Source organism: Rhodococcus sp. M8, from assembly GCF_015654185.1.
In the GTDB taxonomy this organism is placed as follows: Bacteria; Actinomycetota; Actinomycetes; order Mycobacteriales; family Mycobacteriaceae; genus Rhodococcus; species Rhodococcus aetherivorans.
The window spans coordinates 1-57,671 of record NZ_CP064065.1 but is presented as its reverse complement, the minus strand read 5'-3'; the positions used below and the strand labels follow the sequence as shown (position 1 = coordinate 57,671).

The window sequence follows — 57,671 nt, the reverse complement described above, 5'->3', positions numbered from 1 at the left end:
GGCGCGTGCGTTTCCGGCCTTCCACGTCGACCACGGGATGTTCCAGTCCCCGAGCCCCTCGGTGCCTTCGAGGATGCCGCCGACGGTGTTCTTCACGATCACGATGTCGCCGCGCTTGGTGTTGTCGAAGATCCACCTGGCGTTGGCCGGGCTCAGGTTGAGACAGCCGTGGCTGACGTTGCGGGAACCCTGATCGCCGAGCGACCACGGCGCGGAGTGGAAGAAGATGCCGCTGTACGACATCCGCGTCGCCCAGTCCACCGGGGTCCGGTAGCCCTGCGGGGAGTCGACGGCGACGCCGTAGGTCGACGAGTCCATCACCAGATGCTCGAACCGGTCGCCGATCGTGTACACGCCGTTCGGGGTGGGCGTGCTGTCCTTGCCCATGGACGTGGGCATCGTCATCACGTCGACCCCGTTGCGGTTGACGGTGACCTGCTTGGTGTTGTCGTCGGCGGTGATGATCACCGCGTCGCCGACGGTGAAGGTCGAATGCACATCCGACTGCCCGAACAGACCGTCGCCGAGATCGCGGCCGTAGACCTTCACGTCCACCGTGACCGTCGTGCCCGGCGCCCAGTAGTTCTCGGGCCGCCACCGCACCTCGCGGTTGCTGAGCCAGTAGAACGCGCCCTCCACCGGCGGGTCGGTGACGACGGTGATGGCCTGCTCGACGGCGAGGCGATCAGGGATGTTCTCGTCGAACTGGATCGCGACGGGCTGGCCGATGCCGACGACCGAGCCCTCGCCCGGCATCACGTAGGGCTGGGTGAGGTTGCCGGGGGCGCTGGTGGCGAAGGAGGCGACGGTCGTGGTCGCTCCGCCGAGCCCGTACGCGACGGCCTCGAGCCGGTACTGCCGGCTGTAACCGAGGGGCTCGGTGTTGGCCCAGGTGGCTCCGTCCGGGCCGAGCGCCCCGGCGACGGGTTCCCCGTCCGGGTTGAGCAGCGTGACCGACTCGAGCTTGCCGTTGACCACCGAGACCGTCACGGGCTCGATGGGCGAGAAGCCGACTCCTCCGTCGACGACGCTCGCCGACACCGTGGGCTTGATGAGCGCGGCGAGCGGATTCGAATCGATCGGCACCTCCTCGGCCCCGCCGGCGCTGCTCGCACCGGAGCAGGCCGTGACGAAGGTCATGACGCCGACCAACACGGTCCCGAGCACCACCGCGACGGCGCGCCGATTCCGCCCTCGGCGCGGCGCCGCACTGTTCCCAACCACTCTCCACCCTCCGATTCCGGGCCTCCCCCGGGCCGCAAAAGTGCACGTCGATGCGTGTGCGCTCGATGATGCCAGCCCCGCTCGAGGCGGAGCCGTCGCGACGTCGACGACGCGAATAACGTTCGAATACCAATCGCCGCCGGACCCCCCGGCGTTACGTGTCGCTCCCACCGAAATGCGGCATGACCTGCCGATTTGGTGCGCTACTGGAAGGTGTGTAATCTTTCCTTCGTCGCCGGGACAACGGCCCGGAGACGCACCGCCAAGCGCCATTAGCTCAATTGGCAGAGCAGCTGACTCTTAATCAGCGGGTTCGGGGTTCGAGTCCCTGATGGCGCACAAGAAAGGCCAGACCTCCCCATGAGGTCTGGCCTTTTTCTTTACCCACGCCCTTGCCACCCCACCAGCCACCCCGCCTTCGACGCGGCCTCGAACACCGGCCGCGCCTCCGCGGGACCGCCCGGACTACGCCGAGTACCGGCGACGTTCCGTACCGCGGCCGAGGGAACCGTCGGCCACAGCGCTTCCCTCGCGAGGCGGGCGCATGGCCGGCGTGTGCGACGCGGCGTCGACCGCCGCCAGTTCGGCGAGTCGGCGGAGGTCGCCCTCCAGTGCCGCGCGCCGGTCTCGGTGTGCCTTGACCAGCCGCCAATAGACCCGGTCCAGGCCCGGTGCCACGTGGAGCACACGGTAGGTCTGGACGATCTTGGTGCCTCCGGGGACGGGTTCGAGGTCGATGCGCCATTCCGTGCTGTCCGCCCGGCCCAGGAGACCCGCCGTCCGCCATGCCAGCGTCCGCGGCGGCTCCACAACGGTGAATACGCACGACCGGCTCCACCGGAGGCCGCCGGAGCGGTTCCTGCCCCGGAACCGGATTCCCGGCGCTGCCGCTCGGGCGTTTCCGAGCAGGTGCGCGTCCCGGCATTCGTGACTCCACTCACCGACCCGGGTCACGTCGGTGATGATCTGCCACACCGCCTCCGCCGGGGCGCGGCTCACCGTCTCGGTCCTGCCGTGCCGCGCCAAGGTGCCCATCAGGATCGCCCCTCGAGAAGCGCGAGGTTGAGCGACGGCAGCGCGGCGGCGGGCCCGTGGCCCCACCGCAAGCGGGACTTGCGCCGGTAGGTGCGCGCGAAGCCGTGGAGCAGGATGAAGCGCGGCACGGCGGGGACCACGTGCATGATCAGCTCACGGTCGTCCTCGCCGAGCCCGTCGATGACCCAGTGGGCCTCCGCGCCGAGTTCCAGGAAGCTCTTGGGCCTGACGAAATACTCCTGTTCCACGTCGTGGTACTCGGCGGTGGTGAGGGTCGCGGCCACGACCGGCATCATCTCCAGCTCTTCACGCCGCAGATGGGGAAGGAGCACGTCGGTGAGCCCGGCCAGCGCTTCGAGCAGCGGTTGCCGAGCGTTCGCGTTGTCGCGGTAGGCCAGCGCTGCGTCTTCCAGGGCGGTGATCGCCGGTGCGATCCGCTGGTGGTCGGCGTCCATCTGGTCCAGCAGGGCGCCGGCGTCGGGGTTCTTCACCCGGATCAAGGGCCACAGCCCGACATCCTCGCCGGTGTGATGGATGTGCAGGAAGCGCATCATCCACAACACGTGCTCCGCCAGTCCGCGTCGACGCCGAGGGTCCGGGTACGGCTCGGTGGTGAGCACGATCCGGGTGCGTTCCAGGTCACGGCGAAGTGCGCTGTGCACTATTCCCATGCTGCGTGTGTCTGCGGGTCCATGGTCGGTAGTCATGGCCCATCACCTTCCACTCTCCAGGCCCAGGAGCCGGATGATGGCTCCGGTGAGCCAGTTCTCGTACTGCTCAGGGCTCCAGCCGGTGCTGCCGGTCAACAGCTCGTACACCTCCATGCTGAGCACGGCCCACAGCCCCTCGGCCTCGACCGGGCTCAGTTCACGGCCGGCCATCATCGCACCGCCGACCCGCACGTTCAGGCGCTGGCGCTCCCGTGCCTGTTCCAGCCATGTCGCGAGGTCCGGCTCCACGACGGCTGCCGCGCGCAGGGTGCGCTGCAGGCCGACGGTTCGTCGGTTGATGCCGGTCACCAGGGCGGCTGCCGCGGCGGCCCGATCCCGAGGGGTGCCCTGCGACAGGGCGGCGAACTCCGGCCGGTCCATCAGCGCCACCCGTTCGTCGTCCCCGACAACGGCGACGTCGAGCACCTGCATGAGGAGTCCCGCCTTGGAACCGAAGTGGGCATACACCGTTTCGACCGATGTGCCCGCCGAGCGCGCGACGTCTCGGACCGCGACCGACCACCCACCCTCGGAGAACAGGGTGGTGGCGGCGTCGAGGACGGCCCGCCGGTTCTGCTCGGCCTGGCGCCGGCGAAGGGTCGAGTCGTACCGCCGCGGCTTCTCCTCCACCGGGCCCACATCGCGCGCTTCTGCGCTCATACTCCAACGGTAGAACCGTTCCGTTTTCAATACAAGTAGCTTCAGGCCAAATCTTTCGTGCACGCTGCCCGCACCGATCGGAGACCCCTACCGCGCCGGGGCGCCCGGCGCCCGTTGCCCACCGGGAATGTTCTCCACGACCGGACCGGACGCCGAGTATGCCGATCCACCTTGCGATTTCGGTCCGACCACCAGCGAACCCCTCTAGCCTCGGAGGCGGATCACATCGACCGTCGAAGGAGTGTCGCCATGGGTCAGCTCGAGGGCAAGGTCGCGTTCATCACCGGTGCCGCACGCGGACAGGGCCGCAGTCACGCCGTCCGGCTGGCCCAGGAGGGGGCCGACATCATCGCCGTCGACCTCTGCGCCCAGGTCGACACGGTGGGATACCCACTCGCGACCGCCGACGACCTCGCCGAGACCGTCCGGCAGGTCGAGGCGCTGGACCGGCGGATCATCGCCGGCCAGGCCGACGTCCGCGACAGCGCCGCCCTGAAATCGGCGGTCGACGAGGGCGTCGCCCAGCTCGGCCGGCTCGACATCGTCCTCGCGAACGCCGGCATCGCCAGCTTCGCGCCGGTCGAGGACCTGACGGACGAGATGTGGGACGACATGATCGATATCAATCTCACGGGGGTGTTCAAGACGGTGCGGGCAGCCGTGCCGCACCTGAAGGCCAACGACGACGGCGGCGCGATCGTGCTCACCAGTTCCACCGCCGGCATCAAGGGCCTGGCGAACCTTGCCCACTACGTCGCCGCCAAGCACGGAGTGGTGGGGTTGACGAAGACACTCGCCAACGAGCTCGCTCCCCACATGATCCGTGTGAACTCGGTGCATCCCACGGCAGTGAACACAGACATGATCCACAACGAGCAGACCTACTCGGTCTTCCTGCCGGACAAGAAGCCGTCGGAGATCACCCGCGAGGAAGCGGCCGAGTCGTTCAAGGCCATGAACGCCCTGCCGATCGAATGGGTCGAACCGGTCGACATCAGCAATGCGATCCTGTTCCTCGTCAGCGACGCGGGACGCTACGTCACCGGCGTGCAGCTGCCGATCGACGCGGGCTCGGTGATCAAGTAGCCGCCCCGGGCCCGTCGCTCGCGGGCGGAGCGTCGCCGAGGTGCCTACGGAAGAAGGCGGCGATGCGGGCGCGCGCGTCGCGGGTGGCCGGCTCGTCGTAGCGGGCGGCCACGACCTTGGCGATGGTCCTGTCCACGATCGACAGATCGCCGGGGTCGTGGTCGTTCATGAAGCCGTGCCCCACGTTCGGGTATCGCTCGATGTCGTGGTCGATGTTCGCGGCCGTCAGTATCGGTTCGAGCCGGTCAGGCACCTCGCGCACGCCGGGCCATCGGTCCTTCGTACCGAAACTGCCGACGATCGGACACGCCCGCGGCAGGGCACGCTCGACTTCCTTCGTGAGGCCGCCGTAGTTGACGCTCGCCGCGGCGAAGTCGTGGTCGGACGCGACGGCGAGGGCGAAGCCGCCGCCCATGCAGAACCCGATCACGCCGATGCGGCCCGTGCAGTCCCGCCGGTCCGCGAGCCAGTTCCGCGCGGCGTCCAGGTCGCCGCGCGGCACCCAGCCCCGGAAGAGGGAGAACAGGCAGGTGGACCGCCTGGACCCGTGGAACAGGTCCGGCGCGACGGCAAGGAAGCCCTCGCCGGCGAGCCAGTCGGCCTGAGCGCGGATGTCGCGGCTCATGCCCAGCGCGTCGTGGATCACGACGACCCCGGGCCACGGACCGGGGCCTGCGGGCGTGGCGAGGTGGGCGGGCATCGGCCCGCGCTCCGTGGGGATGGTCACGTCCGTCACGGTGCGTCCCTCCTGCCGGTCAGCCCTCCACGATCACCGGGTCGCCGATCTTCACCCGGTCGAAGTACCACTGCGCGTTCTCGGTGCTCAGGTTGATGCAGCCGTGGCTGACGTTCGCGTAGCCCTGCGAGTCCACCGACCACGGCGCCGCGTGCACGAAGATGCCACCCCAGGTGAGCCGCACGGCGTACTCGGTGTCGATGCGGTAACCCTCCGGCGAGTCGATCGGGACGCCGTAGGTGGACGAGTCCATGACGAGATCGCGGAACTTCTCCAGAACCGAGAAGGTGCCGACCGGGGTCTCGTAGCCGGGCTTGCCCATCGACGCCGGCATCGTCCGCACCACCTCGCCGTTGAGGATGACCGTGAACTGGTGCGTCGACCGGTTCGCGACGGCGACGAACTCGTCGCCGACCTGGAACTCGGTGCGCGCCCCGGCCACGGCGACGGTCACGGTGGTGTGCCCCGGCCAGAGGCGGTCGGGAACCCACTGCACGCGGCTGTCGTCGAGCCACGCGAAACGGCCGCTCACGGGCTTCGACGTGGTGATCTCGACGGCACGTTCGGCGGCGGCGCGGTCACCGACCGGTGCGCCGAACCGGACGGTCACGGGATGTCCCACCCCCACCACCGCGCCGTTCGCCGGCTCGAGCGCCGACGCGGGCAGCCTGGCCGGCGGCGCACCGCCGACGGTTCCCGCCGCGGCCGCGGCCCCCGAACCGAGCAGGGCCATGGCGGTCAGGATCGAGACGAGAAGAAGTCGTGCAACCCGCTGTGCGTTCGGCATGGCCGTCAGCCCCCTCGGAGATGGCGCGGTTGGCTCGTTACCAGTCAACCACGCCAAGATCGAACTCGGAACGGGTCCTTTGTCACTCCCCGGCGGGCACGACCACGACGCCGGGAAACGACGAAGGGCACCGCGGTCCGGCGAACCGGACGACGGTGCCCTTCGGATCAGCTGTCAGCGCAGCAGCTTGCGGAGCGCCAGGGCGCCGATGACGACACCGACCGCCGCGAGCGCGTACTTGACGTTGGGCTGGTTCACTTTCTCCATCACGGTCTGCTTGGCATGGGCCATCACGTTCTTCGGGCTGGCGCGCACACTCAATTCGTCGAGGGTGCTCGCAAGCTGGTTGCGGGCGTTCTCGATGTCCCGTTCGATGGCCTCGGTGTCCCTACCCACGTGATCCTCCAGTTGGTCGCTGCACTGTGCTGCGACCACGGTAGTGGACGCACGGGTCCGTTACCCTCTCGGAGGTGACGGAAAACAGCAGCAGGCTCGCCCCCGGCGATACGGCTCCCGAGTTCACCCTCCCCGACGCGGACGGCAACGAGGTGTCGCTGTCGGACTACCGCGGACGCAAGGTGATCGTGTACTTCTACCCCGCCGCGAGCACCCCCGGGTGCACCAAGCAGGCCTGCGATTTCCGCGACAGCCTCGCCGACCTGAACGGCGCCGGGCTCGCCGTCGTGGGCATCTCCCCCGACAAGCCGGCCAAGCTCGCGAAGTTCCGGGACGCCGAGCAGCTGACATTTCCGTTGCTGTCGGATCCGGACAAGACCACGCTCACGGCGTGGGGGGCGTTCGGCGAGAAGAAGATGTACGGCAAGACCGTCACCGGAGTGATCCGTTCGACGTTCGTCGTCGACGAGGACGGCCGGATCGAGGTTGCGCAGTACAACGTGCGCGCCACCGGGCACGTCGCGAAGCTGCGCCGCGACCTGTCGGTCTGAGCGGCGGCTCACCGCGTGAGGGAGGCGAGCACCAGCGCCTCCGCGACGGCCATGTGCTCGAGCTCGGACGGGTCGACGCTCTCGTCGGGCCCGTGGATCCGGGCGCTCGGCTCCTCCACGCCGAGCAGCGCGATCTCCGCGTCCGGCAGCACCTGTTGCAGCACCGTGCACAGCGGGATCGATCCGCCCTGCCCGACCGTGCCGACCTCGCGTCCGTAGACGGCGCCGAGCGCGCTGCGCAGCGCGGCGTATCCCGGTCCGTCGGTCGCGGCCCGGAACGGTTCGCTCACGCCTTCCCGGTCGACCCGCACCCGCACGTTCCACGGGGCGTGGGCGTGCAGGTGGGCGACGAGGGCGTCCTGAGCGGTGGCCGGATCCATCCCCGGCGGGACGCGGAGGTTCAGCCGGGCCGACGCGCGGGGCACGACCGCCGCCGCCGACCCCACCACCGGTGGGGCGTCGATGCCGAGGATCGTCAGCGCGGGACGCGCCCACACGGCGTCGGCCACGGACCCGGCCGACAGCAGCGAGACCCCGTCGAGCACACCGGCGTCGGCGCGGAACACCTCCTCGGGATACGGTTCGCCGCTCCAGATTCCGGTGGGGTCGAGCCCGTCGATCACGGTGTCGCCGGCCTCGTCGCGCAGGCTCGACAGCAGGCGCACCAGCGCGGCGAGCGCGTCGGGGGCTGCGCCGCCGAACTGGCCCGAGTGGATCTCCCCGGCGAGGGCTTCGACGTGGACGACGACGTTCGCCAGGCCGCGCAGCGACGTCGTGAGGGTCGGCCGTCCCACCTCGGCGTTGCCGCAGTCCGCGACGAGCACCAGGTCGGCGGCGAACAGATCGGGCCGTTCGCGGGCCAGGTTCTCGAGCCCGCCGCCACCGGTTTCCTCCGAGCCGTCGCCGACGATCCGGATCCCGACGGGAAGCGGTCCCCGCTCCCGCAGCGCGCGCAGCGCGAGCAGATGCATCACGAGATTGCCCTTGCAGTCCGCGGCGCCGCGCCCGTACCAGCGGCCGTCGCGTTCGGTGAGCGTGAACGGCGGAGTGTGCCAGAGCGATTCGTCGCCCGGGGGCTGCACGTCGTAGTGGCTGTAGAGGAGCACGGTCGGCGCTCCCGCCGGGGCCGGCGTGTGCCCGAGCACCGCGAGCGAGCCGTCCGACGTCTCGATCAGCGCGGTGTCGTCGACGCCGACCGCGGCGAACGCATCGCGCACCCATCGGGCGGCAGCGACGCATTCCTCGGCCGGGAACAGCCGCGGATCGGCCACCGACCGGAACGCCACCAGTTCCCCGAGGTCCCTGCGCGCCCCGGGCATCAGCCGGCGCACCCGCTCCCGCATGTCCGCGACGTCCACCGCGCCTCCCCGATCGTCGTGTCTCGTTTTCGCTACGGGTACCGCCCCTCGAGATCGAAGCATGCTCGCAGCGGCCGCGTCCGGCGTAGATTCCGCGATATCGAGGTTGCCATCGGGCGGAACGGTCCAGGAAGCGGGACCGGACGGCCCTCGAACGGAAGGCACAGCGATGCCACCCAGCCCGCAGAGCGCGCTCACGCCGTTCTATCGGCAGGTCCAGTCCCACTACGACCTCTCGGACGAGTTCTTCACGCTGTTCCTCGACCCGTCGATGACCTACAGCTGCGCGTATTTCGAGCGGGACGACATGACGCTCGAGCAGGCCCAGGCCGCGAAGGTCGATCTGTCGCTCGGCAAGTGCGACCTGCACCCGGGCATGACACTGCTCGACGTCGGATGCGGCTGGGGCTCGACGATGCTGCGCGCCGCCACGCACTACGACGTGAACACGATCGGGCTCACGCTCAGCCGCAACCAGTACGAGCACGTCCGCGACCTCGCGGCGGGGCTGCCCGGCCCCCGCACCGTGGACGTGCGGCTGCAGGGCTGGGAGGAGTTCGACGGGCGCGTGGACCGCATCGTGAGCATCGGCGCGTTCGAGCACTTCCGGAGCGAACGCTACGACCGGTTCTTCACCAAGTGCCACGACATGCTGCCCCCGGACGGCCGGATGCTGCTGCACACCATCGTGGGGCACCGCCTCGCAACGCTGCGCGAGCGGGGAATCCCGGTGACCCGGGAGAACGCGCTGTTCCACATCTTCATCAAGCGGGAGATCTTCCCCGGCGGGCAGTTGCCGCAGCCGGAGACGGTGGTCGACGGCGCGGAGCGGGCGGGGTTCCGGGTCGAACGCATCCAGGCCCTGGCGCCGCACTACGTCCGCACCCTCGAACACTGGGCCGCGGCACTGTCGGCCCGCCGGGACGAGGCGGTCGCCCTGTCGTCGGAGGAGATGTACGAGCGCTTCATGAAGTACCTGAACGGTTCCGCCGAACACTTCCGCACGGGCCACATCGACGTCATGCAGTTCACACTCGTCAAGTGAGCGCCGGCGACCGCGGCGCCACCGGCGGTGTTAGCTGAGACTCGCCCTCACAGCTAAAAGTTCGGAATTCGGACAACCTCCGGTTAGCCTGGGCGCGTGGAGTCTGCAACGAAGCGCGGCCGCACCCCACGCCGTATCGATCCGGCGCTGGAGGTCCAGGCGGCGCCCCAGGAACTCGTGCCGCGCCGTCGCCCGACGCAGGAGCGCAGCCGGCGCAAGTTCGACGCGCTGCTCGCCGCGTCCCGCGAACTGCTCACCGAGGTCGGCTTCGAGTCGTTCACCTGCGAAGAGGTGGCTGCCCGTGCCGATGTCCCCATCGGAACCCTCTACCAGTTCTTCGCCAACAAGTACGTCATCGTGTGTGAACTGAACCGGCAGGACCTGGTGGGTGTGCAGGACGAGCTCGCCAAGTTCGACGGCGTCATCCCCTCCGTGGACTGGCTGCGGTTCCTCAACGCCTTCGTCGACCATCTCGCCGGGCTGTGGATGTCGGACCCCTCGCGGCGGGAGGTGTGGCTCGCGATGCAGTCCACCCCGTCGACCCGGGCGACCGGCGCGATCCACGAGAAGGAGTTCGCCGAGCAGATCGCGCGGATGCTGGCTCCGCTCATGCCCGACACCCCGCGCGAGCGTCGCACGCTGATGGCCGAGGTGCTCGTGCACGTCGTCTACTCGATGCTGAACTTCTCCGTGCAGGACGACCAGAGCCACGCCGACGCGGTCGTCGAGCTCAAGCGGCTGATGGGTGCGTATCTGATGGTGGCGGAGAAGGAGTCACGCACCAGCGCCAAGCGGCGCAGGCGCCGTGAGGCCGCCGCCCGGGCGGAGGAGACCGAGCGGCCGGTCCCGGAGGACGACGGCCAGGTGGAAACGCGTCAGGCGGAGGAGACGCACGCCTCCCCCGCCTGACGCGGAATTCTCCCGCAGACTCCTACGCCTGCGGATCGTCCTCGAGCACGACGAACGCGCCGGCCATGTCTCCGTCGTGGGTGAGCGAGACGTGGATCCGCACCCCGGTCAGGTGCTCGGCGACGTCGCCGTGCAGCCGGATCCCGGGTCGGCCCCACGCGTCGGAGACCACCTCGATCTGCCGGTGCACGGTCTCCGGCAGCACCGGTGGGCTGCCGAACAGCGACGCCGACCACGCCTTGATCAGCGCCTCCTTCGCCGCCCACCGGGCGGCGAAGTGCCGGCCCGGACGGGAGCTGCGGGTGTTCGCGTCGCGACGCTCGCCCGGGGTGAAGTTCGAGAGCATCGCCGTGCCTGCCCGGCCCAGCTGTTCCTCGAACTCCGACACCGTGACCAGGTCGAACCCGATCCCCGCAACTCCCATCCGTCCCGTGACCCGCTCTCTGTGACCGTGCGGCCGGCGGCTACTTGCAGCCGGGCAGACCCGAACGGTACACGTCGCCGTCACCCAGTCGTGCCTCCGGCGAGAGCAGCACGTCGGCCTCGAGCTGGCGTGCCGCCTTGGCCGGCACCGAGTCCCCGCCGAAGCGACGGTCGGCGGGCCGCTGGTACAGGGCCGCACCCCCGGTCATCGCCTCCGCGAGGCGGCGCTTACCGGCGACGGCGCGGGCCTGAGCCTGCTCCACATAGGCCTCCCGGCGCTCCGCCGGGATCGCCTCGACGAACGCCTGCGGGTGGACCACCGCGATCAGCCCCGACACGTGACCGAACCCGAGGCTGGTCAGCAGACCGGCCTTGAGCGCGTACCGCTCGCCGAAGCGCAGCGGGGTGCGCGGCCACACCAGGTGCTCGAACTCGGCCATCTTGTCGTCGACGCAGTCCAGGCTGCGGTTCGGCGGGACGACGCCCTGGCTGAGGACCTGGCACAGGCCGATCAGCTGGAACGCCGCCGCGCCGCCCTTGGCGTGACCGGTCAGCGACTTCTGCGACACCACGAACATCGGCGCGCCCTCGCTGCGGCCCAGCGACCCGGCCAGACGCTCGTGCAGCTCCGCCTCGTTCGGGTCGTTGGCCGCCGTGGAGGTGTCGTGCTTGGAGATCACCGCGATGTCGTCGGCGGTGACACCGAGCTTGCGCAGCTCCCGCGCCAGGCCCGACTCGAGCCCGCCGCGACCGGCGCCGAGGGCACCGATGCCCGGAGCCGGGATCGAGGTGTGCACGCCGTCGGCGAAGGACCCGGCCCACGCGACCACACCGAGGACGGGCAGGCCCATCTCCAGCGCCAGGTCGCCGCGGGCGAGCAGGACCGTGCCGCCACCGGCGGACTCGACGAACCCGCCGCGCCGGCGATCGTTGGCCCGGGAGAACCGGCGATCGCTGATGCCCTTGGCCGTCATGTCGTCCGACTTCGCGGTGGCCGACATGTCACCGAACCCGACGATGCCCTCGATGCCGAGGTCGTCGAAGCCGCCGGCGACGACCAGCTGCGCCTTGCCCAGCTTGATCTTGTCGACGCCCTCCTCGACCGACACCGCGGCCGTCGCGCACGCCGCCACCGGATGCACCATCGCGCCGTAGCCACCGACGTACGACTGCACCACGTGCGCGGCGATGACGTTCGGCAGGGCCTCCTGCAGGATGTCGTTCGCGCGGGACTCGCCGAGCAGCGTGTCGATGTACAGCGACCGCATCGAGGTCATGCCGCCCATGCCGGTGCCCTGGGTGTTCGCCACGTACGAGGGGTGCACCCAGCGCATCAGCTCCGACGGAGTGAAACCGCTGGAGAGGAACGCGTCGACCGTGGTCACGATGTTCCACAGGCCCACCCGGTCCACGGACTCGGCCATGTCGGCGGGGATGCCCCACTTGGTGACGTCGAACCCGGTCGGGATCTGGCCGCCGACCGTGCGGGTCAGGTTCATCTTGCGGGGCACCCGGATCTCGGTGCCGGCCTTGCGGGTGACGGTCCAGTCACCGCTGTCCGGAACCGAGTGCGCGACGGTGTTCTCCGGGTCGGCATCGACGAACGCGCGGGCCTCGGCCTCGGAACCCACCACGAACGACAGGTCCTTGTCCAGGAACACCGAGGTCAGCAGCGGCGCCGCGTTGTCGACCATCGCGCCGTCGTCGGCGTAGCGGCGGATGCCGCAGCGCTCGACCACCGCGTCGTGGTACCGGTCGGCGATCTCCGCCTCGGGCACCAGCTCGCCGGTCTCCGCGTCGTACCAGCCCGGCTTGGGATCGTTCTCCCACGCCACCAGGCCGGTGGCCCACGCCAGCTCGAGCACACCGGCGGCCGACAGCTCCTCGTCGACCTCCATCTCGAAGCGGGTACGGGCCGACCCGTAGGGGCCGAGCTCGCCGGCGCCGACGATGACCACGAGATCGGCGGGGTCGACGTCGAGCGTGTTCCACTCCGGTGCCGGCAGCGTCGCGTCCAGGCGCGGCGGTGCGGGCAGCGCCGCGATCGTCGCGTGCTCGGGCTCCGCCGCGGCGTCCTTCGCGGCCTCGGCCTCCTCCTGCGCCTGCTTGGCCAGGGCCGGCAGGTCGATGTCGGCCTCCGACAGACCCCCGGTCAGGTCCGCCACCAGCGGCTCGACCGCGGCGGCCTCCTTGGAGCCGGCGGTGACGAGCTTCAGCAGCTCGACGGCCATCTCGTCGGTCGACCAGGTCCGCACACCGGCGGCCTCGGCGGCCTCCACCAGCGGATCGTTGCCGCCCATCAGGCCGGTGCCGCGCACCCACCCGATGAGGGCGTGGGCGAGGGTGACCCGCTCGGCCCAGATGCGCTCGGCGTGCCAGCGGTTGACGATCGCGTCGAGCGCGGCCTTCGCCTCGCCGTAGGCGCCGTCGCCACCGAACTTGCCGCGGTTCGGCGAACCCGGCAGCACGACGTGCAGGTGGGTGTCCACGTCACGGTCGGAGCCGATGTCGGCCAGGCCCGCGATCAGGCGCTCCACCGACCACAGCAGGACCCGCATCTCCATCTCGGCGCGGGCACCGGCGTCGGCCATCGACCCGGACACGCGCGGCGCGGCGAACGGGAACAGCAGCGTCGGGGTCAGGGCCTCCTTGATCAGCTTCTTGGCGCCGCCCGCGGTCTCCACGGTTTCGGTGCCGAGCCACGTCACCAGGGCGTCGACGTCGGCGTAGGACGCCATGTTGGCCGGGACCACCCACAGCGCCGCACCGGAGCGTGCGTTGCGCGCATATAGCTCCTTGTAGAAGCCGAGGCGGCTGTCGTTCAGGCTCGACGTGGTGACCACGACCGTGGCGCCGCCGGCGAGCAGCTTCGCCGCGACCGCGGCCGCGATCCCGCCCTTGCTGGCGCCCGTGACCACGGCGACCTCGCCCGCGTACTCGGCGTCGCCGGTCTGCCGGGCGGCCGTCGCGACGGCGTCGAAGACCTGCGCGAGCTCCGTGCGGCCGGCCTCGGTGGCCTTGCCCGCCCAGAACGCGGCGTGCGCGGCGACCGTGGCACCCGCACCGGCGAACCGCTCCGCGCCGATCTCGGCACCGAGCCAGATGCGAGCCAGGTCCTCGCGGGCCGTCGCCCACCGGTCGTCGATCAGCACGGCCTTGCGGGCGTCGAACGCCGGTGCGACCAGCCGCGGCCAGTCGGAGCCGAGCTCCGCCGAGACCAGGTCGACCAGCTCGGTGTCCGCCTTGTCCGCGAGGTCCGAGGCCGCGTCGGCCAGGCCCAGCTCGGACAGGATCAGGCGGGCGGTCTTGGCGAGCACACCGTTCGAGCCGGTGATGCCCTCGGCGAACTCGCCGAGCGCGGCAGCGTCGACGGTGGCACCGCCACCGCCACCGGCGGACGGCATCGACACCGCGACACCGCGGCGGCCGGCGACCGACTGCACGGCCGCGTCGATCAGCTTGTCGACGGCGGCACCGTCGGACAGCGCGCCGTCGGAAAGGCCGCCGAGCGCACCGCCGCGGACGGACGAACCGTCCCGGCTGCCCAGCGCGACCTCCGCGGTCACGTGCGACGCCCAGCCCTCGCCGAGACCCCACACCTTGGTGACCCGGTCGGCGACGTAGGCGGGACGCTTGCCCGACGGGCCGAACACCTTGCGCAGGTGGTCGTTGATCGAGTCCGACAGCACCGGACCGAAGGGCCGGTAGGTGCGGGCCAAGCGATCGACCGTGCCGGCGAGCGCGCCCATGTCGGCGTCGGCCGCACCGTCGATGGCACCGAGCGACAGCTCCGAGCCGAGGTCGACGAGCAGCTGGTTGCGCCGCGAGGACACGCCGTCGCACAGCGCCTCGATCGTGTCGGCGGGACCGATCTGATCCGGGCGCAGCTTCGTCCACAGGGCGATGAGCACCTTCGTGGCGTCGGCGGCCTTGAACGCGATGTCGTCCGGACGCGGACCACCCGCGGGAGCGGCGGGCGCGGCGGCCGGAGCGGCGGCCGCGGCCGGAGCGGCAGCGGAAGCGTCGGCCGAGGCCGGCTCGTCGTCCTCCACCGGCGCCGGATCGACGTCCGTGGAGTACACGATCGAGGCCTCGCGCTCGATGTTGAGCACCTCGACCGGCTGCCCGAAGCGGCCCGGCAGCTTCAGCGTCTGCGACGCCAGGTTCGCCACCGTGGGGGCGGCGCCGAGGCCGACCTCGACGAACCGCTCGACACCCAGGCCACCGTCGGCCTCGTCGGCGAACAGCAGATCCTGCGTCTCGATCCAGCGGACCGGGGACGCGAACTGCCACGCGAGGAGCTCGGCGAGCACCACGCGGCACAGCTTCGAGGGGTCGGCCGCCCAGGTGTCGAAGTCCGCGAGGACCTCGGCCAGCGGCTCGGACGGCACCAGGTCCGCGATCTCCTGGACGAACTCCCGGCCCAGGTTGAACGGCTTGGGCACCAGGTTCGGGATGTAGCGGCCGATGAGGATGTCGGGATCGATCTGCTCGGGCAGCAGGTTCAGCAGGCGCTCCCGGAAGTCGTCCACGCCGCCGCGCAGGACGGTCGAGTGGAACGGCACGTCGATGCCCGGGACCAGGATGAACGCACGCTTGCCCCCGAACTCGGCGACCTTGCGCTCGATCACGGACTCGAGGGCCTCGAGACCGGCGACCGTACCGGCAATCGCGTACTGCGAGCCGCGCAGGTTCAGGTTGACGATCTGCAGGAACTCCCCGGTCTCCTCGGCGACCCCGGCGACGAACGCCTCGAGATCGGCGTCGGCGACACCGAACTGCGACGGCCGGATCGCGGCCATGCGGTAGTTCGAACGGCCCTGCTCGTCGCGCGGCACGAGGGCGTGCATCGCCGACCCGCGGCTGAACACCACCTCGAGCACCGCCTCGAGCGGCAGCACCCCGGCGACCGCGGCGAGCGCGTTGTACTCGCCCACCGAGTGGCCGGCCAGGAGCGCACCCTCGACGAAGGCGCCGGCCTCACGCAGTTCCGCGATCTGGGCGACACCCAGGGTCGCCATCGCGACCTGCGTGAACTGGGTCAGGTGCAGCACGCCGTCCGGGTGCTTGTGGGTGACGCCGCGGGCCTTGAGCACGGTCGGGTTGTCGCGCACCACGGCAAGGATGGAGAAGCCCAGGGCCTTGCGGGTGTGCTTGTCGGCGCGATCCCAGATCTCCCGGGCGGCCTTCGAGCGGGCGCGGGCGTCCAGGCCCATGCCGGGCCGCTGGATGCCCTGGCCGGGGAACGCGTACACCGTGCGCGGGGCGGCGGTGCGGCCGGTGGCGACCATCACCAGGTCGCCGTCCACGCGGCAGCTCACCTCGACGATCTCGGCGCCACGGTCGGTCGCGATGCGGTCGACGCGCACGTCGATCTGCGCACCCGGACGCACCATGCCGAGGAACCGGGCGGTCCACGCCGTCAGGCGGCGGGCCGGCAGCTTGGCGTCGGCCTCGAGGGCGGTGACGACCTGCTGGGCGGCGGCGGACAGCCACATGCCGTGCACGATCGGGGTGCCCAGGCCGGCCAGGAGGGCGGCGTTGTCCGAGGTGTGGATCGGGTTGTGGTCGCCCGACACCCGCGCGAAGGCGCTCATGTCGATCGGGGCGACGATCACGGCGTCGCGGCGGCGGCGACGCGGGGTCTCCACCGCGTCCTCGCTCACGGCACCGCCGGCACGGACCGGATCGGCCAGCTCGGCCTTGCCGGTGCGGCCACGGATCGCGAACCGCTCGATCAGGGTGGCGACCGTGGTGTCACCCGAGCCGTTGCCGTTGTCGGCGGTGATCTCGACGTGCACCTCGACGACCCGGCCGAGGTCGGTGTCGGCCACGTCCTGGGCCTCGGCCTTGACGCCCAGGATCGACGGATCGGTCGGCAGACCGTCCTTCACGTCGACGGCGTGGTCGAGGTGGACCAGGTCGAGCATGCCCTCGATCACCGACAGGCTGTCGTCGGTCTGCGCGGCGCCGAGCGCGGCGAACACCGCCGGCCAGCACGCGCCGACCAGGACGTCGGGCACACCGTGGCCGCTCGGGGTCAGGTTCAGCGGCAGTCCCGAACCGGTGACACCGGCGTGGTCGGCGATCTTCTCCGGCAGCCAGCCGAGGGTGATGCGGGCCGCGCCCTTCTTCACCGCGGGCAGCTCCTGCCCCGCGGCGACACCGAGCAGCGCCGACATCGACGCCGACGCGTCGTCCGCGGTGACGACCGGGGCGCCACCGGTGTGCACGGTGGCGGGCACCGTGAGGCGGATCTCGACGGTCTTGTCGCCGGCGAGCGGCACCGTCAGGCCCACGTGCTCGGCGTCGAGAACGCTCAGCGTGGCGCCCGTCGCGCCGTGCACGGCAGCGGTGTCGGACTCGACGGACCACTCGTCCAGGTCACCGAGGCGGTGCACCGGGTTGACGGTCTGCCGGCCGGCCCAGTTGACGTCCGGAGCCGACAGCACGGCGTCGAGCAGGCCGGCCGCGAGGTCCTGGTGGCGGCGGGCCGCGATCTGCACCGGCTCGACGCCGGCCGCGATCAGCTCGTCGACCGCGGCCTTCTCGAAGCGGTCGAGCAGCTCACCGACGGGCTCGTCGGCGCGGGTGATGCCCGCGACGGCGACGGTGCCCGGGATGATGCAGACCTGATCGGCGCTGTAGCGCGGATCGTGGGCCTGCCACAGGGAGTCGGACCGCCACCAGCGACGCACGTCCTGGTCGACGACCGGGACGAAGTTCACCGGCTTGCCCGGGGTGCGGCACAGCGAGACGAAGAACGGAACATCGGCCGGGTGCAGAACCACCGAGTCGGCGTCCGGGAACTGCTCGGTCAGCGCGGCCAGCGCCGCGTACGGCCGGTCGAGGGCCGCGTCGTCGGCGAACAGCGTCGGGATCGGGCCACGGTCGGCCGGGTGCAGGCGGGACTCGGCGCGCTGCAGCATCTCGTGGAAGCGCTCACGCCAGGTGACGTCGATCCACGGGTTCTCGGCCGCGTCGGCCACCTCCTGCGAGCCGACGGCCAGCTCCAGGTAGCGGGCGAGCCACTGCCCGTAGGTCATCTCGGCGACGTCGCCGAAGTACGGCTTCGCGGTGACGTCGAGCGCGGCGATGATCTCGTCGCGGCGCGCGGCCACGGCCTCGGCGTCGCCCGCGACCTCGTCGAGCAGGCGGCCCGTGCGGGACGCCGCGTTGTCGATCTCGTGGATGTCCGCGCCCAGCTGGCTACGACCCGAGGCCATGCCGCCGGAGGCGGTGCCGGCGCCGACCCAGTCGGGGGTGCCGGGGGTCTCGACGAGCATCCGCTTGACCTCGGGCGACGTGGTCGCCTCGAGCGTCGCCATCGCCGCGGTGCCGACGAGGATGCCGTCGAGCGGCATCGCCGGGAAGCCGTGGGCGGTGGACCAGCGGCCGGTCAGGTAGTCGGCGGCCCGCTCGGGGGTGCCGATGCCACCACCGACGCACAGCACCAGGTTGGAGCGGGTGCGCAGCTCGGCGTAGGTGGCGAGCAGCAGATCGTCGAGGTCCTCCCACGAGTGGTGGCCACCGGCGCGGCCGCCCTCGATGTGGACGATGACCGGGTAGTTCGGCACCTCGTTCGCGATGCGGATCACCGAGCGGATCTGCGCCACGGTGCCCGGCTTGAAGGCGACGTAGCTGATGCCGGCCTCGGTCAGCTCCTCGATGATCGAGACGGCTTCCTCGAGCTCGGGGATGCCGGCGGTGACGACCACGCCGTCGAACGGCGCGCCCGCGGCGCGGGCCCGCGGCACCAGCCGCTTGCCACCCACGTGCAGCTTCCACAGGTACGGGTCGAGGAACATCGAGTTGAACTGCACGGCGCGGCCCGGCTCGAGCAGCCCCTTCAGCTCCTCGACGTGGTCGGCGAAGATCTGCTCGGTGACCTGGCCGCCGCCGGCGAGCTCGGCCCAGTGGCCGGCGTTGGCTGCCGCGGCGACGATCTTCGGATCGACGGTGGTCGGCGTCATGCCGGCCAGCAGGATCGGGGAGCGGCCGGTCAGGCGCGTGAACGCCGTCTCGACGCCCTGGCGGCCGTCGGGCAGGGTGACCGGCTTCGGCGCGAACGCGGACCACGGCTGCGGCACCTCGGGCTCCGCGCCCGGGGTCAGCAGGTTGCGCTGACCCCCGCGGGTGGCGGCCGCGATGATGCCCACACCCTGGCCACGCAGGCCCGAGCTGGTCATACGGGTCAGCAGCTCACCGGGACCCATGTCCAGGATCCACGAGGCGCCGGCCGCGACGGCGTCGTCGACGAGGGCGACCCAGTCGACCGGGTCGACGAGCACTTCCTGCGCCAGCGAGCGGGCGAGGTCCGCGTCCAGGCCGCAGCGGGCGGCCCAGTCGGCGACCTGCTCGACCGCGTCGGCGAGAGCGGGGTGGTGGAAACCGATCTGGGCGGAGACCGGCTCGAAGGTCGGGGCGAACACGGCACCGCCGCGCTTCTTCGCCTCACGCTCGCGGGTCTCCGCGGCGGAGATCTCCTCGCAGCGCTGCTGCACGCGAGCCAGGGCGGCAGGCGGGCCGGACAGCACGACGCGGCGGCGGGCGTTGCGGATGGCGACGACCGCGGAGCGCTGCGGGTCCTGGTCGGCGAAGACCTCGGCGACGACGGCGCGCAGGCGCTCGGGGTCGACGTTCGCGACGGCGAGCATCGGGAAGCGCTCGGCGCCGGCGATGATGCCGCGGCGACGGCCGACGAGGGTGGCGGCGGCACCGATGAGCTGGGCAATCGCGAGGATCTGCCCGTCCTTGGCGCCGGCGGCCTCGGTGGCCGCGACGGCCAGCACGCCCTGCGAGTGGCCGATCACGGCGGCCGGGGCCTGGGCGGTCACGTCGAGGCCCTGGTTCGCCAGCGCGCGCAGCGCGGCCACCTGGGTCAGGAACACGCCGGGCAGCGAGACCGCGGCGGAAGTCAGCGTGGACTCGGAGGGGCCGGAGACGGGCGTCTCGTCCTCGTCGGCGACCTCCTGCTCGAGCATCCAGGCGATGGGGTCGAAGCCGCTCGGGCGCACGACGACGAGGTCGTGTGCGACGGGCGCGAGCAGCGCGGTGGCCTCGTTGACCAGTTCGGTCAGGACCGGCTCGAGCCCGTTGTCGCGGCTGAGTTCTTCGAGGGAGCTGAGCCAGGGAGCGCCCTGGCCACCGAAGGCGAGTGCGTAGGGCTCCCCGGCGAGGAGCTTGTCGACCAGCGCGCCCTTACGGGAAGCGGGGGCGTTGCCCCGGTCACTGGCGCGTCGTGATGCCTTCGAGTTCCGTCCGTTGTCGGCTGGTGTGGTCTCGTCGATCGTCACGCGTGTAGTTCCTCTCCTGAACACCGCAAGGGCGTGGTCTCGTGGCCGCCCGCGCCGCCGTTGGCGTTCTGATGGGCTCTGATCTGCTCGTTCGGGCTACCCAAGAGTGACACAAAATCATGAGGGGTTCCTCATGTTTTGTTCCGCGCGGGTTACCTCCCCCGAAGGGGCACGTGAGATCACTCACAGCAGGTCGGAGAAGTGACCGGTTGGTAGGGAGAGTCCGCGCAGGCTGCGCGGCTACATGGACGTCCATCAACCTGAGGAATCCCTCAGGTTTATCGTTACACAATCGTTACCATCTTGACTGACCGCGAAACGCGTGCATGAGGGCACTTTCGGCAATTTGTCGGCGCCGTCCGATACAGTCCCGCGCATCGCACATACATTCGATCCAGGGGGGATGATGGGACGGTCCACGAAGTACACACGGGAAGTCCTCGAGGATGCGGTCCGAAACTCGACGAGCGTTGCGGGGGTCATGCGCTACCTGGGCCTGGTGCCGAGCGGAGGTTCGCACCATCACCTCAGTCGCCGGATCAAACGGCTGGGGCTCGACACATCTCACTTCACTGGTCAAGCGCACATGGGTGGGGCACCGGCACGAAATCGCCTCCCGTGGCGGGAGGTACTTGTAGTGCAGCCCACGGGCACGCCGCGACGAATGGCGAAGCTACTCCGCCGCGCCCTCCTCGAGTCCGGCCGCCCCCATAAGTGCGAAAGCTGCGGTATCGGACCGGAATGGTGTGATCTCCCACTGACACTGCATGTGGACCACATCGACGGGAATCCGAACGACTCCCGACCGGAAAACGTCCGCTTCCTCTGCCCCAACTGCCACAGCCAGACAGCGACGTGGGCGGCACGAAACCATCGACTACGGACGAGGTAATTCTCGGTCGGATGTCGTATGGTTCATGGGTCCAGCGCGAGTGGCGGAACAGGCAGACGCCCAGGTTTTAGGTACCTGTGTCCGAAAGGACGTGGGGGTTCGAGTCCCCCCTCGCGCACCACGTGACCTCGCCCACGGCCCCCCGACCGCTCTTGGCAGGTCGAGGGGCCGCTCGGGTACTTTTGATGACGTGTCCGAGAACCGTCCGCCGCGTCGCCTTGCTCTCGTCGTACTGGTGGCGGTCGCCGCGGCCGGCTGTCTCGGTCTGGGTTTCTGGCAATGGACGCGGTTCGAGGCCGTGGGCGGCACGTTCCAGAACCTCGGCTACGCCCTGCAGTGGCCCGCCTTCGCCTTCTTCTGCGTCTACGCCTACCGCCGGTTCGTGAAACTCGAGACCGAGGACGCCGAGAGCCAGGCCACGGGTGCGCCGCGCGCGTCGGAACCGAAGGAACCCACCGAGATCCCCGAGGATCTCCTCCCCCAGCGGCCCCGCACTGGGCTCGATCCGAACGCGGCCGTCGATCCGGACGACCCGGAGGCTCGGCAGATGCTGGAGTACAACGATTACCTCGCGCAGCTTGCGCGCAGGTCCGATAGGAGCGCTCAGTGAGCACGACCCCCGAGCAGGCACCCGACCAGACGAGCGGTTCGACCGCGCCGCAGTCCCGTCCGGAGGCCGACCGGAAGAAGATTGCCTCGGCCCTGACGCGGTACCGCGCGCTCGCCTGGATCACCGGCGTGTGGCTGCTCGTGCTCACCGGCGAGATGGTCGCGAAGTACATCCTGAAGGTCGAGAACGTCCCCGGCTGGATCGCCGTGGTCCACGGCTGGGTCTACGCGGTGTATCTCGTGCTCACGCTCGACCTGGCGATCAAGGTGCGCTGGCCCGCGGGCCGCACGATCGGCACCCTCCTCGCCGGCACGATCCCGTTCCTGTCGTTCTTCGTCGAGCACCAGCGCACGAAGCAGGTCAAGGCCGACTTCGGCGTCTGATCCGGCCGGCCGATCGGCGCGCGAAACAGCAAGCCGCCCACGCGATTGCGTGGGCGGCTTCTTGTTTCGCGTGGGAGCGCAGGCTTCGCGCCGCGGCGGCGGGCGTCAGCGGGCGAGCGCTGCGAGATCGGGCACCAATCGTGCCAGTGCGCGCCCGCGGTGCGACGAGGCGTCCTTCTCCTCGGCGCTGAGCTCGGCGGCGGTGCGCTCCTCCCCCTCGGGCCGGAACACCGGGTCGTAGCCGAAACCGTTGGCGCCGCGCGGGCTGTGGACGATGGAGCCGCGCCACTCACCGCGCACGACGTGCACCGCGATCTCGCCGTCGTCACCGGGGACGGCGAGGGCACAGGCGGAGACGAATGCCGCGCCGCGGCGCTCGTCGGGAACGTCCTGCAGCTGCCCGAGCAGCAGTTCGGTGTTGGCGTGGTCGTTGCCGTGCCGCCCCGACCACCGGGCGGAGAGCACCCCGGGCATCGCATTGAGGGCATCGACCTCGAGTCCGGAATCGTCTGCGACGCACGGCATTCCGGTCGCCGCCGCGCCGTCGCGAGCCTTGGCGGCCGCGTTCTCCTCGAACGTCGCCCCGGTCTCGGGCGCCTCGTCGTAGGGCGGCACGGCGTCGAGTCCGACGAGGTCGATCCCCTCGATCCCGGCGGCGTCGAGGACGCGCCGCAGTTCGCGCAACTTCTTCGCGTTCCGGCTCGCCACGAGCACCTGCACGCTGTCAGACACCGAACTTCTTCCTGGTCCGCTCGGGGGTCACGGGCTGCGGCAGCGTGCCCGGGTAGGGGGCGTCGAGCGCCTGCTTCTGGATCTCGCACAGTTCGGCGATGCCGGCGAGCGCGGAGTCGAGCATCTTGTCGAGGGTGGACCGGGCGAACGTCGCACCTTCGCCGGTCCCCTGGACCTCGACGAGGGTGCCGGTGTCGGTGGCGATGACGTTCATGTCGACCTCGGCGCGCACGTCCTCCTCGTAGGGCAGGTCGAGGCGGACGCGGCCGTCGACGACACCGACGCTCACGGCCGCGATGGCGCACGAGATCGGCTGCGGGTCGGTGAGGCGGCCCGCCGCGCTCAGCCACGCGACGGCGTCGACGAGGGCCACGTAGGCGCCGGTGATGGCGGCGGTGCGGGTGCCGCCGTCGGCCTGCAGGACGTCGCAGTCGATGGCGATGGTGTTCTCGCCGATGGCGGCGAGGTCGATGCAGGCGCGCAGGGCGCGGCCGACAAGGCGGCTGATCTCCTGCGTGCGGCCGCCGAGCTTGCCCTTGACGGATTCGCGTCCGCTGCGGGTATGGGTGGCGGCGGGGAGCATCGCGTATTCGGCGGTGAGCCAGCCGAGACCGGAGCCCTTGCGCCAGCGCGGCACGCCCTCTTCGACGCTGGCGGTGCACATGACGCGGGTCTGGCCGAATTCCACGAGCACCGAGCCCGCGGGGTGGTTGGTGAATCCTCGGGTGATCCGGATGGGGCGGAGTTCGTCGTCCGCTCTGCCGTCTTCTCGTGTGGTCACCCGGACGAGCCTATTAGATGGGGTAGACGTCCCCGGCGGACACCGCGTGGACGGGCCCGGAGTACTGCTCCTTGGCTTCGGCGATGACGTCCTCGCGCGAGGTCCACGGCGGGATGTGGGTGAGCAGCAACTCGCCCACCTCGGCGCGAGCGGCGAGCATGCCGGCCTCGGCGCCGGAGAGGTGGATGCCGTCGGGGCGGTCGTCGGGTGCGTGGGTCCACGAGGCCTCGGACAGCAGGACGTCGGCGCCGCGCGCGAGCTCGACGACCTCGTCGCACATGCCGGTGTCGCCGGTGTAGACGACGGTGCGCCCGGAGTCGCTGGTGATGCGGAATCCGTAGGCCTCGGGCGGGTGGTTGACCCGGCCGGGGTGGATGGTGAGCGCGCCGAAGCGGAAGGCTTCGCCGTCGGCGAGGGGGCGCACGTCGAGGGTGTCGCTGACGTCGTCCATCTCGCCGGCGATCTCGGCGGAGGCGGCGCCGATGCGGACGCTGGTGTCCGAGGGGCCGTAGACGAGGGTCCGTCCGGTGGGGCGGTTCGGGGAATAGCGCCGCCAGACGAGCAGGCCGGGGATGTCGAGGCAGTGGTCGGCGTGCAGGTGCGAGAGCAGCAGCGAGACCTCGCCGGGGTCGGCGTAGCGCTGGAGGGCCCCGAGGACGCCGGGACCGAAGTCGATCACCAGGGGCGGGGTGCCCGGGGCGGTGATCAGGTAGCCCGACGCGGCGGAATCCGGCCCGGCCACGCTGCCGGAACACCCCAGGACGGTCATGCGCATGGGGGTCATGCTGCCACGTCCCTGTGGCTGCGACGAAGCCAACGCAGGTTTTGATCGAGAGATGTCACAGTTGCGGCGACGCTGTGAGCCTACCGATCGGTCAGTTGTTGCGCGGGGGTGCGTCTCACCCGAACGAGGAGGTGGGCACGGCCGGCGGGCGGCGGCGGCGACGCTCGTCGGCGGAGAGCAGCCAGGCGGCCAGGACGCCGCCCACGGCGCCGAAGAGGTGCCCCTGCCAGGAGACGCGCGGATCGCTGGGCAGCACGCCCCACAGGATGCTGCCGTAGACGAACAGCACGATCACCCCGATGACGATCTGGCTCGACTGCCGGGTGAAGATGCCGCGTGTGATCAGGTAGGTGAGCCACCCGAAGACGAGGATCGACGCGCCGATGTGCACGAAGCCGGCCCCGGCGGTGAGCCAGGTGCCGAGCCCGCCGACCACCCAGATGATCGCGGTGGCGGCCAGACCGCGGCCGATGCCGGAGACGAGCACGAGGAAGCCGAGCACGAGCAGCGGAATGGTGTTGGCGCTCAGGTGCGCCCAGTCGGCGTGGAGCACGGGTGCGAACGCCACGCCCCACAGCCCGTCGGCGGTTCTCGGTTCGATACCGGCGGAGTCGAGGTCCGCGGGCGCGGCGGCGTCGACGGCTTCGACGCCGTAGAGCAGGGCGACGAATCCGGCGATCAGGAGCGCCGCGCGCTGCCAGACGGGCCGGGGCCCGGGACGGGAACCGTCGGGTACGGTCATGCGCTCGCCCTTCGCGTGTGTCCTGTGCTGTGTTCCTGGCTTTCGAGCCTACCGACGTGCGCACCGCTCGACACGTGCGCGGCGACGGTCGGGCTTCGCCGTGAAAGCCCTGTCGACCGGCGGCCCGGTGGCTACTGTGGGAGGCACCGTCGGACCCGGGAGGCAGTCGTGCCGAGAAACGTCGGAGATCGCTACGCCTGCGAGAAGTGCGGCGCGCAGATCGTCTACGAGAAGCCGTGCCCCTGCACCGAGGGGATGCCGCATTCGGAGATCTGCTGCGGCGACCAGATGAAGCGCGTGTCGGAGGGCACGTCGGGCTGAGCCCTCAGCGCGGCCCTCAGCGCGACGTGGGAATCCCGGCCGTGAAGGCGGAGGGGAACACGTCACGATAGGCGGGGATACCCGCGACCGCGGTGGCCTGCAGCACCGCGTCGACGACGGCGCGCTGGACGACCTCGGCGGCCGCCTCGCACACGGCGGCCAGCACGGGCAGTTCGGGCGCGAAGGCCTCCGGGATCGGTCGGCTCGCGCCGGGGGGCGTCGCGGTGCCGGTGGCCAGGGCGAAGAGGGTGTCGCCGTCGAAGGGTGAGTGGGCGGGGCGGACGGCCCGGGCGAGGCCGTCGTGCCCGGCGACGGCGACACGGCGGCAGGCCGCGGCGGTCAGGTCGGCGTCGGTGGCGACGACGCCGATGGTGGTGTTGAGGGCGGTGCCCTTGGATGCGAGGGCGTTGGCGGCGGCGAGGTCGGTTGCGGTGGGCGCGACGAGCCCGAGCGGGGCGGCCCGGGCGGGGCCGAGGCCCCAGGGCAGGCCGGTCTCGGGGTCGAACACCGCTCCGACGGGGTTGGCGACGACGAGGGCTGCGACGGTGACGCCAGCGGCGGGGCCCTCGGTCAGGAACAGGCTCGCGGTGCCGATGCCGCCCTTGAGGGTGCCGGCGCGTGCGCCGACTCCGGCGCCGACGGTGCCGCGGGCGACGGTCGTGCCGGCGGCCGCGGCGGCCCGGTATCCGCTGTCGGCGGTGGGCCGGGCGGACCACTCCCCCACGGGCAGGTCGAAGACGACCGCGCCCGGCACGATGGGCACCACGGCCCCCGGCGGCCCCATCGGAATGCCGCGGCCCTGTTCCTCGAGCCACCGCATCACGCCGTCGGCGGCGGCGAGCCCGTAGGCGCTGCCTCCGGTGAGGAGCACCGCGTCGACGCGCTGGACGGAGTGGCTGGGGTCGAGCAGGTCGGTTTCGCGGGTGCCGGGCCCGCCGCCGCGGACGTCGACGGCGGCGGTGACGGCACGGTCGGGAACGACGACGGTGCATCCGGTGGCCCGCCCGGTGCCGAAGGCGTGGTCGGAGCCGAGGGTGACGTCGGCGTCGAGGGCCTGCCAGTGCCCCACGCGCAGGCCGGCGACGTCGGTGAGCGAGTCGGTGGGTCCGGGCGTGGCCGTCACGGCAGCAACGCCTGGACGAGGGAGTCCTGCATCCAGGTCAGCCAGTGATAGACGTCGAGGTGCGGGGCCCGCGGGTCGTCTTCGTCGAGCGTCTCGGGGGTGTCGTCGTCGATGCCGAGGGTGGTGCCGAGGGCCAGCCGGAGGTCGTTGAGCCCGTACAGCCAGGCATCGGCCTGTTCCGGGCTGAGCACCACCTTGCCGCCGGATTCGGGGACGGTGCGCAGGATGACGGCTCCGGCGGCGAGCTTGGCGTCGATGATGTCGGGTTCGTGCAGGCTGCGCAGGGCACCGTTGAGGTCGGCGGATTCGTCGTCGGGATGGACGGTGGCGTCGGCGTCGGGCCGGTGGAAGTCGGGCAGCAGCCGTTGCAGGGCGGGGACGTCCGGCGGGGTGCAGTTGCCGGTGCGCAGGCCGGTGAGGGCGGCGAGGTCGTCCTGCGGGGCGCCGGCGGCGCGTTCCTCGAGCATGCCGAGTACGGATGCGACGAGCGAGCGCAGCACCGACGCCTCGTGTGCGTCCATCTCGGATCGCAGCTTCACGCCTCCGAGCGAGTTCTTCCTGCTCCACTGCCGCACGTCGGTCGGCTCCTCCTGGCTTCGCGGTCGGGATGGTCGGCGAGCGGGCGGCCGGTCACTCGGCCCGCTGCATCGTCGCCCACAGCCCGGCGGCGTGCAGGCGTTGCACGTCGTGTTCCATCTTGTCACGCGAGCCGCTCGAGACGACCGCCTTGCCTTCGTTGTGCACCTTGAGCATCAGCTCGGTGGCCTTGGCCTTGCTGTACCCGAACAGCTTCTGGAAGATGTACGCGACGTAGTGCATGAGGTTGACCGGGTCGTCCCACACGACGGTGACCCAGGGCCGGTCGACTGCTTCGATCTCCTCGACGGTTTCGGCTTCCGCCGGCATTGCCTGCCCTGCCGCCATGGTGACGGCGGGAAACGAGGCCACGGTGACTGCGTCGGACGGCTCCGGGGGGGCGGTGCCGAACGGGCTTGTCGGGGAACACGTCGCCATGTCTCCAGGGTACGGCGTCGGCGCCCGGCAATACAGCCGCATCCCGGCCCGCGCTCTACAGTGATCGGGTGCCCGATTCCCTTCTGCCGCGCACTGCGACGGCGAGCACCGCCCTGTTCACGGACGTCTACGAGCTGACGATGCTCGAGGCCGCGCTCGCGGACGGCACCGGTTCCCGCCCTTGCACGTTCGAGGTGTTCGCGAGGCGTCTGCCGCCCGGGCGCCGGTACGGCGTGGTCGGTGGGACCGGCCGGCTGATCGATGCGCTGGAGACGTTCCACTTCGGCGAGGAGGAACTGGCCGTGGCGGCACGGTTCCTCGACGCCTCGACCGTGGAGTGGCTGCGCGGCTACCGGTTCTCCGGCGACATCGAGGGCTACCGGGAGGGCGATTTCTACTTCCCCGGTTCGCCGGTGCTGGCGGTGCGCGGCACGTTCGCCGAGTGCGTCCTGCTCGAGACCCTGATCCTGTCGATCCTCAACCACGACAGCGCGGTGGCGTCGGCGGCGGCGCGGATGGTCAGCGCCGCGGACGGCCGCACGCTGATCGAGATGGGGTCGCGCCGCACCCACGAGGAGGCGGCGGTCGCGTGTGCGCGGGCGGCATACCTCTCGGGCTTCGACGCGACGTCGAACCTCGAGGCGGTGCGCCGGTACGGGGTGCCGGGCACGGGTACCGCGGCGCACGCGTTCACGCTCGTGCACACCACCGGGGCGGGCCGCGACGAGGCGGCGGCGTTCCGGAGCCAGGTCGAGACGCTCGGGGTGGGGACCACGCTGCTGGTGGACACGTACGACATCACCAACGGGGTGCGCACGGCCGTCGAGGTGGCCGGCACCGGACTCGGGGCCGTGCGGATCGACTCGGGCGATCTCGGCGTGCTGGCCCGGCAGGTGCGGGAGCAGCTCGACGGCCTGGGGGCGACGAACACGAAGATCGTGTTGTCGGGTGACCTGGACGAGTACTCGATCGCAGGTCTGCGCGCCGAGCCGGTCGACGTGTACGGCGTCGGGACGTCGCTGGTCACCGGCTCGGGCGCGCCCACGGCCGGGATGGTCTACAAGCTGGTCGAGGTCGACGGCATCCCGGTGGAGAAGCGCAGCGCGCACAAGGAGTCCCGGGGCGGCGCCAAGCGGGCGGTGCGGTTCGCCCGCCCGACCGGCACGCTGGTGGAAGAGGTGATCTACCCGGCGGACGCGCCCGTACCGGGGGGCGACGGCGAGGTGGTGCACGAGCTGATGGTTCCGCTGGTCTGCAACGGCGAGCGGGTCGGCGACGGGCCTACGCTGGAGGAGAGCCGGGCATTGCTCGCGCACGGGCTGATCAGTCTCCCGTGGGAGGCCCTGACCCTGTCGGCGGGCGAGGCCGCGGTGCCGACCCGATTCGTGAGGTGAGGACGTTGTCGCGGGCGCTGATCATCGTCGACGTGCAGAACGACTTCTGTGAGGGCGGGTCGCTGGCCGTGGCCGGCGGCGCCGCGGTCGCCGCGGACATCAGCCGGTACCTGGCCGCACACGCGCAGGACTACGCGCACGTGGTCGCCACCCGGGATCACCACGTCGATCCGGGTGCGCACTTCGCCGAGGAGCCGGACTTCGTGGACTCGTGGCCGCCGCACTGCCGGGCGGGAACCGAGGGTGCCGAGTTCCATCCGGCCCTCGACACCACCCGCGTGGAGGCGGTCTTCTCCAAGGGGGCGTTCGAGGCTGCGTACTCGGGCTTCGAGGGCAGCCACGACACGGGCGAGTCCCTCGACGGGTGGCTGCGCGGGCACGGGGTCACCGCGGTCGACATCGTGGGTATCGCCACCGATCACTGCGTGCGGGCGACCGCGCTCGATGCCACCGCCGCCGGGTTCGACACGCGGGTGCTGCTGCCGTACACGGCCGGGGTGAGCGAGGCGACCGTCGAGTCGGCGCTCTCGGCGCTCCGGGAAGCGGGTGTGGACCTGGTCGGACAGGTCGGGCCGCGAACCTGACGGTGGTGCCCAGTACCCTGACGCGGTGCCCGAACTCCCGAATGTGCCGGAACTGCTGCGCACCGCGGTGCACGCGCTGGGCGGCAAGGAACGGCGCAACCAGCTGACCATGGCCTCGGCGGTGGCGCATTCGCTGGACACCGGCGAGCACCTCGCGGTCCAGGCCGGTACCGGCACCGGCAAGTCGCTGGCCTACCTCGTGCCGGCCGTGCGGTATGCGGTGCAGACGGGCCGGACCGTGGTGGTCTCCACCGCGACGATCGCGCTGCAGCGTCAGCTGGTGGACCGGGACCTGCCGCGGCTGGCCGGCGCGCTGGAGTCGGCGCTGGGCCGGCGCCCCCGCTTCGCGATCCTCAAGGGCCGCGGGAACTATCTGTGCCTGAACAAGATCCACACCGGTCTGGCCGAGGAGCCGCCTGCGGACGACCAGTTGTTCGACGCGTTCGCCCTGTCGCGGATCGGCCGGGAGGTGCGTCGGATCACGGAGTGGTCGTCGACCACCGGCACCGGCGACCGCGACGACCTCGTCCCCGGCGTGTCGGATCAGGCGTGGCGTCAGGTGAGTGTCACCGCCCGCGAGTGCCTGGGCAAGTCGCGGTGCCCGGTCGGCGAGGACTGTTTCGCGGAGATCGCCCGCGCCGAGGCCGGGCAGGTCGACGTGGTCGTCACCAACCACGCGCTGCTGGCGATCGACGCGATCAGCGGCATCTCGATCCTGCCCGAGCACGACGTGGTGGTGGTCGACGAGGCGCACGAACTCGTGGACCGCGTCACCGGGGTGGCGACGGCGGAGCTGTCCGGCGGCACCGTCTCGGCCGCGGCGCGGCGCTGCGTGAAGCTGATCGAGGACGAGGACGTCGACCGACTCGAGGGGGCCGCCGAGAACTGGGAGGCGCTGCTCGAGGAGCTGCCGCCGGGGCGGTGGGACGAGTTGCCCGAGGGCGCGGGCGCGGCGCTGGCCGCGATCCGCGACGCGGCGTGGGCCGTGCGCACGGCGATCGGACCACCCAAGGCGGGGCTCGACGCCGAGGCCGCCGCGGCCCGCAACCAGGCGCTGGCGGACGTCGACGAGGTGCACGACTGCGCGGTTCGCGTGCTGACCGCCTTCGAGGAGACGGATCCCGCTGCCCGCCGGGACGTCGTCTGGCACGCCGCCGACGAGTTCCGCGGCAACACCCGCCACACGGTGCGGATGGCGCCGCTGTCCGTCGGCGGACTGCTGCGGTCCCGGCTGTTCGCCGCGTCGACGGTCGTCCTGACCTCGGCGACGTTGACGGTGGGTGGCTCGTTCGACGCGCTCGCCGTCAACTGGGGGCTGCCGCCGCAGTCGCCGGCCCGCAGCGACACCGGCGCGGCGTCGGGGACGGAACCACCGTCGGACGACGGGGACCTGCGGTGGAATTCCCTGGACGTGGGATCGCCGTTCGATCACGCCCGCTCCGGCATCCTGTACGTCGCCAAGCACCTGCCGGCCCCCGGCCGCGACGGGCTCTCCCCCGCGTACCTGGACGAGATCGCGGAGCTGATCGAGGCCGCCGGCGGCCGCACGCTCGGGCTCTTCTCGTCGATGCGCGCCGCGAAGGCGGCGGCGGAGGCGATGCGGGAGCGCCTGGACACGCCGGTCCTGTGCCAGGGCGAGGACGCGACCGGCGCCCTGGTGGAGAAGTTCGCGGCCGACGAACCGACGTCGTTGTTCGGGACCCTGTCGCTGTGGCAGGGCGTGGACGTGCCGGGACCGTCGCTGTCGCTGGTGATCCTGGACCGGATCCCGTTCCCGCGACCGGACGACCCGCTGCTAGTGGCGCGGCAGCGGGCGGTGGAGGCGCGCGGGGGCAACGGCTTCCTGTCGGTGGCGGCCACCCACGCCGCGCTGCTGCTCGCGCAGGGTGTGGGCCGGTTGTTGCGCAGCACGGACGATCGGGGTGTCGTGGCGGTGCTCGATCCCCGCCTGGCGACCGCACGGTACGGCGGGTATCTGCGCGCGTCGCTGCCCCCGTTCTGGGAGACAGCCGATCCGCGGGTGGTGCGCAAGGCGCTCGTCCGTCTGCGGGGCTGACCGGGCCGCGACGCGTCCGATCCCGAAACGTTCACGACTTTCCCGGAATTTCCGGCCGTTTCGCGGCAGCATCGAAGGAGGTGCAGGCGCCGGAGTCGAGGGTCGCAGGGACAGGGGGCTTTTCGGATATGCCACAGGGCGTTGTGAAGTGGTTCGACGAGGAGAAGGGGTTCGGCTTCATCGCGGAGGAGGGCGGCGGGCCCGACATCTTCGTCCACTACTCGGAGATCGCGGGGACGGGCTTCCGCTCGCTGACAGAGGGTCAGCGCGTCGAGTTCGAGATCGGACTGGGTGTGAAGGGACCTCAGGCGGAGAACGTCCGACCGGTGTGAGAACCGCGGCCGCCGCAGCCCCGGTGATCAGACCCGCAGGCCCACCTCGACGATCGCCTTGGCAACCGACCGCACGGGTGCCTGGTTGCTGCGGGCGTGGCCGCGGATGAGCCGGAACGCCTCGTCGGGGGTGGTGCTCCGGGCGTGGGCGATGATGCCCTTCGCCTGTTCGATGACGATGCGCGAATCGAGCGCCGTCTGCAGTTGCGCGTTCAGCTGCTCGTGCTGCCGCAGCTTGTTGGAGTTGACGATGTAGCCGGTGGCCATGTCTGCGAAGATCTGCGCCGCCGCGATCTCACGATCCGCCCATTCGCGCGGTTCGCACGCGTACAGGTCGAGAGCGCCGATCTTCTCGTCCGCGAGCTGCATCGGTATGCCGGCCACCGCCGCGATCCCGTGCTCGCGGGCCTTCTCGGCGTAGTCCGGCCACAGGTCCGATCGTGTCCGCACGTCGGCGACCGCGATGGGCTCGCCACGATCGAACGCGTACTGGCACGGCCCCACCCCGGCCTCCTCCTGGCAGCGTTCCATCTCCCCCACCACCTCGGCGGCCGCGGTGACGAACTGCAGCCGGCCCTCGCACTGCAGGCTCACGCCGCACCCGAGGAGACCCAGAACGGCGGTCACGCCGTCGACGAGCTCGTCGAGCGCTGCGCCGACGTCGTAGGGGGTGGGCAGCAGGCGCGCGAACCGCGACAGCACCGCCATGAACTCGTCCTGGTCGAACACCGGCGCGCCCCCTCCGGTCGGCAACACCCTCGATAGTGACACACATCACAGTTCTTGGGTGGCGTCGCACGCGTCACATCACATATCCTGGTACACAGAGCGTCCGCCCCAGATCCCGGCGACGCCCGAATCGGAGCCGCCCCGACCCCCGGTGCTCCTCTCTCACTCTCCACGAATCGTGTGGACAGGTTTTCGGGAGAACACCGCTCGAGGCCCGGTTGCCCGTCGCTCCGAGCAGGTGTACCTCCCGGACACGATCCGCGAAGAAGGAACACCCATGGCTCACCTCGCCCATCCGGCTCCCCACAGCGACAACTCGCCGCTGCTCTCGGTACCGTCCATCATCGTCGGTGCCGGCACCCTCTCGTGCGGGCTGGCCGTCGCGATCAGCCGATCCCTCACCCTCGGCGTGCTGGCCGCCCTTCTCACGGTGGCGACGGTCGCGGTCGCAGCGGTGATGATCCGCTCCTGACCTCGCCCACCACCGACTCCGACGGCCCGCCCGGGCCCACCCGAGCAAGGAACCGATGAACCACCTCAATCACGTCGCCGACCCGAGCACCGTCCCGGGTTCGGCGATGAGCACGGCCGAGATCAAGGCTCGTATCGACGCGATGTTCGCGGACGACCACGGGAGCACTGTGACCGGCGACGATCGCAGGGCCACCGCGGCCTCGCCCCGGCGCCCCGGATGGGCGTCGAGCCGGCGCGGCCGCAGGAGCTGACCGCCGACGTTCTCCCGGCGTCGGTGGTCTCCGACCGGACCATCGGCTTCCGGACAGCGCCGCAGGGGGGCGCTTCCGGAAGCCGGTGGTCCGTCACTGCCGGGTCACGGCTGATGTGTCACTGCCGGGTCACGGCTGATGTGTCACTGCCGGGTCACGGCTGATGTGTCACTGCCGGGTCACGGCTGATGCGTCACTACCGGGTCACGGCGCCGCGACGAGCGCGGGCGAGGTCGAGACGTCCCACTTCATCGAGACCGAGGTGCCGTCGGGGACGGTGACGACATCCGTGTGGGACGTCAGGGTCCGGATCAGCGCGAGCCCGTGGCCACGGCAGCTGTCGCCGGACGGATCCTCCGGGGTGCGCCAGCGGCCGTGATCGGTGACGATCACTTCGACGGAACGTTCCCCCGGTCGATAGACGGCCTCCAGGTCGACCGCGCCGACACGATCCCCGTACCCGTCGGGATACGCGTGCTCGACGGCATTGGCCAGCGCTTCGTAGCTGGCCAGCAGCACATCCTGCCCGAGTTCGACCTCGAGGTGGAGGCGGTCCAGCCACCGGTCCAGGGCCTGCCGGAGCATCGTCACCTGGCTCGGCTCGGCGCGGACCCCGCGGTAGAACAACCCGGTCGATGTGAACGCCTGAGAGGCGTGTCGCGAGTGCATCCTCCTCCTCGATTTCCGATGCGTCCTCGGTCGGACGCATCGGGTGTATACCCACCGCCGCGCGGTCCTATACCTCGAAGCGAGGGCGTGCGCACAGCGACGGGCGACCGTCCCGGTCAGCCGGCACGGGCGACCCGCGCCGGATAGACGAATCCGGGCAGCACCCGCCCGGCGACGGTCGCGACGCCGAGGACGACGAGGAGCGCCGGCACCAGCGTGGTTCCCACGTAGCCGATCCCCGGGTCCGTGAGCCCGATCGCCCCGGCACACACCGCGGCGGGCACATGCGGCGCCCGCAGCAGCGCCATGGCGACGACCGCAAGTCCCGCTGCGACGGCGGCTCCGGCCTGCGACGGACCGGCGACGGCCGCGACGACGAGCGCCGCGGCCGCGGCCGCAGGGTAGGCCCGCACGATCGCTCCGGGCCGGGCGGCCGGGGTGCCGGGTGCGAGGGCGATGAGGGCTGCGGACGCGACGTACGGCAACCCGAACACCGCCCAGTGGGCGAGGTTCTCGAGGGCGGCGAGCGCGCCGGCCGCGCCGAGCGCGACGGCCCCCGGGGCGAGGGCGGCGGCCAGGGCACGGCGGGACCCGTCCGGTGCATCACCGAGAAGCGGTGGCATCCGATTACTCTCCTTCGGTCTCGGAGTGTGCGGCCGGGCTCAGAGTGCGGCCGGGTTCAGAGTGCGGCCCAGGAATCCACGGACGAGGTCCGCGATCTCCGGCCCGTGGGTCTCGAGGGCGAAGTGGCCTGCGTCGAGCAGGTGAATCTCCGCGTCGGGGAGGTCGCGGGCGAATGCTTCCGCACCGGCGGGACCGAAGATCTCGTCGCCGCGGCCCCACGCCACCAGGGTCGGCGGCCGCCAGGCGCGGAAGTACTCCTGGAATGCCGGGTACGCGTCGAGGTTGAACTGGTAGTCCCAGAACAACTGGAGCTGGATCTCCTTGTTGCCGGGCCGATCGAGGCCCAGTTGGTCGAGCAGCCAGGCTTCCGGGGCGATCCGGTCGAGCCGGTCCTCGGGGACACCGTGGACGTACTGCCACCGGGTCGCCTCGGGCTCGAGGAGGGCACGGACGGCGGATTCGTGGGCGGCGCGGTCCTGTGCGTGGGCGAAGAGGACCTCCCAGAACGGGGTGAACCCTTCGCGGTAGGCGTTGCCGCTCTGGGTGATCAGCGCGGTGACGCGCTCGGGGTTCCCGGCCGCGATCCGCAGGCCGATCGGGGCGCCGTAGTCGTGGAGGTAGAGGGCGAAGCGCGTCAGCCCGATCCGGTCGAGCAGCGCATCGGTGATCTGCGCGAGACGGTCGAAGCTGTAGTCGAACTCGTCGACGGCGGGCATCGCCGATCGCCCGAAGCCGATGTGGTCGGGGGCGACGAGGTGGTACTGGTCGGCGAGCTCGCCGAGCAGGTGGCGGAACATGTGCGAGCTGGACGGGAAGCCGTGCAGCAGAACGAGAGCCGGCGCACCCGGGTCCCCGGCCTCGCGGTAGGAAACGTCGAGCCCGTCGATGGTCTCGGTGCGGTGGCGGACAGCGGAAGCGGACATGAGTCCTCCTCGGATCGGTCGGAGAACGAGCGTTCTCCGGTACGTGGTGTAGCGTAGAGAACGATGGTTCTCGATGCAAGAGAGAGGGGCCCGATGGACGCGGACACCGCGCAGACCCGGCTGCTCGACGCCGCCGAGGAACTGTTCAACGAGCACGGCATCCAGGCCGTCGGAATGGACACGATCCGGGCCCGCTCCGGGGTGTCGCTCAAGCGGCTCTATCAGCTCTACCCCGCCAAGGACCGGCTCGTGGAGGCCGTTCTGACCCGGCGCGATCACACCGTGCTGACGGATCTGCGCCGGTATGTCGATGCCCGCACCGATCCGCGCGAGCGGGTTCTCGCGGTGTTCGACTTTCTCGAGGAATGGTTCGCCTGCAGCGACTTCCGCGGCTGCACCTTCATCAACACGTTCGGCGAACTCGGCGGAATCTCCGGTGACGTCGCCGAGATCGCCCGCACGCACAAGGACGCGTTCCGGCGCTACCTGCGCGGACTCGTGGCGGACGCGGGCAGCCCCCCGGCACTGGGCGACCAGCTGGCGATCCTGGCCAACGGGGCGATGGCGACGGCGGCGATCTCCGGTTCTCCCGCCGTCGCGCGGCAGGCCCGCGACGCCGCGCGCGTCCTGCTCGACGCGAGCGGCCGCGGGCCCGGCGCGGAGAGCTAGCTAGGCGAGCACGACCTTGCCGAGTTCGGCGTCCGACGCGAGCAGCTCGTGGTGCGGCAGCACCCGCACCGTGTAGCCGACCGACCCGGCCATCGGCAGCGCGACCTCGACCTCGAAGACCTCGCCCAGCGGGTCCGTGCCGGTGTGCCGCATCGGCACCGTCACCACGTCGGACAGGGTGTCGTCGACCCCGACCCGGCCGACGACGGCCTGAACGACCACGTCGGTCACCCGGAGACCGTCGAGGTACACGTGGGCGGTCAGGGCCAGTTTGGAGCCGATCTCCGGGATGTCCGGCAGTCCGGCGCTGTCGACCTGGGCCACCCGCACGGCCGGCCATGCCGCCTCGACGCGACGCCGGTAGTGGGCGAGCTCGCGCGCTCCGGCGAACCCGTCGGCGACCGCCTCGCGCGCGGCCGCGGCCGCCGGCGCGTAGTACTGCACGGTGTAGTCCCGGACCATGCGGGAGGCGAGCACCTTCGGACCGAGGTTCTGGAGTGTGTGCCGCACCATCTCGATCCAGCGGGTGGGCACACCGCTGCCGTCCCGGTCGTAGAACCGCGGCAGGACCGAGCGCTCGAGCAGCTCGTACAGGGCGCTGGCCTCGAGGTCGTCGCGGCGGTGTTCGTCGATCACACCGTCGGCGGTGGGGATGGCCCAGCCGTTCTCGCCGTCGTACATCTCGTCCCACCAGCCGTCGCGGATGGAGAGGTTGAGCCCGCCGTTGAGGGCCGACTTCATCCCGGAGGTGCCGCACGCCTCGAGCGGGCGCAGCGGGTTGTTCAGCCACACGTCGCAGCCCCAGTAGAGGTACCGGGCCATGGACATGTCGTAGTCCGGCAGGAAAACGATGCGGTGCCGCACGTCGGCGGCATCGGCGAACCGCACCACCTGCTGGATCAGTGCCTTGCCGCCGTCGTCGGCCGGGTGGCTCTTGCCGGCGACGACCAGCTGCACGGGGCGCTCCTCGTCGAGCAGCAGGGCCCGCAGTCGTTCCGGGTCGCGCAGCATCAGGGTGAGCCGCTTGTAGGTCGGCACCCGGCGGGCGAAGCCGACGGTGAGCACGTGCGGATCGAAGACCCCGTCCACCCAGCCGAGTTCGGCCTCGGTGGCGCCGCGCTGGAGCCAGGACCGGCGCAGCCGCCGACGGATCTCCTCCACCAGCTGCGCACGCAACGTGTTGCGGGTGGCCCACAGCTCGCGCGGTTCGACCGTCTGCAGCAGTTCCCAGCCCTGGGCCTCCTCGACCCGGTCGGGACCGGCGAGACGGTTGGCGAACTCGAGCCACTCGCGGGCGGCCCAGGTATGGGCGTGCACGCCGTTGGTGACCGACCCGATCGGCACCTCGCCGGCGTCGAAGCCGGGCCACAGGCCCACGAACATCTCGCGGCTGACCCGGCCGTGCAGCTTCGACACGCCGTTGCTGCGCTGGCCGAGCCGCAGACCCAGGTGGGCCATGTTGAACACACGGGGGTCCGATTCCCGGCCGAGGGAAAGGACGCGGTCCACCCCCAGGCCGGGCAGCAGCGCCGACTCGTTCTCGCCGTTCGGTCCGGAGAAGTAGTGCCGGACGAGTTCCGCCGGGAACCGGTCGATGCCCGCGGGAACCGGGGTGTGGGTGGTGAAGACGGTGCCGGCGCGCACGGCGGCGAGCGCCTCGTCGAAGTCCAGACCGGCGCCCGTGACCAGTTCGCGGATGCGTTCGGCGCCCAGGAACCCGGCGTGTCCCTCGTTCATGTGGAACACCTCGGGATCGCGCAGTCCCGCGATCCGGGTGTAGGCGCGGACGGCGCGCACCCCGCCGACCCCGGCCAGGATCTCCTGCTTGATGCGATGGTCCTGGTCGCCGCCGTAGAGGCGGTCGGTGACCCCGCGCAGTTCCTCGTCGTTCTCGGCGATGTCCGAGTCGAGCAGCAGCAACGGGACGCGGCCCACCTGGGCGATCCACACCCGGGCGGTAAGGGTGCGATTGCCGGGCATGGCGACCTGGATCAGGGCAGGGGTGCCGTCGGCCTCGGTCAGCAGCCGCAGCGGCAGGCCCTGCGGGTCGTAGTTCGGGTAGTGCTCGCTCTGCCATCCGTCGGCGGTCAGGGACTGACGGAAGTAGCCGGAGCGGTAGAGCAGGCCGACACCGATGAGCGGCAGGCCGAGGTCCGAGGCCGCCTTGAGGTGATCGCCGGCCAGGATGCCGAGTCCGCCGGAGTAGTTCGGCAGAACCTCGGAAACGCCGAACTCCATGGAGAAGTAGACGATGCCGGACGGCAGCCCGGTGCCCTCCTGCTGCTGGTGCTGGTACCAGCGCGGCCTCGCGAGGTAGTCGTCGAGGTCGGCCGACTCGGCGTCGAGCCGCGCGAGGAACTCCTCGTCGGCGGCGAGCGCGTCGAGACGGGCCGGCGGCACCTCGCCGAGCATCCGCACCGGGTCGTGCTCGACGCGACGCCACAGCGCGGAGTCGATCGAGGCGAACAGGTCCTGCGTGGGCGTGTGCCACGACCACCGCAGGTTGACGGCGAGCGGGCCCAGTCCGGCCAGCCGCTGGGGAAGGTGGGCTCGTACGGTGAACCGACGCAAGGCTCTCACCCCGGGAAGACTACCGACATTCGGCCGGTCGGGAAGACCGGCAAATGCGTCGGCCGTCCGGCGGCCGGGCCACGTTCCCGCGAGCGGACGCGCGAGCCCCGCGGCACACGGCGCCGCGGGGCTCGCTCGTTCCGGCGCGTCGACCCGGGTAACAGCTATTGCGGGGCGTCGACGACATTGCGCGTCGCATGAGGGGACGGCGGTGCGTACCTCCACTACGGTTGGGGACGGGCCGCATCCGAAGGCTCGTCAGCAGTCCGTGCGAGGGAAACGGAGCCGGCATGACAGACGGAACGGAGCGAGCGTGACAGGTCGAATCGGAGCCAGCGCGACAGGCCGCCTCGGCATCGACGATGTCCGTCCCGACATCTCGGGAGGGCGACATCCGGTCAAGGCCGTTGTCGGGGAGGTGGTTCCCGTGTCGGCAGTCGTGTGGCGAGAAGGCCACGACGCCGTCGCCGCCACCCTGGCCGTGCGCGGGCCGGGATCGGACCCGGAGAGCGAAGGGAAGCTGATCCGGATCCCGATGGTTCCCGGCGAGGTGCCCGACACCTTCCACGCCGTGTTCACCCCCACCAGTCCGGGACTGTGGACGTACCGGGTGGAGGCCTGGAGCGATCCGGTGAGCACGTGGCGGCACGCGGTGGACGCGAAGGTCGACGCCGGCCAGGGTCCGGAGGACCTGGCGAACGACATCGAGATCGGCGCCCGCCTGTTCGAGAAGGCCGCGAAGACCGCGCCGCGCCCCAACCGGCCGGCCCTGCTCGCCGTGGCCGCGGCGCTGCGTTCGGAGCGCCCGCTCGCCGACCGGATCGCCCCTGCCTTCGCCGCCGACATCACCGAGATCCTGCGGGCCAATCCGCTGCGCGAGCTGATCACCCGCGGGAAGGCGTACACCGCCGTGGTCGATCGGGAACGGGCCCTGTTCGGTTCCTGGTACGAGTTCTTCCCCCGCTCGACGGGCGGGTGGAACGAGGACGGCACGCCACGGCACGGCACCTTCGCCACCGCCGCGGAGGAACTGCCGCGGGTCGCCGCGATGGGCTTCGACGTGGTGTACCTGCCGCCCATCCACCCGATCGGCAAGGTCAACCGCAAGGGACCGAACAACACCCTCACCGCCGGCCCGGACGACGTGGGCTCCCCCTGGGCCATCGGCTCCGACGAGGGCGGCCACGACGCGATCCACCCGCAGCTCGGCACGGAGGACGACTTCCGCGCCTTCGTCGCCCGGGCGCGCGAACTCGACCTCGAAGTGGCCCTCGATCTGGCGCTGCAGTGCGCCCCGGACCACCCGTGGGCGAAGGAGCATCCCGAGTGGTTCACGGTCCTGCCGGACGGCACGATCGCCTACGCCGAGAACCCGCCCAAGAAGTACCAGGACATCTATCCGGTCAACTTCGACAACGATCCGGACGGCATCTACGCCGAGGTGCTGCGCGTGGTGCGGCACTGGATCAGCTTCGGCGTCAAGATCTTCCGGGTCGACAACCCGCACACCAAGCCGCCGAACTTCTGGGAGTGGCTGATCGCCGAGGTCAAGCGCACCGATCCCGACGTGCTGTTCCTGTCCGAGGCCTTCACCCGTCCCGCCCGCATGTACGGCCTCGCCCGACGCGGGTTCACCCAGTCCTACACGTACTTCACCTGGCGCGTGGCGAAGTGGGAGCTGACCGAATTCGCACAGGAGATCGCGGCGAAGGCGGACGAGGCGCGCCCGAACCTGTTCGTCAACACGCCCGACATCCTGCACGAGTCGCTGCAACACGGCGGACCCGGAATGTTCGCTCTGCGCGCGGCCCTCGCGGCCACGCTCGCCCCGTCGTGGGGGGTGTACTCCGGTTACGAACTCTACGAACACGTCCCGCTGCGACCCGGCAGCGAGGAGTACCTCGACTCGGAGAAGTACCAGCTGCGTCCGCGACGGTTCGACGAGGCCCGCCGCCGCGGCGAATCCCTCGAGCCGTGGATCGCCACGCTCAACCGGATCCGGCGCGCCCACCCGGCCCTGCAGCAGCTGCGCAACATCCACTTCCACCACATCGACAACGACGCCCTCATCGCGTATTCGAAATTCGATCCCCGGACCGGGGATTCGGTCCTCACCGTGATCAACCTCAACCCGTTCGGCGCCGAGCAGGGCACCGTCTGGCTGGACATGCCGGCGCTCGGCCACGAATGGCACGACCAGCTCACGGTGTTCGACGAGGTGTCCGGCGCGCAGTACTCGTGGGGCCAGGCCAACTTCGTCCGGCTCGAACCCTGGCGCGCGGTGGCGCACATCCTGGCGCTGCCCCCGATCGGTGTACCGACGCGAACCACCCTCGCCTACAGGAGCAACTCGTGACAGTGCCCCCGACTCGACGCCACTCCCCCAACCCGCACGACCTCGCCCGGCTGGCGGCCGGCGAGCACCACGATCCGCACTCGGTGCTCGGCGCCCACCCGCATCCGGAAGGCACGATCATCCGGGCCATGCGTCCCCACGCGGAGAAGGTGGCGGCGCGCATCGGCGGCATCGATCACCCACTCGAGCCTCTCGGCCACGATGTGTTCAGCGCGCTCGTCCCGGTGCACGACCTGTCGGACTACCGGCTCGTGGTGACCTACCCGTTCGAGCACACCGTCGTCGTCGCCGACCCGTACCGGTTCCTGCCCACGCTCGGGGAGCTGGACCTGCACCTGTTCGCCGAGGGCCGGCACGAGCGGCTGTGGGAGATCCTGGGGGCGCATCAGCGCTCGTACGAGACGCCCGACGGCACGGTCCGCGGCACGTCGTTCGCGGTGTGGGCGCCCGGCGCGCGCGGCGTCACGGTCGTCGGCGACTTCGACGGCTGGAGCGGCCGGCTCGCGCCGATGCGGGTGCTCGGCTCCAGCGGCGTGTGGGAACTGTTCCTGCCCGACGTGGAGCCGGGTGCGCTGTACAAGTTCCGGGTCCACGGCCGCGACGGCTCGGTCCAGGACAAGGCCGACCCGATGGCGTTCGCCACCGAGGTGCCGCCGGCGACGGCCTCCGTGGTCAACCACAGCAGCTACGTGTGGGGCGACGACGCGTGGCTCGCCGCCCGGGCCGACTCCCGGCCGTGGCAGGAGCCGATGAGCGTCTACGAGGTGCACCTCGGCTCGTGGCGTCCCGGTCTCGGATACCGGGAGCTGGCCGACCAGCTGGCCGAGTACGTCGCGGCGGCCGGCTTCACCCACGTCGAGCTGCTGCCGGTGGCCGAGCATCCCTTCGGCGGATCGTGGGGATACCAGGTCACCTCGTACTACGCCCCCACCGCCCGCTTCGGCACGCCCGACGAGTTCCGTGCGTTCGTCGACCGGTTGCACGCCGCCGGCATCGGCGTGATCGTGGACTGGGTGCCCGCCCACTTTCCGAAGGACGAGTGGGCCCTGGCCCGCTTCGACGGCAGTGCCCTCTACGAACACCCCGATCCCCGGCGTGGCGAGCAGCTGGACTGGGGCACCTACGTCTTCGACTTCGGCCGCCGGGAGGTGCGCAACTTCCTCGTCGCCAACGCGCTGTACTGGATCGACGAGTTCCACATCGACGGCCTGCGCGTCGACGCCGTCGCCTCGATGCTGTACCTCGACTACTCGCGGCCCGAGGGCGGCTGGACCCCCAACGTGTACGGCGGCCGGGAGAACCTCGAGGCGGTGGCCTTCCTGCAGGAGATGAACGCCACCGTGCACAAGCTCCACCCCGGCGTCGTCACCGTCGCCGAGGAGTCCACGGCATGGCCCGGCGTCACCCGGCCCACCCACGCGGGCGGGCTCGGGTTCTCCATGAAATGGAACATGGGATGGATGCACGACACCCTCGGGTACATCGGCCGGGACCCGGTGCATCGCACGTACCACCACCATGAGATCACCTTCTCGCTGGTGTACGCCTGGAGTGAGAACTTCGTCCTGCCCGTCAGCCACGACGAGGTCGTGCACGGCAAGGGCACGCTCTGGACCCGGATGCCGGGTGGCGACCGCGAGCAGGCCGCCGGCCTGCGCGGCCTGCTCGCGTACATGTGGGCCCACCCCGGCAAGCAACTGCTGTTCATGGGGCAGGAGTTCGGCCAGACCGCGGAATGGTCCGAGGAGCGGGGCCTGGACTGGTGGCAGCTCGACGATCCGCACAACGGACCGCTGCACCAGGGCGTGCACCGGCTCGTCGCCGACCTCAACCGGATCTACCGTGAGCACCCCGCCCTGTGGACGCTGGACACCTCGCCGAGCGGGTACTCGTGGATCGACGCCAACGACTCGGCGAACAACGTGCTGAGCTTTCTCCGTCACGGGAGCGACGGTTCCGTCGTGGCGTGCCTGTTCAACTTCTCCGGATCGACGCATTCGGACTATCGTGTCGGACTACCCGAAACAGGACAGTGGTCGGAGATCCTCAACACGGATTCGACGGCCTACCAGGGCAACGGCGTCGGCAACCTCGGCGCCGTGACGGCCACGGCACGCTCCTGGCACGGGCGCCCGGCGTCGGCGGAGGTGACGCTGCCTGCTTACGGTGCGATCTGGCTGACGTTGCAGCGGTGACCGCCGTCCTCGGACGACAGGAGAAGAACAGGTGACTCGGACGCGGCTGCCGTTCCGCCTCGCGGTACCGGCGCTGGCCGTGATGGTGCTCGCCGGATGTGCCGCTCGCATCGAGGGCACCGCCGTCTCCATCTACGACAACCCGTTCTCGGTGGCGGGCCTGCCGGTGTCCTCGGGCCCGAGCGGCCCGCGGCCCGCCGCCCCGGACGCGCAGGTGACGATCGAGAACTCGGACGGCGGGGACGTCGACGTCCTCGCCGGCAACGCGGTCGCCGACATCGAGGCCTACTGGAACGAGGAGTTCCCGCGCATCGCCCGGGGCGCGTTCGAGCCCGTCGGCACGATCGCCTCGTGGGATCCCGACGAGCGCGGTCCGAAGTTCTGCGGCGAATCCACCTTCGAGTTCATCAACGCCGCGTACTGCAACCGCGACGACGTCATCGGGTGGGACCGCACCTACCTGATGCCGCAGCTCATCGAGACGTTCGGCCCGATGGCGGCCGTGACGGTGCTCGCCCACGAGTACGGGCACGCCGTCCAGTTCAAGGCCGGGACGGTCGCCGAGGACGATCCGGGCATCGTGTTCGAGCAGCAGGCGGACTGCTTCGCAGGCGCCTTCATGCGGCACGTCGCCGCCGGCAACTCGGAGCACTTCCGGTTGAACACCTCGGACGGGCTGAACTCGGTGCTGGCGTCGATGGTCTCCTTCCGCGACAGCGACCCCAACGACCCGGACGCGATCCACGGGTCAGCATTCGAGCGGGTCACCGCGTTCCAGATCGGCTTCACCGACGGTGCGGGATCGTGCACCCGCATCGACGCCGCCGAGATCGAGTCCCGGCGCGCCGATCTGCCGCAGTTCTTCGACAGTTCCGACGACGGCGAACTTCCCGTGACCGAGGAGTCGGTGGAGGCGCTGATGGCCTCGTTCCGCCGGGTGTTCGATCTGCCGGAACAACCGGAGCTCGACCTGTCCGGCGCCGACCTCGGCTGTCCGGACGCGAAGGCCACGTCGCCGGTGTCGTACTGTCCCGCCACCAACACCATCGGGGTGGACGTCGACGAGCTGGCGGACCGCGGTACCCCGTTGCAGACCGGCGCCGGGGGGATCACGACCGACGTACGGGGCGACTACGCCGCCTACGTGCTGCTCGCCTCCCGGTACGCCCTGGCCGTGCAGAACGCGGCCGGCCAGTCGCTCGTCGACCCCCAGACGGCGCTGCGGGCTGCCTGCCTCGCCGGCGTGATCAGCGCGGAACTGAGCCCCGACAGCACCGGCGCCCAGCCGGCCGAGGACATGGTGTGGTTGTCGCCGGGCGATCTGGACGAGGCGGTCTCCGGCCTGCTGACCGACGGCCTCGCCGCCAGCGACGTCAACGGCAACACCGTGCCGAGCGGATTCTCCCGGGTGGACGCGTTCCGCACCGGGGTTCTCGGCGGCGAGGCCGCCTGCTCGGGCCGCTACCACTGACCGACGCGCGGTGGCGGCCCGGGAAGCCGGACCGCCACCGCGGGTCGGGAACCGATCAGTACAGCGCCGACGCCAGCTTGCGGCGCGCGGTGACGACGAACGGCTCGGCGGGATCGAACAGCTCGAACAGCTCCAGCAGCCGCGTGCGGGCGGCGTTCCTCTCGTCGCCGGCGCTGCGGGCGACGAACCCGATCAGCCGGGTGAAGGCGGCCTCGGGCTGCTGGGCGAACAGTTCGGCGTCGGCCGCGACGAGCTGCGCCTCGAGGTCGGCCGGGGCGGCGTCGGCCGCGGCGATCGCGTCCTCGGGCACCGACTGAGCGCGGGCGAGGAACCGGACCTGCCGCAGCGCGGCCAGAGCGTCGGCATTGGCGGGCTCGGAGTTCAGGATCAGCTCGTACGCCGCCTCGGCACCGGCCAGGTCCCCTGCCTCGAGGGCCTGCTCGGCGGCGACGAACCGCGGATCCTCCTGCTCCTCGACGGGCTCGGCGCCGGGCGGGCCGGACAGCTTTCCGGCGACCGCGTCCTGGATGGCGGCGAGCCATTGCCGAAGCTGCGGTTCGGGCTGCACGCCCTGGAAGTCGGCGAGGGGCTGCCCGGCGGCGATCGCGACGACGGTCGGCACGGACTGCACACCGAACGCCTGCGCGATCCGCGGGTTGGCGTCCACGTCGACCTTCGCGAGGACCCAGCTGCCGCCACCCTCGTGGGCCAGCTTCTCGAGGACGGGCGAGAGCTGCTTGCACGGGCCACACCAGGTGGCCCACAGGTCCACGATGACGGGGACCTGCATCGAGCGCTGCAGCACCTCGGCCTCGAAGGTGGCCTCGGTAACGTCGACGACGGGCGTGAAACCGGACTGGGGGCCGGTGCCGGAGCCGGGCTGCGACGGAGGTGGGGGCGCGGTAGACCGCTCCTTGAGGGGCGCGAGATCCACCGCGCCGGACATCGCCGCGGCGGTCGCGGCGGAACGTGCTGCAGGACGGGAACCTGGTCGAGTCACGCCGTCCAGTCTGTCACGTTCCGCGCGGCAGGGGACAGCAGGTCAGGCGAGTGCGGGCGCGTCCACCGGACGCGCTTGCGCGGACAGTTCCGCCAGCCGGCCGGTGCGCACAGCCCACCATTCGAAGACGATCGTGCCGAACGGCGGGACGGACGAGATCAGGGCCAGGCCCGTGGTGACCAGGTTCCACTTCAGCGCCCGCGCGGTGAGGAGGGCGACGAGGACGAAGGCCACGAACACGCCGCCGTGCAGCGGGCCGAAGATCTTCACCCCGATCTCGTTGCCGTTCTCGGGCAGGTACTTGAACGCCATGCCGACGAGCAGGCCGGCCCAGGTGAAGGCCTCGAGGACGGCGACGAAGCGGAACCGCTTGGCCGGGGTGCTGAGATCGAAGAAGTTCGCCATGCACACCATTGTGCCGATCGGCTACGACGAGCTGTCGTTGCTGTGAGAGACGTCACCGCCCCCACGCGGTGCGCGGGGGCGGCGACGAGAGTATTGGACGCGGTCTACGCCTTGGGGACGCGGACGATGAGGGCGTCGCCCTGGCCGCCGCCGCCGCACAGGGCCGCGGCCCCGACACCGCCGCCGCGGCGGGCAAGTTCGAGCGCCAGGTGCAGCACGATCCGGGCCCCGGACATCCCCAGCGGGTGGCCCAGCGCGATGGCGCCGCCGTTGACGTTGATCCGGGCCGGGTCCAGCCCCAGCTCGCGGCCGGAGGCGATCCCGACCGCGGCGAACGCCTCGTTGATCTCCACCAGGTCCAGCCCGGCCGGGTCCAGGCCCTCCCGGGCGCAGGCCTTGGCGATCGCCCGGGCCGGCTGGGACTGCAGCGTCGAGTCCGGGCCGGCGACCACCCCGTGCGCGCCGATCTCGGCGAGCCAGGACAGACCCAACTGTTCGGCCCTGGCCCGGCTCATCACCACCACCGCGGCCGCCCCGTCGGAGATCTGCGAGGCCGACCCGGCGGTGACGGTGCCGTCCTTCGCGAACGCCGGCCGCAGCGCCGCCAGCGACTCGGCGGTGGTCTCCGGGCGGATGCCCTCGTCGGCGGTGACCACGACCGGCTCGCCGCGGCGCTGCGGGATCGACACCGGCACGATCTCCGCGTCGAACAGCCCGTCCTTCTGCGCGCGGGCCGCCCGCTGGTGGCTGGCGGCGGCGACGGCGTCCTGCTCGGCGCGGGAGACGAACCGGGTGCCGGTGTTGGCGGCCTCGGTGAGGTTGCCCATGGCCTGGTCGGTGAAGATGTCGGCAGCCCGTCGAAGGCCATGTGGTCGCGCAGGGTCGCATCGCCGTACTTGAACCCGGCCCGGGAGTGCTCGAGCAGGTGCGGGGCCCGGCTCATCGACTCCTGGCCGCCGGCGACGACGATGTCGAACTCGCCGGCGCGGATGAGCTGGTCGGCCAGCGCGATCGCGTCGATGCCGGACAGGCACACCTTGTTCACGGTCAGGGCGGGCACGTCCATCGGGATGCCGGCGGCCACCGCGGCCTGCCGGGCCGGGATCTGGCCGGCGCCGGCGGTGAGCACCTGACCCATGATCACGTACTCGACCTGCTCCGGGGCCACCCCGGCCTTGGCGAGGGCACCGGCGATGGCGACCCCGCCGAGGTCCGAACCGGAGAGGTCCTTCAGGGCGCCCTGCAGACGCCCCATCGGGGTCCGGGCTCCGGCAACGATGACAGAACTGGTCACGAGGATTTCCTCCGGTGGTGGGAGTGACGGCTTCCGCGCGGGCTCGAGGCCGGCAAGCCCATCCCGACGCATACTGATCTAACGTTAGCGCTACCGTCTTTATTCATGACTGAGACCTCCCCCACTCCGACTCCGCTCGCGGCGCTGACCTCCGGCCTCGTGACCGCCATCGACCACGTCGGCATCGCGGTCCCCGACCTGGACGCCGCCCTCACCTGGTACGCCGAGAACCTCGGGCTCGTCTCCACCCACGAGGAGGTCAACGAGGAGCAGGGCGTGCGCGAGGCGATGCTGTCGGTTCCCGGCTCGCCGGAGGGCGCGACCGCGATCCAGCTGCTCGCCCCGCTGAACGAGAACTCGACGATCGCGAAGTTCATCGACCGCAGCGGGCCCGGCCTGCAGCAGCTCGCCTACCGCGTCAGCGACCTCGATGCGGTGTCCGCCGAGCTCCGCGCGCGCGGCGTGCGCCTGCTGTACGACGCCCCGCGACGCGGCACCGCCGATTCCCGCATCAACTTCCTCCACCCCAAGGACGCCGGCGGCGTGCTCGTCGAGCTCGTCGAACCTGCTGCGCACGGATCGCACTGACCGCCCCCATCTCACCCGGCCGACTCGCCGGGTTCACACCGCCGCAGCATTAGCACAACGCGGCGGCACGCGCAGCTCCGGCCGCTTCGAGCAGGTAGATTGGCGCCATGGTCTTCGATCGCGATCGCACCCCAAGCCACCTGCCCTTCTCCATCGTGCGCAAGGGATTCGACCGCGACGAGGTGACCAACTACTTCGCCAGATTCGAGGCCGAGCTGCGCGTGACCGCCACGGACCGGGATGCGGCCGCCGCGCAGGCTCGCGACCTGGCTCGACAGCTCGAGAACGCCCGCAACGAGATCGACGAGCTGCGCAAGGACGTCGATCGGCTGTCGGTGCCGCCCACCACGGCCGAGGGCATGAGCGACCGCATCTCCCGCATGCTGCGCCTCGCCTCCGACGAGGCGTCCGAGCTGCGGGCACGGGCCGAGGCCGACGCAGCCGAGATGATCTCCCTGGCCGAGCAGGAAGGCATCCGGCTGCGCGGGGACTACGAAGCGATGATCGCCGAACTCGCCGAGCGGCGTAAGGCATTCGAGACGGAGCACGCCCGCACGATGGCGGAGGCGCGTGCCCAGGCCGCCCGGATCATCGCCGCCGCCGAAGCGGAGCGCGATCGCCTGGCGGCGGAGGCGGAAGCCAAGCGGGACCGGGTCCAGCAGGACTTCGAGATCGCCATGAGCGAGCGCCGCAGCAAGGTCCTCGGCGCCCTCGACGAGCTCGAGCGCACCAGCAAGGCCGAGGCCGAGCAGCGTCTCGAGATCGCGTCCCGCGAAGCGGCACGCCGGCTCGAGATCGCCACCGAACAGTCCGAGCGGAAGATCGCCAACGCCCGCGATCTGACCGAGGAACTGCGGGTGCTGCGCGGCCGCATCCTCAGCCAGTTGGACGGGGTACGCGGTCAGCTCGAGGCCGTGCCGTCGATGCTCGCCGCCGTGACGCGCGAGGGCGAGCTGCTCGACCGCGACCGGGATGCGCTCACCACCGAGGGCGAGGCCGACGCGACCAAGGAGATCGCCACCGGGGAATCCGAGAAGGAACCGGCCACCAAGGAACTTCCGGCGGCCGGCGGCAAGCCGGAGGGCAGCGACGGCGAAGCCGGCTCGGCGAAGGAGGCACGGTCCGGCGAGGAGGCACCGCCCACCGATCGCCTCGGCCGCTCACCTGCAGTGGCCAGCAAGGTCCGCAACTGACCCGACGGCTGAGCCGTCACTAGGACCCGACGGCTGAGCCGTCACTAGGACCCGACGGCTGAGCCGTCACTAGGACCCGACGGCTGAGCCGTCACTAGGACCCGACGGCTGAGCCGTCACTAGGACCACCGCCGGGTCGGTCCGCGGGTACCGCGGCCGGCCCAGCATCCGTTGTGCCAGTGTCGGCGTTCGTCGGCGCCCCCGATGTCGTCGGTGGGCCAGGCGACCACGTGGGGGGTTCCCGGCGCGATCTCGTGATCGCAGCCGGGGCACCGGTACGCCTTCGTTGCTCGCGACCCGGGGACGGTGCGCACGGTGTAGCGCTCGGACTCCGCGCCGGACGGCCCCCATTCGGTGCGGGAGGTGGCCCCGGAGAACGTCGACCCGCCGATATCGGGCCGGCGCCGGCGCTGCGATCGGGGAACGTTGCGGCGGGGCATATCAGAACAGCCGGAACTCGTTGCTCTCGGTGCCGCGCAGGGCGTCGTAGTCGAGCACGAGGCAGCGGATACCGCGATCGGTCGCAAGGGTCTTGGCCTGTGGCTTGATCTGTTGCGCCGCGAAGACACCGCTGACGGGCGCGAGCAACGGGTCCCGGTTGAGCAACTCGAGGTACCGGGTGAGCTGCTCGACACCGTCGATCTCGCCGCGTCGCTTGATCTCGACGGCCACCGTGCCGCCGTCCGCGTCCCGGCACAGCAGGTCCACCGGACCGATGGCCGTGGGGTATTCCCGGCGGACGAGGGTGTAGCCGGGGCCGAGGGTTTCGACGTGCTCGGCGAGCAGTTCCTGCAGATGCGCCTCGACACCGTCCTTGATCAGGCCCGGGTCCACACCCAGCTCGTGGCTCGAATCGTGCTCGATCTCGTCGATGGTGATCCGGAGTTGCTCACCCGTCTTGTTGGTCACCACCCACAGGGCGTGCGCCTCGTCTGCGGACTCCTCGACCAGCCAGCACGGCGGACTCATCCAGTTCAGCGGCTTGTAGGCACGGTCGTCGGCGTGCACACTGACCGATCCGTCGGCTTTGACCAAGAGCAGCCGACGCGCCATCGGCAGGTGTGCCGTCAGACGTCCGACGTAGTCGACTCGACAGCGGGCAATCACAAGGCGCACGTTGCCACCCTAGAGGATCGCTCCGGACTACTCTCGAACGACCATGCCTCGCACCCGCCGCACCTCGCCCCTCGGCTCGCCGCTGCTCGGCGCGCCCGCGGAATCCGTCCGGCGCCAACGTGTTCGCGTGCAGACATTGCTCACCCTGTTGCTGCTCGGCACGAACATCGCGGGGGCCGCGATCACGGCGTTGTTGATCAACGTCGTCGTCCCGGGCCCCTCGGTGCTGCGTCCGGAGTTCGTCGTCGTCACCGGCGTCATAGCACCCGTCTACGTCGGCGGGGCCATCGTCCTGGGAACGGCCTTCGGGACCCGGCTCGGCCTTGCACAACTGCGGTGGATCCTCGAGGACCGGGATCCCACCCCCGACGAACGACGTGCAACCATGCGGCTGCCGATGCGCCTCACCGCCCAGCAGGGTGCATTCTGGGCGCTGGGGCTGGTGCTGTTCGCGACCGCGTTCGGTGTAGTGGATCCGCGCACGATCCCGAAGGTCGCCCTCACCATCGCCCTCGCGGGCCTGACGGTCTGCGGCTTCGTCTATCTGTTCAGCGAATTCGCCCTGCGGCCGATCGCGGCCCGGGCCTTGGAGGCCGGGGCGACGCCGCGACGCCGACTCACCGGCACCAGCGGCCGCATCATGGTGGCCTGGGCGCTGGGCAGCGGCGTTCCCGTCGTCGGGCTGATGCTCGTGGCGGTCTTCAGCTTCGTCCGTCCCGTATCACCCGTCCGGTTCGCGGTGACGATCCTGACGATCGGCGGACTCGCCTTGTTGTTGGGGGCGTTGCTTATGCTCCTCACCGCCCGGACCAGCGTCGCGCCGATCGAGTCGGTGCGGTCCGGCATGGCCCGCATCGAGCGGGGCGACCTCGATGCCGAGGTGGTCGTCTACGACGGAACCGAACTGGGAGAACTGCAGGCGGGATTCAACCGCATGGCCGACGGCCTCCGCGAGCGCGAACGGATCCGCGACGTCTTCGGCCGGCACGTCGGGCAGGACGTCGCGCGGGCGGCGTTGGCGTCGTCGCCGCGCCTGGGCGGCGAGGAACGCCATGTCGCGGTGCTGTTCATCGATATCATCGGCTCGACGGCAATGGCGGCCGATCGGCCGCCCACCGAGGTCGTACATCTGCTCAACCGCTTCTTCGAAGTGGTGGTCGAGGAGGTGCACCGGGCCGGCGGGTTCGTCAACAAGTTCGAGGGCGACGCGGCACTGGCCATCTTCGGCGCTCCGGTCGCAATGGACGACGCGGCGGGCAGTGCGCTCGCGGCCGCCCGGGAGATGGCCCGCCGGTTGCGCACCGAGGTCCCCGAGTGCGAGGCGGGAATCGGGGTCACCGAGGGCCTCGCGGTGGCCGGAAACGTGGGCGCTCACGAGAGATTCGAGTACACGGTGATCGGCGATCCGGTGAACGAAGCGGCTCGGCTGTCGGACGTCGCCAAGACGTTCCCCGGCCACGTGGTGGCGTCGGCCCGGGCGGTAGAGGTGGCCGCGGAAGCGGAGCGCATCCGATGGTCGCTGAAAGGTGAAGTCACCCTGCGCGGGCGGTCGGAGGTCACCCGCCTTGCGGTCCCGGTGGACTGATCCCGACGAAGGACCGACGGGTTCGGCTGCGCCCCACAGGGAACGCGGAAATGCCGGAAGCCCCCCCAACGAGGTTGGGGGGCTTCCGGTAACGGGTGTTCGGCGGTGTCCTACTCTCCCACACCCTGTCGGGTGCAGTACCATCGGCGCTGGAGGGCTTAGCTTCCGGGTTCGGAATGGGACCGGGCGTTTCCCCTCCGCTATGGCCGCCGTAACTCTGTGAAACGACCCACGCACGCTGTTCGCGGGGGTCGGGGCCGCAGCCCCACCCATTTCTTGGGGGGCAGCGTTTACTCCGACTCCTCGCGCAGCGAGTGTGAGTGTGTTGTTTCAGATACCGCACAGTGGACGCGTAGCTTCTTTGTGGTAAGTCCTCGGCCTATTAGTACCGGTCACCTGCATGCGTTACCGCACTTCCAGTTCCGGCCTATCAACCCGGTGGTCTGCCGGGGGCCTTACCCCCTCGAGGGGGGTGAGAAACCTCATCTTGGAACAGGCTTCCCGCTTAGATGCTTTCAGCGGTTATCCCTTCCGAACGTAGCCAACCAGCCGTGCCCCTGGCGGGACAACTGGCACACCAGAGGTTCGTCCGTCCCGGTCCTCTCGTACTAGGGACAGCCTTCCTCAAGTTTCTAACGCGCGCGGCGGATAGAGACCGAACTGTCTCACGACGTTCTAAACCCAGCTCGCGTGCCGCTTTAATGGGCGAACAGCCCAACCCTTGGGACCTACTCCAGCCCCAGGATGCGACGAGCCGACATCGAGGTGCCAAACCATCCCGTCGATATGGACTCTTGGGGAAGATCAGCCTGTTATCCCCGGGGTACCTTTTATCCGTTGAGCGACACCGCTTCCACATGCCGGTGCCGGATCACTAGTCCCGACTTTCGTCCCTGCTCGACCTGTCGGTCTCACAGTCAAGCTCCCTTGTGCACTTGCACTCGACACCTGATTGCCAACCAGGCTGAGGGAACCTTTGGGCGCCTCCGTTACATTTTGGGAGGCAACCGCCCCAGTTAAACTACCCACCAGGCACTGTCCCTGAACCCGATCAGGGTCCGAGGTTAGAGGTCCAATACGATCAGAGTGGTATTTCAACAACGACTCCACCCACACTGGCGTGCGGGCTTCCCAGTCTCCCACCTATCCTACACAAACCGAACCGAACACCAATACCAAGCTGTAGTGAAGGTCCCGGGGTCTTTTCGTCCTGCCGCGCGTAACGAGCATCTTTACTCGTAGTGCAATTTCGCCGAGTCTGTGGTTGAGACAGCAGAGAAGTCGTTACGCCATTCGTGCAGGTCGGAACTTACCCGACAAGGAATTTCGCTACCTTAGGATGGTTATAGTTACCACCGCCGTTTACTGGGGCTTAAATTCTCAGCTTCGCGGAGTGAACTCCGCTGACCGGTCCTCTTAACCTTCCAGCACCGGGCAGGCGTCAGTCCGTATACCTCGTCTTACGACTTCGCACGGACCTGTGTTTTTAGTAAACAGTCGCTTCTCTCTGGTCTCTGCGACCACCCCCGGCTCACGGAGCAAGTCCGGTCACCGGGACTGGTCCCCTTCTCCCGAAGTTACGGGGGCATTTTGCCGAGTTCCTTAACCACAGTTCTCTCGATCGCCTCGGTATTCTCTACCTGACCACCTGTGTCGGTTTGGGGTACGGGCCGTGTGAAAGCTCGCTAGAGGCTTTTCTCGGCAGCATAGGATCATGGAATTCGCCTCATTCGGCTACGCATCACCTCTCAGGCTGTGTGCGACACGGATTTGCCTGTGTCACGCCCTACGGGCTTACACCGGTACAACCACTGACCGGCCCCACTACCTTCCTGCGTCACCCCATCGCTTGGCTACTACCACCGAAGGTCCCGTGCAGCAGGCTCTCGGCTCCCGAAGGAACTCGATCACCCTTTGGACGGTTAGTACCGATGATTCACCAGGGGCGCGTTCACACGGGTACGGGAATATCAACCCGTTGTCCATCGACTACGCCTGTCGGCCTCGCCTTAGGTCCCGACTCACCCTGGGCGGATTAACCTGGCCCAGGAACCCTTGGTCATTCGGCGGACGAGTTTCTCACTCGTCTTTCGCTACTCATGCCTGCATTCTCACTCGCGCAGCCTCCACACCTGGATCACTCCGGCGCTTCCCCGGCTGCACGACGCTCCCTACCCACCCACACCACTGCCGGACGATCCGTGGACCCTCCGGGGTGTTGTGCGAGTGCCGCGGCTTCGGCGGTGTACTTGAGCCCCGCTACATTGTCGGCGCAGAACCACTTGACCAGTGAGCTATTACGCACTCTTTCAAGGGTGGCTGCTTCTAAGCCAACCTCCTGGTTGTCTCAGCGATCCCACATCCTTTTCCACTTAGTACACGCTTAGGGGCCTTAGCCGGCGATCTGGGCTGTTTCCCTCTCGACTACGAAGCTTATCCCCCGCAGTCTCACTGCCGCGCTCTCACTCACCGGCATTCGGAGTTTGGCTGATTTCGGTAAGCTTGTGGGCCCCTAGACCATCCAGTAGCTCTACCTCCGGTGAGAAACACGCGACGCTGCACCTAAATGCATTTCGGGGAGAACCAGCTATCACGGAGTTTGATTGGCCTTTCACCCCTACCCACAGCTCATCCCCTCAGTTTTCAACCTAAGTGGGTTCGGGCCTCCACGACGTCTTACCGTCGCTTCACCCTGGCCATGGGTAGATCACTCCGCTTCGGGTCTAGAACATGCCACTGATGCGCCCTGTTCGGACTCGCTTTCGCTACGACTACCCCACACGGGTTAACCTCGCGACATGCCACTAACTCGCAGGCTCATTCTTCAAAAGGCACGCCGTCACCCCCAGCAGACCAAACTGCTCGAAGGCTCCGACGGATTGTAAGCGCACGGTTTCAGGTACTATTTCACTCCCTCCCGGGGTACTTTTCACCTTTCCCTCACGGTACTAGTCCGCTATCGGTCACCAGGGAGTATTCAGGCTTATCGGGTGGTCCCGACGGATTCACAGCAGATTTCACGGGCCCGCTGCTACTCGGGTATTCGAATCGACAGTCACCGCGTTTTCGTCTACGGGATTCTCACCCTCTACGACAGGCCGTTCCAGACCATTTCGACTAACACAGGCGATTTCTCACTGTCGGCCGGCGCGGCAGCACCGACACATCGAACCCCACAACCCCGAACACACAACCCCTGCCGGGTATCACATGTATCCGGTTTAGCCTCTTCCGTTTTCGCTCGCCACTACTCACGGAATCACATGTTGTTTTCTCTTCCTGTGGGTACTGAGATGTTTCACTTCCCCACGTTCCCTCCACACGCCCTATATATTCAGGCGCGGGTAACACGACATCACTCGTGCTGGGTTTCCCCATTCGGAAATCCTCGGATCACAGCTCGGTTGACAGCTCCCCGAGGCATATCGCAGCCTCCCACGTCCTTCATCGGCTCCTGGTGCCAAGGCATCCACCGTACGCTCATAAACACTTACAACAAAGATGCTCGCGTCCACTGTGCAGTTCTCAAACAACACACAACAACCGGTACCGGAAGAAGAAACAACCCCTTCGTTCCCGATCATCGTCGCTGACAAAACACTCGCGTGTTCTCTCAGGACCCAACAGTGCACCGATATAACTCCTCGGATCCCGCACAGAAACGGGACCCGGACGAGAAGTAGCTGTCAGCGTTCCACCCATGAGCACCACCGGATTACGTGTGAATCCGAAATGGCTCTGCCCGTGGCGGAGTCACCTGTGTGACCCACCGACGGGAGTTGCTCCTTAGAAAGGAGGTGATCCAGCCGCACCTTCCGGTACGGCTACCTTGTTACGACTTCGTCCCAATCGCCGATCCCACCTTCGACGGCTCCCTCCCACGAGGGGTTAGGCCACCGGCTTCGGGTGTTACCGACTTTCATGACGTGACGGGCGGTGTGTACAAGGCCCGGGAACGTATTCACCGCAGCGTTGCTGATCTGCGATTACTAGCGACTCCGACTTCACGGGGTCGAGTTGCAGACCCCGATCCGAACTGAGACCGGCTTTAAGGGATTCGCTCCACCTCGCGGTATCGCAGCCCTCTGTACCGGCCATTGTAGCATGTGTGAAGCCCTGGACATAAGGGGCATGATGACTTGACGTCGTCCCCACCTTCCTCCGAGTTGACCCCGGCAGTCTCCTGCGAGTCCCCAACCGAATTGCTGGCAACACAGGACAAGGGTTGCGCTCGTTGCGGGACTTAACCCAACATCTCACGACACGAGCTGACGACAGCCATGCACCACCTGTACACCGACCACAAGGGAAACCCCATCTCTGGGGCGGTCCGGTGTATGTCAAACCCAGGTAAGGTTCTTCGCGTTGCATCGAATTAATCCACATGCTCCGCCGCTTGTGCGGGCCCCCGTCAATTCCTTTGAGTTTTAGCCTTGCGGCCGTACTCCCCAGGCGGGGCGCTTAATGCGTTAGCTACGGCACGGATCCCGTGGAAGGAAACCCACACCTAGCGCCCACCGTTTACGGCGTGGACTACCAGGGTATCTAATCCTGTTCGCTACCCACGCTTTCGCTCCTCAGCGTCAGTTACTGCCCAGAGACCCGCCTTCGCCACCGGTGTTCCTCCTGATATCTGCGCATTTCACCGCTACACCAGGAATTCCAGTCTCCCCTGCAGTACTCAAGTCTGCCCGTATCGCCTGCAAGCCCGCAGTTGAGCTGCGGGTTTTCACAGACGACGCGACAAACCGCCTACGAGCTCTTTACGCCCAGTAATTCCGGACAACGCTCGCACCCTACGTATTACCGCGGCTGCTGGCACGTAGTTGGCCGGTGCTTCTTCTGTACCTACCGTCACTCGCGCTTCGTCGGTACTGAAAGAGGTTTACAACCCGAAGGCCGTCATCCCTCACGCGGCGTCGCTGCATCAGGCTTGCGCCCATTGTGCAATATTCCCCACTGCTGCCTCCCGTAGGAGTCTGGGCCGTGTCTCAGTCCCAGTGTGGCCGGTCGCCCTCTCAGGCCGGCTACCCGTCGTCGCCTTGGTGGGCCGTTACCCCACCAACAAGCTGATAGGCCGCGGGCCCATCCTGCACCGGAAAACCTTTCCACCGACAGCCATGCGGCCGCCGGTCCTATCCGGTATTAGACCCAGTTTCCCAGGCTTATCCCGAAGTGCAGGGCAGATCACCCACGTGTTACTCACCCGTTCGCCACTAATCCACCCAGCAAGCTGGGCTTCATCGTTCGACTTGCATGTGTTAAGCACGCCGCCAGCGTTCGTCCTGAGCCAGGATCAAACTCTCCGTTGAAGACTCACAATCAAACCCCGAAGGGCCGATCAGTCATAGACATCGAGCCAAATCACCAGCAAAAACTCAAACCAGCAAAAACACTGACCACCACAGACGGAAGAATGCGGCAGCCAGCAACAACCACCCCCCGAAAAGAGAGGCGGTCGCACCAAAAATATTTTGGCACTGACATTCATCGGCACACTGTTGAGTTCTCAAAGAACACGCACACACCATCACCCCACGAACCGAGGTCCGCGGCGTTCCGGGGCAACCGTTCCAGCCTACCCACACCACCCG

Annotated in this window: 47 protein-coding genes, 2 tRNA genes, 3 rRNA genes and 1 pseudogene (1 of these 53 running past the window's edge); 23 read left to right on the top strand and 30 right to left on the bottom strand. The window is 69.8% G+C overall.

What is annotated here, in order from left to right; genetic code table 11:
* Positions 1 to 1,140, bottom strand: partial view of a L,D-transpeptidase gene (locus tag ISO16_RS00255; protein ID WP_050036335.1) — the 5' portion only. The gene continues 3 nt to the left of window position 1, outside the view; only the first 1,140 of its 1,143 coding nucleotides appear in the window; it begins with the start codon at positions 1,138 to 1,140; the stop codon falls past the left edge of the window.
* Between the two features lie 350 nt (positions 1,141 to 1,490).
* On the opposite strand from ISO16_RS00255, the gene ISO16_RS00250 reads away from it, so the two are divergent.
* Positions 1,491 to 1,563: transfer RNA gene (locus tag ISO16_RS00250), tRNA-Lys, on the top strand.
* A 126-nt stretch (positions 1,564 to 1,689) separates the two neighbouring features.
* On the opposite strand, the gene ISO16_RS00245 is transcribed toward ISO16_RS00250, so the two are convergent.
* Genes ISO16_RS00245 through ISO16_RS00235 form a run of 3 tightly spaced genes read right to left on the bottom strand, consistent with a single transcriptional unit; the run spans position 1,690 to position 3,629 of the window.
* Positions 1,690 to 2,259 (bottom strand): SRPBCC family protein, encoded by a 570-nt coding sequence (locus ISO16_RS00245; RefSeq protein WP_072634993.1) that lies wholly within the window; start codon positions 2,257 to 2,259, stop codon positions 1,690 to 1,692.
* Complete coding sequence (locus ISO16_RS00240) at positions 2,259 to 2,930, bottom strand: hemerythrin domain-containing protein (protein WP_230304456.1); 672 nt, start codon at positions 2,928 to 2,930, stop codon at positions 2,259 to 2,261. The genes ISO16_RS00245 and ISO16_RS00240 overlap by 1 nt, the downstream gene beginning before the upstream one ends.
* Positions 2,931 to 2,972: 42 nt before the next feature.
* The gene (locus ISO16_RS00235) at positions 2,973 to 3,629 is read right to left on the bottom strand and encodes a TetR/AcrR family transcriptional regulator (RefSeq protein WP_072634991.1); all 657 of its coding nucleotides are present in this window, start codon (positions 3,627 to 3,629) and stop codon (positions 2,973 to 2,975) included.
* Positions 3,630 to 3,878: 249 nt separating this feature from the next.
* On the opposite strand from ISO16_RS00235, the gene ISO16_RS00230 reads away from it, so the two are divergent.
* The gene (locus ISO16_RS00230; protein ID WP_006937571.1) at positions 3,879 to 4,715 is read left to right on the top strand and encodes a mycofactocin-coupled SDR family oxidoreductase; all 837 of its coding nucleotides are present in this window, start codon (positions 3,879 to 3,881) and stop codon (positions 4,713 to 4,715) included.
* Here ISO16_RS00230 and ISO16_RS00225 read toward each other — a convergent pair.
* The 3 genes from ISO16_RS00225 to ISO16_RS00215 form a co-directional block, all read right to left on the bottom strand.
* Positions 4,708 to 5,442, bottom strand: a complete 735-nt coding sequence (locus ISO16_RS00225; RefSeq protein WP_230304455.1) for a dienelactone hydrolase family protein — start codon at positions 5,440 to 5,442, stop codon at positions 4,708 to 4,710. The genes ISO16_RS00230 and ISO16_RS00225 overlap by 8 nt on opposite strands.
* Before the next feature lie 28 nt (positions 5,443 to 5,470).
* Positions 5,471 to 6,238, bottom strand: a complete 768-nt coding sequence (locus tag ISO16_RS00220) for a L,D-transpeptidase (protein ID WP_006937568.1) — start codon at positions 6,236 to 6,238, stop codon at positions 5,471 to 5,473.
* 174 nt (positions 6,239 to 6,412) lie between these two features.
* A complete protein-coding gene (locus ISO16_RS00215) occupies positions 6,413 to 6,634 on the bottom strand; it encodes a DUF3618 domain-containing protein (RefSeq protein WP_006937565.1) in 222 nt (73 codons plus the stop codon).
* 74 nt (positions 6,635 to 6,708) lie between these two features.
* Between ISO16_RS00215 and bcp the strand changes: the two genes are divergently transcribed.
* A complete protein-coding gene (gene bcp, locus ISO16_RS00210; RefSeq protein WP_006937563.1) occupies positions 6,709 to 7,185 on the top strand; it encodes a thioredoxin-dependent thiol peroxidase in 477 nt (158 codons plus the stop codon).
* 8 nt (positions 7,186 to 7,193) lie between these two features.
* On the opposite strand, the gene ISO16_RS00205 is transcribed toward bcp, so the two are convergent.
* Positions 7,194 to 8,528, bottom strand: coding sequence for a dipeptidase (locus ISO16_RS00205; protein ID WP_072635005.1), 1,335 nt, complete (start codon positions 8,526 to 8,528; stop codon positions 7,194 to 7,196).
* 184 nt (positions 8,529 to 8,712) lie between these two features.
* On the opposite strand from ISO16_RS00205, the gene ISO16_RS00200 reads away from it, so the two are divergent.
* Positions 8,713 to 9,588, top strand: a complete 876-nt coding sequence (locus ISO16_RS00200) for a cyclopropane mycolic acid synthase family methyltransferase (RefSeq protein ID WP_006937561.1) — start codon at positions 8,713 to 8,715, stop codon at positions 9,586 to 9,588.
* Positions 9,589 to 9,723: 135 nt separating this feature from the next.
* Complete coding sequence (locus ISO16_RS00195; protein WP_373566480.1) at positions 9,724 to 10,497, top strand: TetR/AcrR family transcriptional regulator; 774 nt, start codon at positions 9,724 to 9,726, stop codon at positions 10,495 to 10,497.
* Positions 10,498 to 10,519: 22 nt separating this feature from the next.
* Here the strand turns inward: ISO16_RS00195 and acpS are convergent, their stop codons facing one another.
* Together acpS and ISO16_RS00185 are read right to left on the bottom strand one after the other, a co-directional pair.
* Entirely contained in the window at positions 10,520 to 10,921 is a 402-nt protein-coding gene (acpS, locus tag ISO16_RS00190; RefSeq protein WP_006937559.1) for a holo-ACP synthase AcpS, read from the bottom strand.
* Positions 10,922 to 10,961: 40 nt separating this feature from the next.
* Positions 10,962 to 20,216: a type I polyketide synthase gene (locus ISO16_RS00185; RefSeq protein WP_072634989.1), complete on the bottom strand. Its 9,255-nt coding sequence runs from the start codon at positions 20,214 to 20,216 to the stop codon at positions 10,962 to 10,964.
* A 406-nt stretch (positions 20,217 to 20,622) separates the two neighbouring features.
* Between ISO16_RS00185 and ISO16_RS28550 the strand changes: the two genes are divergently transcribed.
* The 4 genes from ISO16_RS28550 (at position 20,623) to ISO16_RS00170 (ending at position 22,101) form a co-directional block, all read left to right on the top strand.
* Positions 20,623 to 21,108, top strand: coding sequence for an HNH endonuclease (locus tag ISO16_RS28550; protein ID WP_072635004.1), 486 nt, complete (start codon positions 20,623 to 20,625; stop codon positions 21,106 to 21,108).
* A 34-nt stretch (positions 21,109 to 21,142) separates the two neighbouring features.
* Positions 21,143 to 21,229: transfer RNA gene (locus tag ISO16_RS00180), tRNA-Leu, on the top strand.
* 69 nt (positions 21,230 to 21,298) lie between these two features.
* Complete coding sequence (locus ISO16_RS00175) at positions 21,299 to 21,718, top strand: hypothetical protein (protein WP_006937553.1); 420 nt, start codon at positions 21,299 to 21,301, stop codon at positions 21,716 to 21,718.
* The gene (locus ISO16_RS00170) at positions 21,715 to 22,101 is read left to right on the top strand and encodes a DUF3817 domain-containing protein (protein WP_029542990.1); all 387 of its coding nucleotides are present in this window, start codon (positions 21,715 to 21,717) and stop codon (positions 22,099 to 22,101) included. The genes ISO16_RS00175 and ISO16_RS00170 overlap by 4 nt, the downstream gene beginning before the upstream one ends.
* Positions 22,102 to 22,206: 105 nt before the next feature.
* Here ISO16_RS00170 and rdgB read toward each other — a convergent pair whose 3' ends face one another.
* The 4 genes from rdgB to ISO16_RS00150 all read right to left on the bottom strand — a co-directional run bounded on the left by rdgB (position 22,207) and on the right by ISO16_RS00150 (position 25,140).
* Positions 22,207 to 22,815, bottom strand: coding sequence for an RdgB/HAM1 family non-canonical purine NTP pyrophosphatase (rdgB, locus tag ISO16_RS00165; RefSeq protein ID WP_044476031.1), 609 nt, complete (start codon positions 22,813 to 22,815; stop codon positions 22,207 to 22,209).
* Positions 22,816 to 22,825: 10 nt separating this feature from the next.
* Positions 22,826 to 23,614 carry a ribonuclease PH gene (gene rph, locus ISO16_RS00160; RefSeq protein WP_006937538.1) on the bottom strand — a complete coding sequence of 263 codons (789 nt, stop codon included), beginning with the start codon at positions 23,612 to 23,614 and terminating at the stop codon, positions 22,826 to 22,828.
* Positions 23,615 to 23,627: 13 nt separating this feature from the next.
* The gene (locus tag ISO16_RS00155; RefSeq protein WP_043799009.1) at positions 23,628 to 24,389 is read right to left on the bottom strand and encodes a cyclic nucleotide-degrading phosphodiesterase; all 762 of its coding nucleotides are present in this window, start codon (positions 24,387 to 24,389) and stop codon (positions 23,628 to 23,630) included.
* A gap of 124 nt (positions 24,390 to 24,513) precedes the next feature.
* Complete coding sequence (locus ISO16_RS00150) at positions 24,514 to 25,140, bottom strand: rhomboid family intramembrane serine protease (protein ID WP_006937534.1); 627 nt, start codon at positions 25,138 to 25,140, stop codon at positions 24,514 to 24,516.
* A gap of 168 nt (positions 25,141 to 25,308) precedes the next feature.
* On the opposite strand from ISO16_RS00150, the gene ISO16_RS00145 reads away from it, so the two are divergent.
* Complete coding sequence (locus ISO16_RS00145) at positions 25,309 to 25,461, top strand: hypothetical protein (protein WP_006937532.1); 153 nt, start codon at positions 25,309 to 25,311, stop codon at positions 25,459 to 25,461.
* Between the two features lie 16 nt (positions 25,462 to 25,477).
* Here ISO16_RS00145 and ISO16_RS00140 read toward each other — a convergent pair whose 3' ends face one another.
* Genes ISO16_RS00140 through clpS form a run of 3 tightly spaced genes read right to left on the bottom strand, consistent with a single transcriptional unit; the run spans position 25,478 to position 27,598 of the window.
* Entirely contained in the window at positions 25,478 to 26,584 is a 1,107-nt protein-coding gene (locus tag ISO16_RS00140; RefSeq protein WP_072634988.1) for a P1 family peptidase, read from the bottom strand.
* Entirely contained in the window at positions 26,581 to 27,159 is a 579-nt protein-coding gene (gene aosR, locus ISO16_RS00135) for an oxidative stress transcriptional regulator AosR (RefSeq protein ID WP_006937528.1), read from the bottom strand. The genes ISO16_RS00140 and aosR overlap by 4 nt, the downstream gene beginning before the upstream one ends.
* A gap of 55 nt (positions 27,160 to 27,214) precedes the next feature.
* Complete coding sequence (gene clpS / locus ISO16_RS00130; protein ID WP_029542980.1) at positions 27,215 to 27,598, bottom strand: ATP-dependent Clp protease adapter ClpS; 384 nt, start codon at positions 27,596 to 27,598, stop codon at positions 27,215 to 27,217.
* Between the two features lie 68 nt (positions 27,599 to 27,666).
* Between clpS and ISO16_RS00125 the strand changes: the two genes are divergently transcribed.
* The 4 genes from ISO16_RS00125 to ISO16_RS00110 all read left to right on the top strand — a co-directional run bounded on the left by ISO16_RS00125 (position 27,667) and on the right by ISO16_RS00110 (position 31,964).
* A complete protein-coding gene (locus ISO16_RS00125) occupies positions 27,667 to 28,992 on the top strand; it encodes a nicotinate phosphoribosyltransferase (RefSeq protein WP_006937508.1) in 1,326 nt (441 codons plus the stop codon).
* Between the two features lie 5 nt (positions 28,993 to 28,997).
* The gene (locus ISO16_RS00120; RefSeq protein WP_029542976.1) at positions 28,998 to 29,576 is read left to right on the top strand and encodes an isochorismatase family protein; all 579 of its coding nucleotides are present in this window, start codon (positions 28,998 to 29,000) and stop codon (positions 29,574 to 29,576) included.
* Positions 29,577 to 29,601: 25 nt separating this feature from the next.
* Entirely contained in the window at positions 29,602 to 31,632 is a 2,031-nt protein-coding gene (locus ISO16_RS00115; protein ID WP_072634987.1) for an ATP-dependent DNA helicase, read from the top strand.
* 128 nt (positions 31,633 to 31,760) lie between these two features.
* Positions 31,761 to 31,964 (top strand): cold-shock protein, encoded by a 204-nt coding sequence (locus tag ISO16_RS00110; protein WP_029542972.1) that lies wholly within the window; start codon positions 31,761 to 31,763, stop codon positions 31,962 to 31,964.
* Positions 31,965 to 31,991: 27 nt separating this feature from the next.
* Here ISO16_RS00110 and ISO16_RS00105 read toward each other — a convergent pair whose 3' ends face one another.
* Complete coding sequence (locus ISO16_RS00105) at positions 31,992 to 32,693, bottom strand: GAF and ANTAR domain-containing protein (protein WP_006947395.1); 702 nt, start codon at positions 32,691 to 32,693, stop codon at positions 31,992 to 31,994.
* A 277-nt stretch (positions 32,694 to 32,970) separates the two neighbouring features.
* Between ISO16_RS00105 and ISO16_RS00100 the strand changes: the two genes are divergently transcribed.
* Together ISO16_RS00100 and ISO16_RS00095 are read left to right on the top strand one after the other, a co-directional pair.
* Entirely contained in the window at positions 32,971 to 33,165 is a 195-nt protein-coding gene (locus ISO16_RS00100) for a hypothetical protein (protein WP_206530813.1), read from the top strand.
* A gap of 55 nt (positions 33,166 to 33,220) precedes the next feature.
* Positions 33,221 to 33,418 (top strand): hypothetical protein, encoded by a 198-nt coding sequence (locus tag ISO16_RS00095; protein ID WP_006947393.1) that lies wholly within the window; start codon positions 33,221 to 33,223, stop codon positions 33,416 to 33,418.
* A gap of 204 nt (positions 33,419 to 33,622) precedes the next feature.
* Here the strand turns inward: ISO16_RS00095 and ISO16_RS00090 are convergent, their stop codons facing one another.
* From ISO16_RS00090 to ISO16_RS00080, 3 genes are all read right to left on the bottom strand, one after another.
* Complete coding sequence (locus ISO16_RS00090) at positions 33,623 to 34,087, bottom strand: ATP-binding protein (RefSeq protein WP_029542966.1); 465 nt, start codon at positions 34,085 to 34,087, stop codon at positions 33,623 to 33,625.
* Positions 34,088 to 34,203: 116 nt separating this feature from the next.
* Positions 34,204 to 34,710 carry an HPP family protein gene (locus ISO16_RS00085; protein WP_006938378.1) on the bottom strand — a complete coding sequence of 169 codons (507 nt, stop codon included), beginning with the start codon at positions 34,708 to 34,710 and terminating at the stop codon, positions 34,204 to 34,206.
* Positions 34,711 to 34,749: 39 nt separating this feature from the next.
* Positions 34,750 to 35,634 carry an alpha/beta fold hydrolase gene (locus ISO16_RS00080; RefSeq protein WP_072634986.1) on the bottom strand — a complete coding sequence of 295 codons (885 nt, stop codon included), beginning with the start codon at positions 35,632 to 35,634 and terminating at the stop codon, positions 34,750 to 34,752.
* A 93-nt stretch (positions 35,635 to 35,727) separates the two neighbouring features.
* Here ISO16_RS00080 and ISO16_RS00075 point away from each other — a divergent pair, with 93 nt between their 5' ends.
* Positions 35,728 to 36,303 carry a TetR/AcrR family transcriptional regulator gene (locus tag ISO16_RS00075; RefSeq protein ID WP_006938382.1) on the top strand — a complete coding sequence of 192 codons (576 nt, stop codon included), beginning with the start codon at positions 35,728 to 35,730 and terminating at the stop codon, positions 36,301 to 36,303.
* Here ISO16_RS00075 and glgP read toward each other — a convergent pair whose 3' ends face one another.
* On the bottom strand, positions 36,304 to 38,883 hold the full coding sequence (gene glgP, locus ISO16_RS00070) for an alpha-glucan family phosphorylase (RefSeq protein ID WP_072634985.1): 2,580 nt from the start codon (positions 38,881 to 38,883) through the stop codon (positions 36,304 to 36,306).
* A 304-nt stretch (positions 38,884 to 39,187) separates the two neighbouring features.
* Here glgP and ISO16_RS00065 point away from each other — a divergent pair, with 304 nt between their 5' ends.
* Genes ISO16_RS00065 through ISO16_RS00055 form a run of 3 tightly spaced genes read left to right on the top strand, consistent with a single transcriptional unit; the run spans position 39,188 to position 44,896 of the window.
* The gene (locus tag ISO16_RS00065) at positions 39,188 to 41,230 is read left to right on the top strand and encodes an alpha-1,4-glucan--maltose-1-phosphate maltosyltransferase (protein WP_072634984.1); all 2,043 of its coding nucleotides are present in this window, start codon (positions 39,188 to 39,190) and stop codon (positions 41,228 to 41,230) included.
* The gene (gene glgB, locus ISO16_RS00060) at positions 41,227 to 43,425 is read left to right on the top strand and encodes a 1,4-alpha-glucan branching protein GlgB (RefSeq protein ID WP_006938391.1); all 2,199 of its coding nucleotides are present in this window, start codon (positions 41,227 to 41,229) and stop codon (positions 43,423 to 43,425) included. Before ISO16_RS00065 ends, glgB begins: the two co-directional genes overlap by 4 nt.
* A 31-nt stretch (positions 43,426 to 43,456) precedes the next feature.
* Complete coding sequence (locus ISO16_RS00055) at positions 43,457 to 44,896, top strand: metallopeptidase (RefSeq protein WP_050035018.1); 1,440 nt, start codon at positions 43,457 to 43,459, stop codon at positions 44,894 to 44,896.
* Positions 44,897 to 44,951: 55 nt separating this feature from the next.
* On the opposite strand, the gene ISO16_RS00050 is transcribed toward ISO16_RS00055, so the two are convergent.
* The 3 genes and pseudogenes from ISO16_RS00050 to ISO16_RS00040 form a co-directional block, all read right to left on the bottom strand.
* Positions 44,952 to 45,842: a tetratricopeptide repeat protein gene (locus tag ISO16_RS00050; protein WP_029542958.1), complete on the bottom strand. Its 891-nt coding sequence runs from the start codon at positions 45,840 to 45,842 to the stop codon at positions 44,952 to 44,954.
* 96 nt (positions 45,843 to 45,938) lie between these two features.
* The gene (locus tag ISO16_RS00045; protein ID WP_006938400.1) at positions 45,939 to 46,310 is read right to left on the bottom strand and encodes a DUF3817 domain-containing protein; all 372 of its coding nucleotides are present in this window, start codon (positions 46,308 to 46,310) and stop codon (positions 45,939 to 45,941) included.
* A 95-nt stretch (positions 46,311 to 46,405) separates the two neighbouring features.
* Positions 46,406 to 47,595, bottom strand: a pseudogene (locus ISO16_RS00040) (acetyl-CoA C-acetyltransferase).
* A 105-nt stretch (positions 47,596 to 47,700) separates the two neighbouring features.
* Between ISO16_RS00040 and mce the strand changes: the two are divergent.
* On the top strand, positions 47,701 to 48,183 hold the full coding sequence (gene mce / locus ISO16_RS00035; RefSeq protein ID WP_029542955.1) for a methylmalonyl-CoA epimerase: 483 nt from the start codon (positions 47,701 to 47,703) through the stop codon (positions 48,181 to 48,183).
* 107 nt (positions 48,184 to 48,290) lie between these two features.
* The gene (locus ISO16_RS00030) at positions 48,291 to 49,376 is read left to right on the top strand and encodes a hypothetical protein (protein WP_006944441.1); all 1,086 of its coding nucleotides are present in this window, start codon (positions 48,291 to 48,293) and stop codon (positions 49,374 to 49,376) included.
* 119 nt (positions 49,377 to 49,495) lie between these two features.
* Here ISO16_RS00030 and ISO16_RS28545 read toward each other — a convergent pair whose 3' ends face one another.
* Positions 49,496 to 49,816: a hypothetical protein gene (locus ISO16_RS28545; protein ID WP_029542951.1), complete on the bottom strand. Its 321-nt coding sequence runs from the start codon at positions 49,814 to 49,816 to the stop codon at positions 49,496 to 49,498.
* 1 nt (position 49,817) lies between these two features.
* On the bottom strand, positions 49,818 to 50,492 hold the full coding sequence (nucS, locus tag ISO16_RS00025) for an endonuclease NucS (RefSeq protein WP_029542949.1): 675 nt from the start codon (positions 50,490 to 50,492) through the stop codon (positions 49,818 to 49,820).
* Between the two features lie 43 nt (positions 50,493 to 50,535).
* Between nucS and ISO16_RS00020 the strand changes: the two genes are divergently transcribed.
* Positions 50,536 to 52,077, top strand: coding sequence for an adenylate/guanylate cyclase domain-containing protein (locus ISO16_RS00020; protein WP_072634983.1), 1,542 nt, complete (start codon positions 50,536 to 50,538; stop codon positions 52,075 to 52,077).
* Between the two features lie 97 nt (positions 52,078 to 52,174).
* On the opposite strand, the gene rrf is transcribed toward ISO16_RS00020, so the two are convergent.
* The 3 genes from rrf to ISO16_RS00005 all read right to left on the bottom strand — a co-directional run bounded on the left by rrf (position 52,175) and on the right by ISO16_RS00005 (position 57,389).
* A 5S ribosomal RNA gene (gene rrf / locus ISO16_RS00015) occupies positions 52,175 to 52,291 on the bottom strand.
* A 148-nt stretch (positions 52,292 to 52,439) separates the two neighbouring features.
* Positions 52,440 to 55,573: ribosomal RNA gene (locus ISO16_RS00010) — 23S ribosomal RNA — on the bottom strand.
* Positions 55,574 to 55,867: 294 nt separating this feature from the next.
* Positions 55,868 to 57,389: ribosomal RNA gene (locus ISO16_RS00005) — 16S ribosomal RNA — on the bottom strand.
* Together the 16S, 23S and 5S rRNA genes form the textbook arrangement of a ribosomal RNA operon.
* Positions 57,390 to 57,671: the final 282 nt, after the last annotated feature.

Bases quoted from the DNA above. Each gene is read 5' to 3' on its own strand.
- ISO16_RS00245 (WP_072634993.1), bottom strand. From the start codon at position 2,259: ATGGGCACCTTGGCGCGGCACGGCAGGACCGAGACGGTGAGCCGCGCC.
- ISO16_RS00240 (WP_230304456.1), bottom strand. From the start codon at position 2,930: ATGGGAATAGTGCACAGCGCACTTCGCCGTGACCTGGAACGCACCCGG.
- ISO16_RS00235 (WP_072634991.1), bottom strand. From the start codon at position 3,629: ATGAGCGCAGAAGCGCGCGATGTGGGCCCGGTGGAGGAGAAGCCGCGG.
- ISO16_RS00230 (WP_006937571.1), top strand. From the start codon at position 3,879: ATGGGTCAGCTCGAGGGCAAGGTCGCGTTCATCACCGGTGCCGCACGC.
- ISO16_RS00220 (WP_006937568.1), bottom strand. From the start codon at position 6,238: ATGCCGAACGCACAGCGGGTTGCACGACTTCTTCTCGTCTCGATCCTG.
- ISO16_RS00205 (WP_072635005.1), bottom strand. From the start codon at position 8,528: ATGCGGGAGCGGGTGCGCCGGCTGATGCCCGGGGCGCGCAGGGACCTC.
- ISO16_RS00200 (WP_006937561.1), top strand. From the start codon at position 8,713: ATGCCACCCAGCCCGCAGAGCGCGCTCACGCCGTTCTATCGGCAGGTC.
- acpS (WP_006937559.1), bottom strand. From the start codon at position 10,921: ATGGGAGTTGCGGGGATCGGGTTCGACCTGGTCACGGTGTCGGAGTTC.
- ISO16_RS28550 (WP_072635004.1), top strand. From the start codon at position 20,623: ATGGGACGGTCCACGAAGTACACACGGGAAGTCCTCGAGGATGCGGTC.
- ISO16_RS00155 (WP_043799009.1), bottom strand. From the start codon at position 24,389: ATGCGCATGACCGTCCTGGGGTGTTCCGGCAGCGTGGCCGGGCCGGAT.
- ISO16_RS00150 (WP_006937534.1), bottom strand. From the start codon at position 25,140: ATGACCGTACCCGACGGTTCCCGTCCCGGGCCCCGGCCCGTCTGGCAG.
- clpS (WP_029542980.1), bottom strand. From the start codon at position 27,598: ATGGCGACGTGTTCCCCGACAAGCCCGTTCGGCACCGCCCCCCCGGAG.
- ISO16_RS00110 (WP_029542972.1), top strand. From the start codon at position 31,761: ATGCCACAGGGCGTTGTGAAGTGGTTCGACGAGGAGAAGGGGTTCGGC.
- ISO16_RS00100 (WP_206530813.1), top strand. From the start codon at position 32,971: ATGGCTCACCTCGCCCATCCGGCTCCCCACAGCGACAACTCGCCGCTG.
- ISO16_RS00095 (WP_006947393.1), top strand. From the start codon at position 33,221: ATGAACCACCTCAATCACGTCGCCGACCCGAGCACCGTCCCGGGTTCG.
- ISO16_RS00090 (WP_029542966.1), bottom strand. From the start codon at position 34,087: ATGCACTCGCGACACGCCTCTCAGGCGTTCACATCGACCGGGTTGTTC.
- ISO16_RS00085 (WP_006938378.1), bottom strand. From the start codon at position 34,710: ATGCCACCGCTTCTCGGTGATGCACCGGACGGGTCCCGCCGTGCCCTG.
- ISO16_RS00080 (WP_072634986.1), bottom strand. From the start codon at position 35,634: ATGTCCGCTTCCGCTGTCCGCCACCGCACCGAGACCATCGACGGGCTC.
- ISO16_RS00075 (WP_006938382.1), top strand. From the start codon at position 35,728: ATGGACGCGGACACCGCGCAGACCCGGCTGCTCGACGCCGCCGAGGAA.
- ISO16_RS00050 (WP_029542958.1), bottom strand. From the start codon at position 45,842: ATGTCCGGCGCGGTGGATCTCGCGCCCCTCAAGGAGCGGTCTACCGCG.
- ISO16_RS00045 (WP_006938400.1), bottom strand. From the start codon at position 46,310: ATGGTGTGCATGGCGAACTTCTTCGATCTCAGCACCCCGGCCAAGCGG.
- mce (WP_029542955.1), top strand. From the start codon at position 47,701: ATGACTGAGACCTCCCCCACTCCGACTCCGCTCGCGGCGCTGACCTCC.
- ISO16_RS00030 (WP_006944441.1), top strand. From the start codon at position 48,291: ATGGTCTTCGATCGCGATCGCACCCCAAGCCACCTGCCCTTCTCCATC.
- ISO16_RS28545 (WP_029542951.1), bottom strand. From the start codon at position 49,816: ATGCCCCGCCGCAACGTTCCCCGATCGCAGCGCCGGCGCCGGCCCGAT.
- ISO16_RS00020 (WP_072634983.1), top strand. From the start codon at position 50,536: ATGCCTCGCACCCGCCGCACCTCGCCCCTCGGCTCGCCGCTGCTCGGC.